Raw genomic sequence first — 53,490 nt, forward strand, 5'->3', positions numbered from 1 at the left:
TCGGGCATTGCTCACCTCTATCCTTTGAATGCGTAGGGTGATCGAGCAACAACGTACAGTTAAAGTCACGAGCGTGTAAAGGGGGTTTCCGGCGACCGCCGGAGCCGGAGACCGGCCGCCGGGACGGCGCCATGGCCCCCTCCGGGCGACCGCCGTTCCGGTGGCCCGCGCCACCCCGTCCGTCGCGGCGGGGACGGGAGAGAACAGCGCACCCGGGTGGGACATGCCTGCCATCGCAGTGATCTCAGCGACGGATCGCGACGGCCCCGGCACCGAGAAAGCCCGGAAACGGTGGGGGACGCGGGGGCATGAGACCATATGGGACATCATGCGTGCCCGCCTCCCGTTACGTCTCGCGCGCACGGCCGCCTTCTCGGCCGTCTGCGTGGCGCTCGCCGCGTTCGGCCACCTGGCCGCCGGCGGTTCGGGACCCGCGCCGTGGGCGGTGACGGCCGGTGGCGTCGCGGTCATGGCCGTGACGGCGGCGCTGGCCGGGCGCGAGCGGTCCACGGCGGTGATCAGCACCGGCCTGTCGGCCATGCAGCTGTTCCTGCACGAGCTGTTCGCCTTCGGCGACCCCGCGGGGATCTCCCTGACCATGCACGCCCACGGCAAGGGGCTGAGCGAGAGCCTCGGCATGCTCATCGCGCACCTCACCGCCACGCTGATCACCGGCTGGTGGCTGGCGCGCGGCGAGGCCGCCCTGTGGACGCTGCTCCGCGCGGCGGGCCGGCGGCTGGGCGCCATGCTCCGCCTGCTCCCGCTCCCCGCGATCCCCTCCGCCCCGCGCGCGGTGCCGGCCGCCGCCGTCGTCGCTCCGGCGCGGGGTCTGCTCCGTCACAGTGTCAGCCGGCGTGGTCCTCCACTTCCCGCCGTCTGAGTCACCCCTCCTCACCGCACGACCCGAGTCTCGAAGTGGAGAACTGCCATGTCCCTTTCCTCAGCGTGCCGCCGCGCCGTGACCGTCACCGCGGGTGTCACCGCGCTCACCCTCGGTCTGGCCCTTCCCGCGCTCGCACACGTGAGCATCAACCCCGGCACCGCCGAGCAGGGCGGTTTCACCAAGGTCGCCTTCCGCGTCCCCAACGAGCGTGACAACGCCTCGACCAACAAGATCGAGGTGTCCCTGTCCACCGACCACCCGCTGCCGTTCGTCTCGGTCAGGCCGGTCCCCGGCTGGGACGTCAAGGTGGTCGAGAGCACGCTGCCCAAGCCGGTCACCACCGAGTACGGCGAGATGACCAAGGCCGTCACGAAGATCACCTGGTCGGGCGGGAAGATCGAGCCGCACCAGTTCCAGGAGTTCGAGGTGTCCATGGGGATGCTGCCCAAGGACACCGACACGCTCGTCTTCCCCACCGTCCAGAGCTACACGGGCGGCGAGGTCGTCAAGTGGGCCGACCCGCCCAAGGCCGACGGTTCGGAGGCCGAGCACCCGGCCCCGACCCTCAAGCTCACCCCCGCCTCCGCCGACGGCGACGGGCACGGCGCGGCGTCCGCCGACCCGTCCGCGGCCCCGAGCACCCCCGCGGCCCAGGCCGCGCCCTCCGTGACGCCGGTCGCCGCGGCGCAGGCGTCCTCCTCGGACGGAACCGCCCGCCTGCTCGGCGGCGCCGGCCTGCTGGCCGGGATCGTGGGCGTCGTGGCCGGCGTGCTGGGACTGCGCCGCGGCGGCCGTACCTCCTGAGGAAAGACCCCTGAGCCCGAACCGGGCGAACACCGATGAGGCGGCCCCGCGGATGCCCTCCGCGGGGCCGCCTCGTGTTCCGGAGCCCGCCCCCTGTCCGGGCCGGCCGGCGCGCGGGCCGCGCCGCCCGCCTCCGCCCCGCCGCGGAGCGACGATCAGGCGGTGGTGAGGGTCGCGGGATCGACCTGGTCGGCCGCGCGCAGCGCCCAGCGCATCCGGGATTCGTAGGTCTCGGGATGGTCACCGGCCTCCTGCGCGACGCAGGCCGCGCACTCGGTGAGGTCGGCGTGGCACGCGCGCAGCCGGTCTTCGATGACCGCGCGAACCTGCTCCGGCGAGGGGTCCTCCGACGCCTGCAGCGCGGAGGCGAAAAGGAGCTGTGCGAGATCGGAAACGCTCATCGTGGACGGCATCGCAAGCCTCTTTCCCGGGAGCTTGGAAGTCAGAAGACCTCGGCCGCGCCCCGTTGGTCGTTCATGTTGTATTCATACCTCCATCTTGGCGAGTGGTACCGACATTTTTCGGTGGATCCGCCAGCAATAAGCATGAAACAAGAAAGGTCAGCAGGTTATGTCCTTGCCGGTGAAGCGGGCCCAAGCGATCGAGCCGAAGATCACGGTGTAGGCGGCGAAGACCAGCAGTCCCTGCCCCATGTCACCGGTGGCGATCGGATCGCGCAGCACCCCGTCGAAACCGTTCCACCAGCGGGTCAGCAGGTACGGCTGGAGCCCCGAGAGCTGCGGGACGACACCGAGCACCTGGGCGACGACGACCAGCACCACGGTCGCGGCGATGGCGCCGACGGTCACCTCGGTCAGCGTCGAGAACGCCAGCGCGACGGCGGCCAGGGCGGCCATGCCCGCCGCGACGTACAGCACCACCAGGCCGATCCTCAGCAGGGCGTCGAAGGTGGAGATCGTCCCTCCCGACAGCAGGACGACCGGGCCCGCGGGGAACAGCACCAGCCCGGTGAGCAGCGCCGACAGCGCGATCACGGTGACGGCTCCCAGGCAGAAGACGACCGCGTTGGCGTACTTGACGGCCAGCAGCCGGGTACGGCCCGCCGGAGCGGCCAGCAGGTAGCGCAGGGTGCCCAGACCGGCCTCCCCCGCGACCGTGTCGCCCGCGACCACCGCGACCGAGACCGGCAGCAGCAGCTGCACCAGGACGGCGAGCGCGGCGAAGGTGAGGAACAGCCCGTTCCCCGTGACCTGGCCGAAGACGGCGGAACCCGGACCGTCCCCGTCGGGGCCGCCGAAGGCCCGCAGCGCGACGCCGAGCAGCACCGGGACCCCGGCCAGCACGGCGAGCATGGCGATGTTCCTGGGGCGGCGGAAGGTCAGCCCGATCTCCGAGGCGAGCAGGCGCAGCAAGGCCCTGGGGGCGCCCACCGCGCGGCCGCCCGGAATCGCTCCCGCCCTCGCGGCCCGGACGGTGCCCTCGCGGGCGTCCGCGCCGGTGGCGGCGCGCTCCTCCGGGGCGTCGTCGCGAGGTGGCACCCCGGTGGCGGCGTGTCCCTCCGGAGCGCCGCCGTGAGGTGGCACCCCGGTGGCGTGTCCCTCCGGAGCGTCGTCGTGGGGCGGGGCGCCGTCCACGCCGGTGGACACGACCTCTCCCCCGCTAACCGTTGACATCGAAGCCCTCCCCGGTCAAGCCCACGAACACGTCCTCCAGGCTCGGCCGCTGCACGGCCAGGCCACGCACCGCGACACCCGCCGTCACCAGCGCGGCGCAGATCCGCTCGGGGGCGTCGGCGCCCAGTTCCGCGCTCGCCTCCCCGTCTCCGGCACGGACTCCCGGCAGTCCCAGGGCGCCCAGCACGGCCGCCGCCGCCGCGGCGTCCGGTGTCTCCACCCGGATCCTGACCGCCTCTCCCGCCCGGAGCTCGGCGATGGGCCCCTGGGCGACCAGCCGCCCGGCCCGCATGACGGCGACGTGGGAGCACATCTGCTCCACCTCGGCCAGCAGGTGCGAGGAGACGAACACGGTCGTCCCCTCGGCTGCGATCTCCCGCACCAGGGTGCGCACCTCGCGCGTGCCCTGCGGGTCCAGGCCGTTGGTCGGCTCGTCGAGGATCAGCAGCTCCCGCGGCGTGAGCAGCGCGACGGCGATGGCCAGCCGCTGGCGCATGCCCAGCGAGTAGGCCCGGTAGCGTTTGCGCGCGGCGGCGGCCAGCCCCACCCTGTCGAGGGCGAGGGCGATCCTGGCGGTGGCGGTGCGGGGATCGGCCGCGGGATCGGCCGCGTCGTAGCGGCGCAGGTTCGCCTCACCCGACAGGTAGGGGTAGAAGGCCGGCCCCTCGATCACCGCCCCGACCCGCGGCAGCACGGCGCCCAGCCCGCCCGGCATGGGCGCGCCGAGCAGTTCCCAGGTGCCCCCGCTCGGGGAGACCAGGCCGAGCAGCATGCGGATGGTGGTGGTCTTGCCGGAGCCGTTGGGCCCGAGGAAGCCGAAGACCGAACCTCTGGGGACGGCCAGGCCGAGGTCGTCCACGGCCACCTGGCCGCTCCTGAACCGCTTGGTCAGGCCCCGGGTGACGATCGAGCACTCCCCGGCGGGGGTCACGACCGGCGACGCGGGTTCCCGGACGGTCAGCACGGCCCCTCCCCCACCGGCCCCGGCGCCACCGGCCTCACCGGTACCGCTGGCCTTCCCGGTGGCGGGCCTCCCGGTGACAGGCCCTCCGGCCGGCGGACCCTCGCGCGGTGGACGACCGGCACGGCCCCCGCCTCTCTCCTCGCGTCCCGAACCGTCAACGTGCCCTCCACCTCTCCCCGGACGTTCCAGACCGGCGACACGATCCCCGCCCTCCTCCGGTGCCGGGGGCCGCCCGCGCGTCCTCCGCGCCGCCTCCGGTCTCCCGGATCACCGGCCCGCCCCCCGCACCTCCCTCCGGCGTCCCGGAAACGGGCGCGCTTCTCCCTGGCGATCTTCGGCGTTCCTGAGGGCGGGTGGGGGCGCCGCTCGCGCCCCCGGCTCTCGTCGAGATCCTCACGGCGGGGCACGCGCACGCGGTCCCCGCCGCCGCCCGCCAGGAGTCGTACGGCTCCCGGCATGTCACTCATCTCCGCCCGGCCACCTCGGCCAGCTTCTCGGGGGTGACCGCGCCGACCAGCAGGCGGCCGTCGTCGGTCAGCAGCGCGGAGACCAGCTTGGTCTGGATGACCCTGCCGCTGCCCCATGTCCCGCTGATCGGCTTGGCGGACCTCAGCAGCGCGTCGGCGACCACGTTGCCGTCCTGCCCGGCGGAGCCCTCGTCCTGTCCCCGCGAGGCCTGGCCCAGTGTCTTGAGCGTGCTCTCGGAGAAGGGGAGCACCGCGACCGAGGTCCAGCCCTCGCCCACGATCTCGGCCCTCTCCCTGAGCTCCTCCGCCCTCTCCTGCCTGGCCTCCTGCTTCCCGTTGAGGTCGTCGACGACCTTCTCCTCGACCTTCGCGCCCGCGGGCGGGGTGAAGGTGAAGTTGCCCGCGGCGGGCGGGGTGAAGGTGATCGAGGTGAAGCCGACCTCGAAGGCCGGTTCCGCCGCGCTCTTGGCGTAGACCTGGACGCGCAGCGGGACGTAGGTCTCCCCGTCGAGCGCCACCCTGACCTCCCTGATCAGGGAGGCGCCGTCCTTCGGGGCGAGGACGAGCTGGTAGGCCGGGCGGTCGGCGACCCGCTCGGTGTTGGTCACGCTGATCGCGGTCGTGGCGCCCGCCCTGTTCAGCACCTCCCCGGCGAGCTGCTGCGGGGTGGTCGCCGTCGGCAGGGCCCGGCCGGCGCCGTCCTGGGTCCGCGCCGTCCCCTTGATCCGGGTCGCCGTGTTGGCCTGGCTGTCCCACACCCAGGCCTGGTCCCCGTTGACGATCAGGTCGGTCTCGCTCATCCGGCCGGGGAGGGCGAAGCGGAACCGGTCCGCGCCGCCGTACCAGACCTTGAGCTCGTGCGAGCCCGCCAGCAGCGTCGCGGGAGAGGCGGCGTCGCCGTTGCCCAGCTGGGGCAGTCCCGGAAGGCCGAGCGACGCGGTCTGTATGACGGTGCCCGACATGGGCCTCACGCCGGCCCCCGTGGTCCGGGCGGCCTGGGCGGCGTCGGCGAGCAACTGCTCGGCGGTGCGTTCGGGCAGCACCGGATCCCCCTGGACCGCGGCGATGACCGGGCCCGCGCCGAGAGCCCCGGCGACCACCGCGATCGCGGCGACCGGAACCCCCCACCTCATCGCGCGGCCCCGTCTCGTTCGCTCTGACATATCACTCCTTCACGGTATTCCGTCGATCGCTTCCGTTCGCAGCTTGCGTGAACGGTCCTGTGCCGGAGCTGAGACAGACTGAGAGGGCTCACAGGGTTCTCAGCGGAATCTCAGGCCCCTCGGCCGAAGATGAGGCGATCGGTGAAGGTGGTGGGGAATGCGGGTTCTCGTCGTGGAGGACGAGCGGCGGATGGCGGCGGCGCTCCAGCGCGGGCTGCAGGCCGAGGGGTTCGCGGTCGATCTCGCGCACGACGGCGAGGAGGGCCTGCACCTGGCCAGGCACGGCGACTACGACGTGGTCGTGCTGGACATCATGCTGCCCAGGGTCTCCGGCTACAACGTCTGCAAGCAGCTGAGGGCCGAGGAGAACTGGGTGCCGATCCTGATGCTGTCGGCCAAGGACGGCGAGTACGACATGGCCGACGGGCTCGACCTGGGCGCCGACGACTACCTGACCAAGCCGTTCTCCTACGTCGTGCTGGTGGCCAGGCTCAGGGCGCTGCTGCGCCGCGGCGCGAACCGGCGCCCCGCCGTACTGCGGGCCGGGGACCTGTCGCTGGACCCCGCGCGGCGGCGGGTCTCCAGGGGGGAACGGCCGGTCGAGCTGACGCCCAGGGAGTTCGCGCTCCTGGAGTACCTGATGCGCCGCCACGACGAGGTCGTCTCCAAGTCCGAGATCCTGGAGCACGTCTGGGACACCTTCGACACCGATCCCAACGTGGTCGAGGTCTACGTGGGCTACCTGCGCCGCAAGATCGACGTGCCGTTCTCCAGGAACGCGCTGCAGACCGTGCGGGGGGCCGGATACCGGCTGTCGGGCGATGGCGGCTGACCCGCCCGCCCAGGGAACGCGCCGCACGGCCGGCTGGTGGCGGCGCAGGAGCCTGCGCTTCCGGCTGACCGCGGTGGCCTCCGCCGTACTGGCGCTGGCCCTGGCCGTCTCGGCCTACGTGATGATCGGCGTGCTCGGCCAGGCCCTGCTCACCACCATCGACGACGCGATCTACCAGCGGGCGCGGGACACGGTCTCGCTGGCCGACGCGGGGCGCCTGCCCGGCGAGATGACCACGCCGGACGGCACGCTGCTGCAGGTGATCGACGCCTGGGGGCGGATCACCCACGCCACCACCGGTACCGACCGGCTGGTGCCGCTGCTGGACCCCGGGGAGCGGGCGGCGGCGATCGCGAAGGGCAGGGGCCGCTTCCTGGACGGCGGGCCGTACGGGATCCCGCACGTGCTGCGGGTGCGGGTGCTCAGCGCCGACCACGGGCGGACGGTGATCGCCGCCCGCCCCTTCGGCGAGGTGGAGACCAGCCTCAGCACGGCCGGTCACGTGCTGGTCGTCGGCACGCCGCTGCTGCTGGTGCTGCTCGCCGGGGCCAGCTGGGTGATCATCGGCAGGACGCTGCGGCCCATCGCCTCGCTGCGCCGGGGCGCGGAGGAGATCACCGACACCGCCCGCTCCCGGCGGCTGCCGGTGCCCGAGGCGCGTGACGAGGTGCACAGCCTGGCCACCACGCTCAACGACATGCTGGCCCGCCTGGAGAAGGCCGACGCGCGTCAGCGGGCCCTGGTCTCGGACGCGGCGCACGAGCTGCGCAGCCCGCTGGCCAGCATCAGGCTCCAGCTGGAGGTGGCGCTCGGCCACCCGGAGGGGCAGGACTGGCGGGAGACTGCCGAGGGGGTGCTGGAGGACACCCTGCGTCTGGCCAGGCTGGCCGAGGACCTGCTGGCCCTGGCCAGGCTGGACGAGCGCGGCGGCACACCGGGCCGCGGGGAGCCGGTGGAGCTGGACCAGCTGATCCCCCAGACCGCCGAGCGGTACGGCGAGGCCGTCACGGTGTCGGTCGCGGGCGCCCCGGCCCGATGGCCCGAGGCGCGGGAGACGGGTGAGAAGGACGAGGCGAACGGCGGGGAGGGGACGATCGTGGTGACCGGGGACGCGCTCGACCTGGGACGGGTGCTGGTCAACCTCGTGGACAACGCGCTGCGCCACACGACGGCCCCGGTGAGGATCGAGCTGCGCACCGAGGGCGCCGACGCGGTGCTGACCGTCACCGACGACGGACCCGGCATCCCCGAACCCGACAGGGAGCGGGTCTTCGACCGCTTCACCCGGCTGGACAGCGCGCGCAGCCGCGACGAGGGCGGCGCCGGGCTGGGCCTGGCGATCGTCAGGGAGACGGTCAACGCCCACGGCGGCGCGGTGCATCTGGAGGACGCTTCGCCCGGTTTGAGAGCCGTCGTACGGCTTCCGCTATCTTGACCAAGGCTTGCCCATCAAGTGATTGGCCGCGGCGCGTTTCCGGACCTAGCGTCGCTTCCATGACTTCCGCTGACGGCGGCGAGCGGGAGCTGATCCTGCGGGTCGCGACCCGGCTTTTCGCCGCCCTGGGGTACGACGGCACCTCCGCCGGCCAGATCACCGAAGCCGCAGGGGTGGACCTCACCACACTCAACGAGAGTTTCGGCGGCAAGCGGGAGCTGTACCTCGCGGTCATGGAACGCGCCCATCTGGCCGAGCTGGCCTGCATGGAGGGCTCGATCGCGGAGATCTCCACGGCGCCTCCGGGGGACCCTCTGCGGGATCCCGTGAGGGCCGTGCACCACATGCTCGACCGCTACATCGACTTCTGCGTCCAGAACCGGGACATCACCGCGCTGTGGATGCACCGCTGGCTGTCCGACGCCAGCGACGTCACCGAACTGGAGAAGCAGTACGTCCAGCCCGTGGTCCGGCGCATCAGCGAGACCCTGCGCGCCCTGACCTCGGACCCCAAGGACCTGATGTTCACGCGCTGGATGGTGACGTGGTCGGCCCACGCCTTCTCCCTCGGCGGGGTGCTCGACCAGGAGGGCAACCAGCGGGGCCCCGACGACCCGGAGACCCTGCGCAGGTTCCGCGCCTACATGCACAAGACGGTGCACCACGCCCTCGGCCTGCCGGGCGCCCCGCCCTGACCGGCCACGCGGGAGGCGTCCCGCCCGGCTTCGGCGAGCCGCTCGTGAGAATCGCCCGATCTGTGGGCTGTCGCGTGACTTCCGTTATCTTGGCCAAGGCTTGCCCGTCAGGTGATTGGCCGCGGCGCGTTTCCGGACCTAGCGTCGCTTCCATGACTTCCGCTGACGGCGGCGAGCGGGAGCTGATCCTGCGGGTCGCGACCCGGCTTTTCGCCGCCCTGGGGTACGACGGCACCTCCGCCGGCCAGATCGCCGAAGCCGCGGGACTGGACGTCGCCACGATCAACGAGACCGTCGGCACCAAGCGAGATGTGTATCTCGCCGTCATGGAGCGGGCCCACCTGGCCGAGCGGGCCGGTCTGGAGACCTCGATCGCGGAGATCGCCGTGGGGCTCTCCGGAGACCCCGTGGGGGCGGTGCACCGCCTCCTCGACAACTACATCGACTTCTGCGTCCAGCACCCGGAGTTCACGGCGCTGTGGATGCATCGCTGGCTGTCCGACGCCAGCGACGTCACCGAGTTGGAGAAGCAGTACGTGCAGCCCGTGGTCCGGCTCATCTCCGAGACCCTGGCGTCCCTGAACCCTCAGGCCGGGGACGTGACGTTCACGATCTGGACGGTGACGTGGGCGACCCACGCCTTCTCCCTCGGCGGGGTGCTCGACCAGGAGGGCAACCACCGGCTCCCCGACGACCCGGAGACCCTGCGCAAGTTCCGTGCCCACATGCACAAGATGGTGCACTACACCCTCGACCTGCCGGGAACCCCGCCCTGACCACCCGGCCTCCGGTTCCGGAAGGCCCTTCCCCCTGCCCTTCCCCCCTACCCGCCGCAACGGTCCACCGCCATGGTCCACCGCCGCGGCCCGGCGAAGCACGGCCGGCGAAGCCGCCCGAGGGGGACGGCCGGACTCCTCGCGGAGCCGATCCGCCTCCTGTCCGTGATCCACGGCTGATCGACCGTCACAACTTACATAACAAATCAATTTACTCCGGTAATGATATTGCGGTAAGAACTCCTCCGGTTGACGATGGGGACGCTCACCTCGTGCGGCGCCCCCTTCCCGGAGGCGCCGGATCCTCCACGGCGGGAAGGATCACCGTCATGAGCGGGGTGCCCGCCTCCAAGCCCACGGAGGCGGGCACCGGCCCCGGTGAGCGGCAGGACCTCATGAAAGGCGAGGCGCGCCCCCGCCTCGCGATCGGGTCACCCGTTCCCCCCGCGGGTGGCCCGATCCGTCCTGAGGGAGAGCCCGCGGCCTACGCGCGGGACGCCGCCCGCAGCCTGGAGACGACGGCGAGGGCCTCGCGCGCCGAGGCGGCGTCGTGGACCCGGAAGACCCGGGCGCCCTGCCAGGCGGAGACCGCCAGGGTGGCCATGGTCCCGGCGTGGCGCTCGTCGACGGGGAGGCCGCCGAGGGTCTCCCCGACGAAGTCCTTGTTGGAGACCGCGACGAGCACCGGCCAGCCGGTGTCCACCATCTCGTCCAGCCTGCGGCCCACCTCCAGCGAGTGCCAGGTGTTCTTGCCGAAGTCGTGCGCGGGGTCGATGAGGATCGCCTCCCTGGGGACGCCCACGGCCAGCGCGCGCGCCGCCAGGCCGACGGTGTGGCCGATGACGTCGGCCACCACGTCGTCGTAGGCGATGCGGTGCGGACGGGTGCGCGGGACGACGCCGCCGGCGTGCGCGCAGACCAGCCCGACGCCGTACTTGGCGGCGACCTCGGCCAGCGCGGGGTCCACCCCTCCCCAGGTGTCGTTGAGCAGGTCGGCGCCCGCCTCGGCGACGATCTCGCCGACCTCGGCACGCCAGGTGTCGACACTGATGATCAGCTGAGGATGACGCTCCCTGACCGCCGCGACCAGGCCCGCCACCCGGCGGATCTCCTCCGCGGGGCCGACCTCGTCGCCGGGACCCGCCTTGACACCGCCGATGTCCACGATGTCCGCCCCACCGTCGACGGCCCTGTCCACCGCCGCCAGCGCGGCGTCGAAACCGTAGGTCTTCCCTCTGTCGTAGAAGGAGTCGGGAGTGCGGTTGACCACCGCCATGATCGCGAATTCGCCGGGCCGGAACTCACGGCCTCGCAGGCGCAAGATAGTCATCGGTACCGAGCCTATACGGGCCCGTACGGGCCTCGGGGGACCGGTGCCGGAGAGGCAGGCGCTCCCACCTGCGCCGCCTCTGGGAATGGGGAACGTGGGAGATACGGGATCTCCGGGGAGATCCTAGGCGGCCGACCCACCTTCGGCCACCGTGAGGAACTCCTGGGCGATGACGGGCAGCCGCCGTCGCGCGTGGATGAGGGCGATCACCCGGCGGACCGAGGGATCGAGGGATCGGACCACCAGCCCGGCCCGGACGGCCTGCTCGGCCATGCCCCGGTACCACAGCAGGGAGGCCGCGCCGGAGCGGACCGTGTTGAGCCAGTTGCCGCGCTCGTCGAGTTGTACGGCGGGCACCGGGTTGATCCCGTACTTGGCGAACAGCGCGTCGAACTCCCTGCGGCGCGCGCTGCCCGGGACGGGCAGGACGAGCCGCATGCCGTTGAGCCTGTTCATCGGTACCGGATCGGGCAGGTTGACCCCCGGAGGGGAGATCAGCACGATCTCCTGGCGTTCCAGCGGATGGCTGACCAGATCGGCGGGGACGGGCAGGTCCGTCAGGCCGAGGTCGGCCCGCTGGTCCCTGATGGCGTTCACCACGCCGTCCCGTCCGTCACAGCGGACGATGTGCACGCGCACCCCAGGATGTTCGGCGGTGTAGGCGGGGAGCAGTCGCCCGGCCAGCCCCGGCTCAAGGCTGGGGGTCGAGGCGATGCGCAGTTCGGCATCGGTCGACTGGCCGTGGCTGGACAGTGCCTCGATCTCTCGGACGGCGTCGAGTGCCTCCCGGGCCAGCTTGACCACCCGGCGCCCCTGCGCCGTGACGACCACGCCGCGCCCGGAGCGGGCGAACAACGTCATTCCGAGCTCTCGTTCCAGGTCCCTGATCGCACGGGAAAGCGCAGGCTGGGCGATGTAGAGCGACCTGGCCGCGTCGGTCATGGTGCGGTGCTCCGCCGTCGCGACCACATAGCGGAGCTGCTGCAGATTCATGACTTTGAAGCTAGGACACGGCGCCCGGCCCGGTCCTGCACATCGCGGAGATCACCTTGGATGATTTCGGAATGTAATCGAATGTAGCGACATCCGTGACGGATGATAAATCAGTATGCTTACGCCCCAAATTCGACAAAGGTCCTGCCATTCATGGCATATCGGACGCTCGGGTTAACGGGGAGACAGCATGACAGGCAACGGGCAATATCCTCCACAGCCACCTCCATCCCAGGGACATTCGCACCCCGCTCCGCCGCCACCCACCTGGGCCGCCGCCCCACCGCAGGAACCCCCACGGGGAGCGCCGTGGGAGGCGCCGCAGGAACGTCCCCAGGGGGCACCGCAGGGATATCCGTTCCAGGCTCCTTCCGCACAGCCCCACCCGTCCGCCCCGCCACCCCCTTCCGGTCAGGGCTACCCACCGGGATACGGCTATCCGCCATCCGTTCCGGGCGGGCCGCAATTCCCACCGAGTCATGACCGTCCTCAGGGACCACCGCAGGGAGCACCGCAGGGACATCCCGGGCCGGCGGGTCACCCCGCCCATCCCGCCCACCACGACCTGCCCGCGTGGGGACAGGCGGCGCCCGCGCCTCTCGCGCCACAGGGGTACCCGCCGCACCCCCACCCCGGGCAGGCCCATCCGCCGCACCCCCAGCCGGGACAGCCCTATCCGCCGCACCCCCAGCCGGGGCAGATCCATCCGCCCCAGGCGCCCGCCCCCGGAGGACATCCGTCCCAGGCTCCCGGGCAGGCGTACCCGTCACCGCCCGCACCCCAGGCGTATCCGCCCCGGCCCGCGCCCGGACAGCCCCATCCGTTCCCGCCCCCGCCTCCACCTCCGGGGCCGGGATACGCGCCCGTACCCCAGGGGCAGGCGCCACACGGTCTCCGGCCGCCTCCCCCGGACCCCCGGTACGGCCGCCCCCAGCCGCCGGCCCCGTGGCAGCCGCCGCGGCGGCGCTCGGGCGGCGCGACGGCGGCGGCGGTCCTCGGGGGGCTCGTCGGCGTGGTCGCGCTGGCCTTCGCCGGGCTCGTGGTGATCGGGGCGATCGTGAAGAGCAGCCGCCACTCGGAGGTGGTCTCACCGATCGCGCTCCCCACCTTCTCGCCCTACACCCGCCACACCCCCGCCACGAGCAGGCCCGGCCTCCCCGAGACCGGCGAGCCGACCTCCGACCCGAGGGGGTCCGCCTCTCCCGAGCCGACCGAGACCCTCAAGCCTCCCCGGCAGCGGATCCTCAACACCACCCTGGAGAACAACACCCTCTACCGGAGCGGCGGGCTGCCCAGGGTGAACTGCCCGGCGGGCTCGGCGAACATCTACAGCCACGACCAGCTCAAGGCGCTGATCCTGAAGACGTCCCGCTGCCTGAACAGAGGGTGGTCGGAGATCATGAACAAGCAGGGCATGGAGTGGCGTCCCCCGGGATACGCCATCACCTCCCGCAAGGGACGCGGCGCCTGCGGGGACTTCCCCCAGACCGGCGGCATCGTGCCGTACTACTGCCCGCGCAACACCACCATCTACGCCTCGACCGGCGCCATGGTGAAGGGGGTGGGCAACTCCATGGGCTACGGCCAGATCGTCAGCTGGCACGGCGCGATCATCAGCATGATGGCCCACGAGTACGGCCACCACGTGCAGCAGCTGTCCGGCCTGTCCGGTACCTGGTGGCAGCGGACCCAGCGCTCGTCGAGCAGGAGCGGCAAGCTCGCGCTGAGCCGTAAGTTCGAGCTCCAGGCCACCTGTTTCGGCGGGATGTTCATGCGCTCGGTCTCGGGCAGTTACCCGGTCCCCCCGGCCCGGCGCGACACGCTGTACTACTTCTACTCGCGGGTCGGGGACTGGGCGGGTTACCCTCGCGATCATGGATCGCCGGCGAACAACAACCGCTGGTTCCGGCAGGGATACGAGAAGAACCAGGCTTTCCAGTGCAACACCTGGCTGGCCCCGTCTTCATCGACGTCGTAACTTAAGTGGCCATTAACCTGGGTTTGGTTGTCTGTCTGTCATGTCCAGGTATGGGGCTAGAATCCTGCCAATTCCGTGTAATCGGGGGGCCTCGGCTGTTCTACCAGGTGGACCGGGGTAGGACGTAGTAGGAAGCGGTGTGACCATGGGCCTTGGGCAAGACTCGGGGGATCCTGCCGGCAAGGACGGGAAACAGCACACCCGGCGGCACGAGACGGCGGACGGAGCCGGCCCCGGCGCCGGGCACTCCCCCGCTACGCCCGCCGGGCAGACCCCGGAGACCCGGCAGGGCGGCGAGGGCGCCCCGGCCCAGGAGAGCGGCCCGGCGGCCGAGACCGCCGGAGCCCAGGGCCCCGGCCCGGCGGCGGGGGCCGCACCGCGGGACACCACCGCCGCGACGCCCGCCGCGACGCCCGCCCCGGCCCCCGGCTCCGGCCGCTCCGCCAAGAAGGGGCCCAGATTCGCGAAGCCGATGACGACCGCCTCGCTCATCGGCTGGACCGGCCTGTCGGTGATCCTGCCGGGCGCGGCCCACCTGCGCTCCGGGCGCCGCCGCACCGGCTACGTCCTGCTCACCCTCTTCGGCGTGCTGCTGGCGGCCGCGGTGGTCGCCGCGCTCCTCCTGTGGGGCAACATCGGCTTTCTGACGCGGGACAGCACGCTGCTGACCGCGGCGATCCTCGCCGGGGTGGGCGCGGTCGCCTGGTTCCTGCTGGTGCTCTCCTCCTACATCTCCCTGCGGCCCAACCGGCTCACCGGCAAGGGCCAGATCGTCTCCGGCATCGCGATCGGCGTGCTGTGCGTCGCGGTGATGTCCCCGTTCGCGCTGGCGGCCAGCGCCGCGCTGACCGGCAGGGACATGGCCAACGCCATCTTCCAGAGCAGCACGGGCGACGACCCGGCCGTGACCCCCATCAAGCACGAGGATCCCTGGAACGGGCGCGACCGGGTGAACTTCCTGCTCGTCGGCGGCGACGGCGCGGGCAACAGGGAGGGCATCAGGACCGACAGCATGACCGTGGCCAGCGTGCACATCGAGACCGGCAACACGGTCATGTTCAGCCTGCCCCGCAACCTGCAGCACGTCCGCTTCCCGCCGGACAGCGCGCTGGGCAGGCAGTTCCCCAACGGCTTCATGCGCGAGCTGCCCAACGGCGGCCTGCTCAACGAGGTCTGGCAGTACGGCGAGGAGCACCCCGAGGTCGTCCAGGGCAAGGACGGCCAGCGGGGGCCGAAGGCGCTCATGGAGGCTATCGGCTACACCCTCAACCTGAAGATCGACTACTACGCCCTGGTCAACATGTTCGGCTTCGCCCGCCTGGTCGACGCCATCGGCGGGCTGAAGATCCGGGTGGACCAGGACGTCCCGTGGGGCGGCCTCTACGGCACCGCGGGCACGATCAAGGCCGGCTACCGGACGCTGTCGGGCGAGGAGGCCCTCTGGTACGGCCGCTCCCGCGTCGGCAGCGACGACTTCTCCCGGATGAGCCGTCAGCGGTGCGTCATCGGCGCCTTCGCCCAGCAGGCCACCCCCTCGGTCGTCCTGACGAACTTCGTCAAGATCGCGAACGTCGCCAAGAAGATGGCCAAGACCGACATCCCCCGCGAACTGCTGGACCCGCTGACCGAGCTGGCCCTCAAGGTGAAGGGCGGCAGGATCACCAGCCTCCAGTTCGTGCCGCCGGAGTTCTACTCCGGCTCCCCCGACTGGCAGAAGATCCGCGCCGCGACCCTCAAGGCGCTGCGCCAGTCCGTCCAGCCGTCCCGCCGCGCCCAGGCCGCCGGGGTGACCGCCTCGCCCGGCACGAGCACCGGCCCGAGCACCGGGGCGAGCACCGGGACGGCGGCCTCGCCCGGCGCGAGCGGCGCCACGCCGACCCCCTCCGCCAGCAAGACCGTGCGGGCGCTGCCGCACCAGACGCCCACCCAGAACGGCTCCGCCAAGTCCCTCGACGAGCTCTGCGGCTTCTGAGGCCCACCCGTCCCGTGGCCTGTCCCGTGGCCCGGCCCCCGACCAGGGGCCGGGCCACGGCCCTTTTCCGGCCCTCCGCGCGACCGCTTTCGCCGCCTTCCGCCCCGCCGCTTTCGCCGCCTTCCGCGCGGCCACGCGCCGCCCCGCGCCGCCCCGCGCCGGTCCCCGAAAGGTCAGCCCGCCCGCACCGCTCCCCCGGCCCGCGCGTTCCCGGGCAGCAGGGCGAAGGCGCCGAGATAGAGCGCGCCCGCCAAGAGCAGCAGGGCCTGGTAGCCGACGACCAGCGCCAGATACTCCAGGCAGCCCCCGGCCATCGCGCCCAGCAGGTTCGCGCCGAAGGCCGTCGTGCCGTCGGCGGAGCCGGCGAAGCGCCTGGCGAACACCACGTTGGCCGCGAAGATCGGCAGGAACGCCACGACCACGGCGGCCACCGCCCTGGGGACGACCGGCAGGCCGAGCAGCCAGGAGTCCGGCACCAGCCACGCCAGTGCCAGGCCGCCCAGGAGCAGGCCGTACATGACGGGCAGGGGCGGGGTCGGCAGGCGGCGCGTCACCTCGACCGCGGCGAGCACGGCGGCCAGCACCCCGGCGAACACGACCGCGTTCACCACCCAGGTCGTGCCGAACAGCAGCGCGAACCCGGTCACGCTCCTGGTCTCCAGCAGCATGAACGCCATGCCCAGCAGGAACAGGTCGGCGTAGGGCCTCATCCGCCGGTACGGCCCGGCGACCGCGCGCACCGCCAGCGCGCTCACCAGCAGGATCAGGCCGAGGGTGACGAGGTAGATCCACGGGACGGTCCGGTCCCTCAGGTAGAGGAAGGGCCGGTCGTCGCCGGTCGGCGGCGGGGTGAGCGCGGTCGCGCCCGCCCACTCGGCGCCGCACCTCTGGGCGTCGGCGGTGAGCCCCGCGGTGATCACGGCCTGCTGACCCGCCTGGCTGACGACGTCGACGCACGGCTTGTGGCCGAAGGCGGCCTGCGCGGTGGCGGCGAGCCGGTCGACCAGCCAGCTCTCCCGGTAGTAGTTGTACATCGAGAAGGCGCCGCCGGGCTTGAGGTGGTCGCGGGCCGCCTCCATGGCCTCCCGGGTGAACAGGTAGCTCTCCAGCCGCAGCGAGCTGGCCCCGGAGACCAGCGTGAGCGAGTCGGGCAGCGCGAACAGGATCAGGTCGTACCTGCTCGCCGTACGCTCGAGGAAGGCGCGGCCGTCGGTGACGACGGTGGTGACCCGGGGGTCGTCGTACGGCCGGTCCGGGTGGTAGGTGCCGCCTAGCTCGTGGAGCCTGGGGTCGATCTCGACCGCGTCCACGTGCCGGGCGCCCTTGCGCAGCGCGATCGCCACGTCGGTCCCGCTGCCCGCGCCGACGATCAGCACGTCGTCCGGCCGCCGCGTCGCCGCCCGCTCGTACGGCAGGGCGTACTGCCGCTCCCACTCCAGCCGGTTCGCCGCGGGAACGGCCTGCTGGTGCGGGATGCCGTTGACCTGGATGTCCATCATCGGGACCCCGTGCCAGACGAAGCGGTCGTAGGTCACCTTGTAGTACGGCGACCACAGCGCGCCCGCCGTCAGCGTCTCGGCCGCGAGCGCCCCGACGACGACGAGCGAGGGGACGGCGAGCGCCACCCGCCCGCGGAGCGTGCGCGGCCGCAGCAGCACCGTGTAGGCGAGCGCGGCGACCGTCCCCCAGACCACCGGCGGCGCGCCGAGGAACGACAGCGCGGTGAACAGCCCGATGCCGGCGAGGCTGCCGAGGAGGTCGTAGCGGTAGGCCTCCAGCCGCTCCAGCCGCGGGAAACAGCGCCCGACCAGCTCCGCCGGGCCCATCAGCACGACCGCCGCGGCCACGAAGACCACCGGCAGGATCAGCCACGGCGGCGGTCCGCTGGTGCCCAGGCTCGTCCAGTACAGCACCCCCTCGGTCTGCCGGTCGACGGTGACCGGGAAGATCAGGACGGCCAGCACGAGGACGGCCAGCGTGACCGGCGAGTAGTACGGCTGCCGCGTCGCGCGCCCGACCCTCAGGAAACCGAGCCCGATGCCGAGGAACGAGCCGAGCAGAACGAAGTTCGTGAAATAGCTCAGGTGCACGATGTTCGACCCGGTCCACCGGATCAGCGCGAGCTCCAGGAAGAGCATGAAGGCGCTGGCCGTGACCAGCCGGGGCCGGACGCCCGGCCAGTCGGCGGATCCGGCGTCGGAACATGAGAATGGCGTCGTCTCCGCCGCTGCGGTCATGTCCTCCAACGCTAGTGATCGCTACCCCGGCGAGGAAGAAAATCAGTCCCGGCGATTTGACCCTTTTGGACGGCATAAGCCCTGGTCAGCGCCGTTTTTGACCGCTGGACGGAGGCACGGCGGATGCAGGAACGTGGTGGGGTTCGATCCCCCGAGCCCCGGTGGTGCACATGCGAGTCCTGATCCAGCTCCGCCCCTCTCCCGACGTCGTCGCGGCCGTGGCCGACCCGAGTGTGACCGCGACCACGGCCGACGTGTCCGACGGTCTGCCCGGCGTCGTCCTCGACCACTCCTTCACCCCGGTGGCGGTGCCCCGCCCCGTGCCCGCCAACGGCGGCGACCCCCTGTCCCTGAACCAGGCCCTGACGTTCTCGCTGGCCGCCGAGGACGCCTCGGTCCTGGTCCGCGGCGAGATCTCCGACGACGAACTGTCCACCCGGCTCGCCCTGCTGCCCGGCCTGCGCTCCGACATCGTGGGAGTGCACGCCGACCCGGTGATCGAGTCGAGCCTCACCTGCGGCGGCGACGCCCCCGTCGGCGACTGGCACGACGTCGAACGGCTGCTGCGCGTCCCCGAGCTCCAGGCCGAGGGGCTGAACGGGTCCGGCGTCTCGCTGGCGATCGTGGACACCGGCATCAACACCGCGCACGTCACCCAGCACATCGGCCACGGCCTCACCCTGGACGCCCGCAACAGCTGGAACCCCAGCGGGGTGACCGGACTCCCGGGCCAGTTCCGGGTCGACCACGGCACGATGTGCGCCTTCGACGCGCTCATCGCCGCCCCCGGGGCGTCGCTGATCGACATCCCCGTGCTGCTGTCGCGGCGCCCCGGCGGCTCCGCAATGGACGGCCTGCTGTCCGACGCGGTCGCGGCCTTCGCCCACCTGCGGACCGTGCTGGACGCCCAGCCCGCGGCGACCCGCTCCCTCGTCGTCAGCAACAGCTGGGGCTCCTTCTCCCCCCGCTGGGACTTCCCCGTCGGCCACCCCGGCAACTACTCCGACAACGCCGCCCACCCGTTCAACCTGATCATCTCCAGCCTGGAGCAGGCGGGCGCCGACGTGCTGTTCGCCGCGGGCAACTGCGGGCGCGAGTGCAGGGACAGCCGGTGCGCCTACCCCGACCGCCCGATCGGGGGCGGCAACTCCCACCCGCGCGCGCTGTCGATCGGCGGCGTGGACACCGGCGGCGAGCGGGTCGGATACTCCTCGCAGGGCCCCGGCCGCCTCACCCTTCGCAAGCCGGACATCTGCTCCTACACCCACTTCTCCGGCTCCAAGGCCTTCGGCGACGGCGAGCCCGACTCCGGCACCTCGGCCGCCTGCCCGGTCACCGCGGGCCTGGTGGCGGCCATCCGCACCCGCTGGCCGGCCGCCCAGCTGCCCCCGGCCCAGCTGCGCGCCCTGCTGCGCCGTACCGCCGACGACCGGGGGAGCGTCGGGTTCGACTACGACTACGGCTACGGGGTCGTCGACGTCTCGGGGATCCTCACCTCGTTGCGCCGCAGGGACCTGCGCGTAGCGTGAGGACATGTTTCTCATCACCGTGCGGCTCGCAGCCCAGGCGACGCTCGAACAGGCCATGGACCGTCTCGGCCTGTCGAGCGAGGAGGTCGACACCGGTTACGGTCTGGTGCTCATCGACCCCGGCCAGGGCCTGTACGGCCTGCGGGTGACCGAGGCGGCCGCCTGCCGGATCGACCCGGCGGCGGGCGGCGGCCCCTACTCCGACCCGCGGATCGAGCCGTACGGCCCGCCGCGGTAGGGGTGGCGTAGGGCGGCGCGGCCCGGTGCCCGCACGGTCGCGCCGTCCACGGTCTTCTCCGCCCGCCGATCTTCGTGCACTCTTGATCCATAACTCCGGCACTGGTGGATTTCTCACCAAATTTCCGGAAAACGGTCAGGAGAATCTCGGAGGAGCAGAGCAATGACCTCGAACGACACGCGGCGCGGCGGAGACCGATTACCGAAGGTGGTGCGGGCGGTCGTCGCGGCGACCCTGGCCGCGGCCGGACTCGGTGTGGCCTCCCCCGCCTCCCCGGCCTTCGCCGTCCCGCCTTCGGCAGCCCCGGTCCAGGTGCGGTGCGGTGACGTGGTGATCTCGGACGTGACCCTGACCGCCGACCTCGTCTGTCCGGACAACACCGCGCTGGTCGTCGGCGCCGACAACCTCGTCATCGACCTCGCGGGCCACACGATCAGGGGACCCGGCTCCCCCGGAAGCGGCATCGAGATCGGCGGCCACCACAACACGGTGGTGGACAACGGCACGATCTCCGGCTTCACCAGCGGCATCTCGGCCACCGGCCCCGGCACGAACACGAAGTGGGGAGACATAAAGCTGACGGTCACCCGGACGCGGTTCACCGACAACGCGAAGGTGCGCCTCACCCACGCCTCGGCCTCGTTCGGCGGAACCCAGCAGACCTGCGCCCTGGACGGCCTGTCGGCCGTGAAGTCCACGGTCACCGTCGACGACTGCACAGTGCACAACGCCTTCCTGCTCGACCAGACCGGCGCGACGATCCGGTCCAGCGCGCTGAGCGGCGGCGCCCTGCGGCTGGAGGAGTCGAGCGACGGCCTCTACAGCGGCAACGTCTTCGACAACTTCGGCATCTCGCTGCTGGGAGAGTCCACCCGCAACCTGTTCGTCGGCAACACCATGAGGAACACGGCGACCGCCATCTCCGGCAGCGTGCCGCAGGACCCTGAGACGACCAACACGATCAGGGACAACGTCATCAGGGACAACAACGTCGGTTTCCGGAGCTACGACTCCACCGGCTACACGATCACGCAGAACCGGTTCACCGGCAACCGCAGCGCGGGCGTCCTCGTCGACAACAAGCTCGACCGTGACAACCCCGAGTGGATCTCCGACAACGTGTTCTACAGCAACGGCCGCTCGCCCAACGGGATCAGGGACCGTGACGGCAACCCGGTCAGGGGTGGCATCCACCTCCGTACCACCCCCGGATCCAGGATCCGGCTGGCCCGCAACACCGGCGCCTCCAACACCGGCCCCCTGATCTGGGCGCCCCAGGGGCAGGTCGTCGACGGAGGCGGGAACCAGGGCCCCTGCGCCCCCATCCCCAATCCCGACCTGACCTGCGGCTGACGCCGCGACCGGGAACGTTCACCGGGGCGGACGCCGTTCACCGGCGCCGATCCGCCCCACCTCGCCACCCGCCCCGCCTCGCCACCCGCCGTACCGGCGCCCGGACGGTCACGAACGCGGCGAAGATCAATGGTCGCCGCATCGGCCCCCACCGGGCCGCACCCCCGCTCCCACCCGGTGAGACCACGGCCCGGTGAGACCACGGCCCGGTGAGACCGCGCGGACGCCCCGGTGTCCGCGCGGCCCTCCGCACCCACCGGCGCGGCCTCCGCGACCGTCCCGCCGGCCCGGCGTCCGGTCGCCGGGCCGGTCCGCCGGTCCGCCGGGCCGGTCGGCTGAGCCGGTCCGCCGAGCCGGTGCGAGCGGGCGAAAGCCTCCCAAAACGATATGATCTTCCGGCAGTTCACCCGGCCCACGACCCAGGGGGAGTCATTCGTGCCGCTGCGCGAGCGTGCCCGCGCCGCCCTGGAGGCTCAGCGCTTCCAGCAGGTCATCATCGCGGTCATCGTGATCAATTCGGCGACCCTGGGCCTGGAGACCTCGGCCGGGGCCGTCGAGCGGTACGGCACGGCGCTCACCGTCGTCGACCACGTGGCGCTCTACATCTTCGTCGCGGAACTGCTCGCCAAGATCTACGTCTACCGCGGGCGCTTCTTCCTGGACCCGTGGAACCTCTTCGACACCTCGATCGTCATGATCTCCCTGCTGCCGACCGCGGGCGGCCTGTCGGTGCTGCGCGCGCTGCGCATCCTGCGGGCGCTGCGACTGATCTCGGTGGTGCCCAGCCTGCGCAAGGTCGTGACGGCCCTGCTCAACGCGGTCCCTGGTATGACGTCGATCGTGCTGCTGCTCGGGCTGGTGCTCTACGTCACGGCGGTGATGGGCACCAAGCTCTATCACGCCACCGCGCCCGACTACTTCGGGGACCTGCCGACCTCGCTGTTCACCCTGTTCCAGATGATGACCGGGGACGGATGGTCCGACATCACCCGCGAGGTGATGGACGAGCACCCGTCTGCCTGGATCTTCTTCGTGGTGTTCATGCTGGTGTGCACCTTCGTGGTGCTGAACCTCTTCATCGCGGTCGTGGTCAGCGCGATGGAGGACGAGCGCGACGAGGAGAACGCGCGGGCGACGATCCGTGCGACGGAGGAGATGAGCGCCGCCGTGCTCGCGGAGCTGACCGCGCTCAGGGCGGAGGTCCGCGAACTGCGGGACCGGGTCCCGGTGACGCCCGGCGGCGGGTGAGCGGCGCGGGACGTCACCGGGGCCTCACCGGAGCGTCACCTGGGCCTCATCGGGCCCGGTGACGCGGGCGGGCGCGGGTCAGCGGGAGTAGAACTCCACGACGAGCTGCTCGTCCACCGGGACCGCGATCTGCTCGCGCGACGGGCGGCCGACCAGCGTGAACCGGAGATCGGCGTGGCTGACGTCGAGGTAGGCGGCGGTCCGGTCGTCGGCGTGGACGCCCTCGGCCGCGGCGACGAACGGCTGCATTCCCCGGGACCTCTGGCGTACCGCGACGACCTGGCCGGGCTTGACCAGGTAGCTGGGAATGTCGACCTTGCGGCCGTCGACGGTGATGTGACCGTGGGTGACGTACTGGCGGGCCGCGTAGATGGACGGGGCGAGCCCCGCGCGCAGGACGAGGGAGGCCAGGCGGCTCTCCAGCAGCACGACCAGCTCGGCTCCGGAACGCCCGCCGCCGCGCAGTGCCATGTCCCAGTAGCGGCGCATCTGCCGCTCCGAGACGTCGTAGTACCAGCGCAGCTTCTGCTTCTCCATCAGCCGCAACCCGTAGTCGCCGGTCTGCCGCCTGTTGGTCTTGCGCCCGTGCTCGCCCGGCGGATAGGGCCGCTCCTCGAAGTAGCGGACGGCCTTGCGGGTCAGCGGGACGCCCGCCCTGCGGGACAGCCGCACCTTGGGCCCGGTGTAGCGCACAGTCACTCCTCTGTGATTAGGTTTGCCTTAGTGAGGTAAGCCTTACCTTAGGCGAAATGGTCCCCCGATCTCAAGGAGAGCCTGTTCATGCAGCCCGTCACCGCTCCCCCGATCCCCGAGCGGGTCCGCACCCTGGCCGCCACCGCCCTTCCGACCCACGTCTCCCTCGCGGGCACCGACCTGCCCGCGATACCCGTCAGGGGCGGCGTGGACGACGCCGGCCGCCCGGTGCTGCTGGTCCTGCCGGGAGACCCGCTGCACGGCGCGCCGGACGAGCCGGTGGTGACCGTCGACCTGACGGCCAGCCGCTCTCTCGGCGGGGTGGAGGCCTCGCGCGGGCTGCTCAAGGTGCAGGGGTGGGCGCAGGCCGTACCGGAGGCCGAGGCGCGGCGGGCCGCGGTGGCGATCGCCGAGCGCTGCCCCGACGAGGCCCTGTTCGAAGCCCTGGAGGGCGGCGGCCCCCGGCTGCTGCGCGTCGACGTCGGCCAGGTGATCTATCTCACCGGCCCCGAGTCCGGCGTCCTCGACGGTGACGAGTATCTCGGCGCCCATCCCGACCCGCTGATGAACGTCGCCGAGCGCATGCTCGACCACATCAACGGCGCGCACCGGCAGCAGCTGGAGCGCGCCCTGACCTCCCTGCTCGACGGCCCCGTCCCCGACGTCTGGCTCTGGGAACTCGACCGCTTCGGCGCGACCGTCCGCTCGGGCATCGACGATCCCACGCTGATCCGCCTGCCCTGGCCCGTCCCCGTCGGCGACGCCGAGTCCCTGGAGCACGCCCTGCGCTGCCTGCTCTGCCACCGCTGAGGGCGGCCCCACCCGGCGCGCCGCGTGACGCGCCGCCTTCGCACCGCCCTCACACGCGTGAACGAAGCGCTGCCCTCACGCGCGTGAACGGAAAGGGAACGGCCCGCCACGCTCTTCCCCGGCTTGTCCACAAGCAGCGCGGCGGGCCCTCCTCACCCCCGGAATGCACGCCGAAATCCCGGAACGCACACCGGCGGAAAACCTCGGCGCGATTTCCGGCGGGCGCCGGAAATCAGCCGGAAAAGTTATTTCAGGAACGAACGGCTAATTCTCCGAGCCGACCTCACTGGTGGTGCGGACGACCTCGTCGACGAACCCGTAGTCCCTGGCCTCCGTGGCGGTGAACCAGCGGTCGCGATCCCAGTCATGCTCGATCTGCTCCAGCGTCTGCCCCGTGTGGAAGGCGATCCGCTCGCGCATCATCTGCTTGGTGTAGAGCATCTGCTCGGCCTGGATGGCGATGTCGGTGGCGGTTCCGCCCAGGCCGCCGGACGGCTGGTGCATGATGACCCTGGTGTGCGGCAGCGCGTAGCGCTTGCCCGGCGCGCCCGCGCAGAGCAGGAACTGTCCCATGGAACCCGCGATGCCCATCGCGACCGTGGCGACGTCGTTGGGGATGTAGTGCATCACGTCGTAGATGGCCATCCCCGCGGACACGGAGCCGCCCGGCGAGTTGATGTAGAGCCAGATGTCACGCCGGTCGTCGCCGGCCGACAGCAGCAGCAACTCACCGCAGATCCGGTTGGCCACCTCGTCGTTCACCTCGCTGCCGAGCACGACGATCCGCTTGCGCAGCAGCCGCTGGTACAGCTGGTCCTCGGGCACGGGCTTCGAACCGGCCATGTCTTTCCCTCACTCCGAATCAAAGTTTACGAACGCCGAATCCCTGCGACCATAACGCGCCCCGGCCCCGGACTTTCGCGCCGTTCGCTGTGAGCGCTTTCCGCTCACAGCGCACTTCCCATCGAATTCATTTGCCATGGACGCGCCGCGCCGTTACGTGGAGCAGGGCCGTGTCCTGTGTGATGATTGCCGCACCATGCCCGCGACCGCACTCCTTCACCCCGCCCGTTTCCCGGCCATCACCACGGTGTCCCGCGGGCGGCCTCTCCCGGCACTCTGATCCCGGCAGGGCGACGCCGGACGTCTCACCTGATCTCTCCGGCGCGTGTGACGGCATGTCGACCACTGCTCCGGCCGCGGCGCCGTACACCTGGAAAGGTCCTTTCATGATCGTTCGTCGTGCTCTCTCCACCGGTCTCCTGGCCGCTCTCGCCGCCGTCTCGGCGAGCGCCTGCGGCGCGCAGTCCACCGAGCAGCCCGCGGATCAGCAGGCCGCGCCGGCCGCCGCGACCACGGCCGCCCAGCAGGCCGCGCCCAACGCCCCCGCCGAGGGACCACCGCTGGCGATCACCGACCCGTGGGTGAAGAGCACCAAGAAGAAGATGACCGCCGCCTTCGGCACCCTGGTCAACAACACCGACGTCGACATGACCGTCGTGTCGGGCAGCTCCCCGTTGTCGCGGAAGATCGAGCTGCACGAGGTGGTCGACTCCGGCGGCAAGGCGGTGATGCGGCAGAAGAAGGGCGGGTTCGTGATCCCCGCCAGAGGAACGCTCCAGCTCCAGCCGGGCGGCGACCACCTCATGCTCATGGGGGTGAAGAAGGAGGTGAAGCCCGGCGCGCAGATCGGCCTCACCCTCACCCTGCAGGGCGGCGAGACCCTGGAGTTCACCGCGGTCGGCAAGGACTTCGCGGGCGGCGAGGAGCACTACCGGCCGGGCGGGGGAACAGACACGGACACGGAGACCGAAACGGGCGCGGACACGGGGACCGAAACGGGGACGGACACGGGCGCGGACACGGAGACAGGCACGGAGACAGGCACGGGGACGGACAGCGACTGACGAAGAGGCGGGCGCGCCGGCACGGCCAGGGCGGCGACCGGCGGAGAGGCGGGCACGCACGGCGGCCGGGGGCCGGACTCGCGACTCTGCGGCAAACCGTCAAGAGATGTCCGGAAAGTCGCCCATGATAGGCAGATGCGACTGATTTGCAGCGAGCCTCGGGCTCCCCACGAGCTTCCGCCACCCCGGCCCACGGTCCGTCCACACGACGGGCGGGTGGCGTCGTGACGACTCCGGTCCGCGTTCTGGACGCGTGCGCGGCGGGCCGGGACGCGGACGCCGGCGCGCTGATCTTCGAGTACATGGCGGCCACCCAGGTGGAGCTCGGCCGCCCCGCCCCGGCCGCCGTCGACGAGCTGTCCGCGTCCCTGCGGGACGAGTGCCGGAACCCGGCCCTCGCCTACCGCGCCCCCGGCGTGTTCCTGGTCGCCTATCGTGACGACACCCCGGTCGGCTGTGTCGGCCTCAAGCCCGTCCCCGGCACGGACGCCGCCGAGATCAAGCGCCTGTACGCGCGCCCGGCCCACCGCGGCGGGGTCGGCAGGATCCTGATGCACCACGCGCACGAACACGCCGAGCTGAACGGCTTCGCCCGCCTCGTCCTCGACGTCATGCCTCAACGCCGGCAGGTCATCGACCTCTACCGCCGCCTCGGCTACACCGACGCCGGGACCAGCGCGCGATACTCGAGCCCCATGCTCTCCATGGAGCGGCGCGTCTGCCCCTCCGGCGCCCTGGGGTGAGGCGCGGCGTCACGGCCCCCACCCTGGCCGTCGCGGTTCTCCCCCGGCGCCCGGGGGTGAGGCGGGCCGCGGTCAGCGGTAGTCCCGCGGATCGCCCGCCTCACCGCGCTGGGAGTCGGCGAAGTAGCGTCCCCAGTCGGGACGCGAGCCGTCGGCGTCGGTGAAGCCGTACTCCCTGGCCAGCTGCCAGCTGGCCAGGGATCTGCCGCTCCAGCGGTACACCCGGGGGTCGGCCGCGAGCGCGGCCACCGCGCGGCCGACGTAGGCGGGGGTCTCCGACATCGCGAAGTACGGGTCCCTGGCGATGCCGTCGCGCCAGTTCTCCTCGGTCACCCCGAAGTGGTCGAGCATCGCCTCCGAGCGCAGGAACCCGGGGGTGAGCGCGAGCGCGGTCACCCCGTACGGCTTCAGGTCGGCGGCCTGGGCCTGGGCGATCCTGATCACGCCCGCCTTGGCCAGGTCGTAGAAGAAGGTGCCCCGGTAACCGTGGTCGTCCAGCCCGTCGGTGACCTCGACGACCAGCCCCCTGCGCCGGGCGACCATCAGGGGCAGCGCGTGCCAGCTGGTGATGATGTGGGTGTGCACGGCCTGGCCCTGCAGCCGCAGCCCCTGCTGGAGCGGCTGCTCCCACAGGGGTCTGTCCCACACGGTCAGCGGGTCGCCGCCCCAGACGTTGTTGACCAGGACGTCCAGGCGCCCGTCCTGCTCGGCGGCGATCCTGGCGACCAGGTCGCGCACCTGCTCCTCCTGGAGATGGTCGACCTGTACGGCGATGCCCCGCCCACCGGCCGCGGTCACCAGCTCCGCGGTCTCCTCGATGGTCTCCGAGCGGTTCATCGGCGATTTCGACGCCGCCGTCGTACGGCCGGTCACGTAGACGGTCGCTCCCGTGGCGCCGAGCTGGACGGCGATTCCCCGCCCACCGCCCCGGGTCGCTCCCGCCACCAGGGCCACCTGTCCGTCGTTCACTGCTTCTCCTCGGTGGGGCGATAGGGGTCGAGCAGGGTCCGCAGGTCCCGGCGGAGCGCGTCGGCGAGCGATCCGGATCTGGTCGCCGCCCAGGTGAGCTGGGTGCCGTTGCGGATGGAGTCGGCGGCGTCGGCGAGCGCGCCGAGGTCGGCGGTGTCCACCAGGTGACCGCCGGCCACGGCGGCCCCCAGATAGCCGAGCAGTTCCGCCCGTACGGCGCGGACGTGGTCGCCCAGCAGCGCGCGGAACTCGTCGTCGGCCAGTTCCAGATGCAGGAAGGCCAGGTTGTTCGCGAACTCCTGGGGGTCCATCTCGTGCCCGGCGGCGCGCACCACCGCCCTGATCAGCCCTTCGACCGGGTCGGGGGCCGCTTCGAACGCCGCGCGCATGGGCCGTACGAACGCCTCCCCGGCCGTCTCCCAGCGGACGAAGCCGAGCAGCAGGCCGCGTTTGCTGCCGTAGCGCTGCACGAGCGCGCCCGTCGACACCCCCGCGGCCCGGGCCACGTCGGCCAGGGTGAGCCGGACGGGCCCCGCTTTCCCGATCGCCGCCGCGACCGCGGCCATGATGTCCCGCTCGTCGATCGTGCGAGGTCGCCCCGCCATCTCCTGCCCTCCCCCAATTAAATAATGACTGTTCATTATTTATATCAGAGGTCTCACCGTACGGCGGGCCGCCCCTCACCCCGCCCCGCCGCACCGGGGGCCGGGTGAACGGCATGTTTACCGCCTCCGTCCATGGACAGAAGGATTCGCGAGGAAAAACCTCACACAGAAGGTCACAAGGGGAGGAATCACACCATGGGTGCGGATGACAAGATCTCCAACAAGGCCGAAGAGGTCGGCGGCAAGGTCAAGGAGGGCGCGGGCCGTCTCACCGGCGACGAGCGCCTGGAGGCCGAGGGCCGGGCCGACCAGAGCAAGAGTCACCTCAAGCAGGCGGGGGAGAAGGTGAAGGACACCGCCAAGCACGTCAAGGACGCCTTCAAGGGCTGACCTTCCGGCGAAGGACGGGGATCCGGGCTCGCCGGGTCCCCGCCGCACGCGCCCCGCTGCCCACCGGCCGGGGACCCCCACGAGCGGGAAAGGCCACGTCCTGCTCTCCCTCCGGCAAAGGAGCCTCGCCTTCGGACATGGATCGGGCGGAACGGGTAGGGAACCCGCCGGAGCGCGAAAGAGGGAGGAGGGCCGGCATGACGGTGACGCAGTTCCACGACCTGCCCCTGGCCGACCACGACAGGCGGTGGGACAAGGAGGACGCCGACAGGCGCGTACGCGCCTGGGCGGGAGCCGAGGAGAAGCCGAACGCCAAGTACCGCGAGGCGCACCTGTGGTACGACGGCGACGAACCCGACGAGTTCAAAAGCTACAAGCTGCCGATCGCCGACGTCGTCGACGGCGAGCTCAAGGTCGTCCCGCACGCGGTCCGAGCCGCGGGAGCCGTCGTGGACGGGGCGCGGGGCGGGGTCGACGTGCCCGGGAAGGACGTCGAACGCATCAAGGACCACCTGGCCAGGTACTACGCCAAGATGGGCGAGACCGCCCCCTGGGAGCGCTGAGCACGCCCCCGCGTTCCGGCTTCACCGCCGCCCGCCGCGGAGACTCCCTCCCCGGCCTGCGACCGGGAGGTGCCCCGCGGGAGGAGCGCGGCCCGCGACGTGCTCGCCGCGCTGTCGTCCGGGACCTTGACCGTCCGGCCCGCGGCGCACCGCTCCGGGGCGCCAGCGGTCAGTGGAGCGCGTCGACGGCCTCGGGCGAGAGGATGTGGTCCAGGACCATGTGCGCGCAGCCGACGATGCCCGCGCCGGGACCGAGCCTGCTGCGCTCGATCCGCAGGTTGCGGGTCGACAGGGCCGTCGAGCGGCGGTGGACGACCTCGCGCACACCGGAGACCAGGGGCTGGAAGGTCTCGGCCACGTCGCCGCCCAGGACGACCACGGCGGGGTTGAGCAGGTTGACCGCGCTGGCCACGACCTCCCCCAGCATCCGGGCGGCGTTGCGGACGACGGTCATGGTCTCGGCGTCACCGGCCCGCACCAGGCTCACCACGTCGGCCAGGGTCTTCACCTCGTGTCCCCGGGCACGCAGGTCACGCAGTATCGCGGTCCCGCTGGCCACCGAGTCGACGCAGTCGACGTTGCCGCACCGGCAGAGCACTCCCCCGCCGTCGCGCACCGGGATGTGCCCGATCTCCCCCGCCGCGCCCAGCGCGCCGCGCAGGATCTCCCCGCCCGCGATGACACCGGAGCCGATCCGGGTGGAGACCTTGATGAACAGCAGGTCGTCCGCCTCACCGGCGTAGACGGCCCGGTGCTCGCCGATCGCGATGACGTTGACGTCGTTGTCGAGGAAGACGGGGGCCGGGAAGCGCTCGGCGATGATCGGCGGGATGGCGACGCCGGTCCAGCTCGCCATGATGCGGGCGCTCTCGGTACGGCCGGCCGCGAACTCGACCGTGGCGGGCACGCCCAGCCCGACCCCGCGCACCTGGGAGACCGGCCGGTCGCCGAGCAGGTCGTTCCAGGTCTCCATGACCAGGGGAAGGACGACGTCCGGCCCCTCCTCGACGTCGACCTCCAGCTCGGCGCGGGCCAGCTCGCCGCCCGCGAGGTCGCACACGGCGATCTGCGCCCGGCTCGCCCCCAGGGACGCGACCAGCACGACACCGCCCGAGGCGTTGAAGACCAGGCGGGTCGGCGGGCGTCCTCCGGTCGAGGGGCCCTCGCTGTCTTCGACGACGAGGCGGCGGTCCAGCAGCTCGGTGACCCGCAGGGAGACGGCGGGCCGGGACAGGCCGGTGACACGGCCGATGTCCGCACGCGTGACGGCCTCGCCGGTGCGGATGAGGCGAAGCACCTCACCGCTGGTGGCCAGCGCGGCAGCGGGACGTCGAGGCATCCGCTAAGTGAATCACACCCCCTTAGGAAATGAAAAGTTCAAACTTTCTCATCTCGAATGACAAAACTCCGCTTGCATAGAGCCCAAGCTATGGATACTGTCCGATCTATCCCCAATTCCGGTAGATCACCACGGAGCCTCCACATGTCCGAGACCCCGCAGCCCGCCGACCTGATCGTCTTCGGCGGCACAGGTGACCTCTCCATGCGGAAGCTTCTTCCCGCGCTGTACCACTGCGACCGAGACGGCCTGCTGTCCCCCGAGACCCGCGTCATCGCGATGTCCCGGGGCGGGCTCGACGACGCCGACTTCCGCGGCAAGGTGGACGCCCAGGTCCGCGGATCGGTACCGGCCGACGACCTGGACCTCTGGCAGCGCTTCCTGGGCAGGCTGCACCACGTCTGCGTCGACATCGTCGGCGAGGACATGACGGGCTGGGCGAAGCTCACCGGCATGCTCGGCGGGCACGAGGAGCGCAACCGGGTGTTCTACCTGGCCAGCCCGCCCCGGACCTTCGGTCCCTTCTGCCGGCAGCTGGAGCGCGTCGGCCTGGTCACCCCCGCCTCGCGGGTGGTGCTGGAGAAGCCGCTCGGCCACGACCTGGCCAGCGCCCGGCGCATCAACGACGAGGTCGGCGCCATCTTCGACGAGCGGCAGATCTACCGCATCGACCACTACCTGGGCAAGGAGACGGTCCAGAACCTGCTCGTGCTCCGCTTCGCCAACGCGTTCCTGGAGCCGATCTGGAACTCCCTGTGGATCGACCACGTCCAGATCACCGCCGCCGAGACCGTGGGCACCCCCGGCCGCCGCGGCTACTACGACCACGCGGGCGCGCTGCGCGACATGGTGCAGAACCACCTGCTCCAGCTGCTCTGCCTGGTCGCGATGGAGCCCCCGTCGCGCAACGACCGCGAGGCCATCCGCGACGAGAAGGTCAAGGTCCTTCAGGCGCTGCGGCCCATCGTCGGCGGCGAGGTCGACCGCTTCACCGTGCGCGGCCAGTACACCGCGGGCTTGTCCGGCGGCGAGCGGGTCCCGGGGTATCTCGACGAGCCCGACAGCACCGCGCCGACCGAGGCCTCGCACCGCGTCGAGACCTTCGCCGCGATCCGCGCGGAGGTGAAGAACTGGCGCTGGGCGGGCGTACCCTTCTACCTGCGCACCGGCAAGCGCATGCCGTACCGGTGCTCGGAGATCGTGGTGCAGTTCAAGGACGTGCCCCACTCGATCTACCCGGGCAGCACGCCCAACCGGCTGGTGCTGCGGCTGCAGCCCAGCGAGGGCATCCAACTGCACATCATGGCCAAGGAGCCGGGCGCGGGCGAGGTGGCGCTCAAGCCGGTCCCGCTCAGCCTGAGCTTCGCCGAGACCTTCACCACCCGGGTGCCCGAGGCCTACGAGCGGCTGCTCATGGACGTCCTGACCGGCAACCCCACCCTGTTCATGCGGCGCGACGAGGTCGAGGCCGCCTGGCGGTGGATCGACCCGATCCTCACCGAGTGGGAGTCACACGGCACGCCGCCCGAGCCGTACCCCGCGGGCACCTCCGGCCCGGCCGGAGCCCACGAGCTCGTCACCCGCAGCGGCCGCACCTGGCACGAGGAGGGCCCGGCGTGAGCGGCCCCGCAAGCACGAAGACCGAAACGACGACGGAGGAGGCCGGATGAACCCCGTGATCCAGGAGATCACCGACCGCCTGACCGAGCGCAGCCGCGCCACCCGGACCGCCTACCTGACGCGGCTCGACGCCGAGGCCGAGGCGGCCCGCAAGCGCGGACCGGCCCGGGGCAGCCTGGGCTGCGCCAACCTGGCCCACGGCTTCGCCGCCGCGGCCGAGGGCGACAAGCCGGACCTGCGGGCCGGCGTCAAGCCGGGCGTGGCGATCGTGTCGAGCTACAACGACATGCTGTCGGCGCACCAGCCGTACGAGACCTACCCGCCGATCCTCAAGGCGGCCGTCCGCCAGGCGGGCGGCGTCGCGCAGTTCGCGGGCGGCGTGCCCGCGATGTGCGACGGCATCACGCAGGGGCGCGCCGGCATGGAGCTGTCGCTCTACAGCCGCGAGGTCATCGCGATGGCCACCGCGATCGCGCTCTCGCACGACATGTTCGACGCCTCCCTCATGCTGGGCGTCTGCGACAAGATCGTGCCGGGCCTGCTGATCGGCGCGCTGCACTTCGGCCACCTGCCCGCGGTGTTCGTCCCCGCGGGGCCGATGACCTCCGGTCTGCCCAACAAGGTCAAGGCGCGCACCCGGCAGCTGTTCGCCGAGGGCAAGGTCGGCAAGGCCGAGCTGCTCGACGCCGAGGCGCGCTCCTACCACTCCCCCGGCACCTGCACCTTCTACGGCACCGCCAACTCCAACCAGGTCATGATCGAGGTCATGGGCCTGCACCTGCCGGGATCGACCTTCGTCAATCCGCGCACCGAGCTGCGCGAGGCGCTGACGAGGGCCGCGGGCAGGCGGGCGGTCGAGATCACCGCGCACGGCCGCGAGTACGCCCCCGTCGGGAGGGTCGTCGACGAGAAGGCGATCGTCAACGCCTGCGTGGCGCTGCTGGCCACCGGCGGCTCGACCAACCACACGATGCACATCGTCGCCATCGCCGCGGCGGCCGGCATCGAACTGCTCTGGGACGACCTGGCCGCGCTGTCGAAGGCGGTGCCGCTGCTGACCCGCATGTACCCCAACGGCCAGGCCGACGTGAACCACTTCCAGGCCGCGGGCGGCATGCAGGTGCTCATCGGCGACCTGCTGGACGCCGGGCTGCTCCACGCCGACGTGCTGACCATCGCCGGGCGCGGCCTCGATCACTACCGGTCGGCCCCCCAGCTGAAGGACGGCGAGCTGCTCTGGGAGGAGCGCGCCGAGGGCAGCACCGACCTCGACGTGCTGCGCCCCGTCTCCGAGGCGTTCTCCCCCGACGGCGGCATCCACATGCTCGACGGCAACCTGGGCCGCGCGGTCAGCAAGGTCTCGGCGGTCAAGGAGGAGCACCTGGTCATCGAGGCGCCCGCGAAGGTCTTCGACGACCAGCTGGAACTGCTGCGCGCCTTCGAGACGGGCGAGCTGGACGGCCAGGACTTCGTCGCCGTCATCCGCTACCAGGGGCCGAGCGCGAACGGCATGCCCGAGCTGCACAAGCTCACCCCGCCCCTGGCGGTGCTGCTGGACCGGGGACAGCGGGTGGCGATCGTCACCGACGGCCGCATGTCCGGGGCGTCCGGCAAGGTCCCCGCCGCCATCCACCTGTCCCCCGAGGCCGCCCACGGCGGCCCGATCGCGCTGGTCAGGGACGGCGACCCGATCCGCCTCGACTCGTCCGCGGGCACCCTGCAGCTGCTGGTCCCCGCCGAGGAGCTGGCGGCCCGCACCCCGCAGGGCGCGCCGCTCACCGACGCCCAGTGGGTGGGCACGGGACGCGAGCTGTTCGCCGCCTTCCGCCGTACGGCGGGCCCCGCCGAACGCGGCGCCGGGATCTTCGCCCTGAACGGCCACGCCGAGAGCGTCGCCGGCCTCACGAACGGCCCCCGGCAGTGAGGACGATCCGGTGATGAGCCTGCCCTGGCTCGTCGCCGACATCGGAGGAACCAACGCCCGCTTCGGCCTGGTCACGGAGCGCGGCGGACGTCCCGAGGCGGTGGCCGTGCTGGCCGGCGCCGATCACGACGGGCTTCCCGAAGCCGTAGCCGCCTATCTCGCGGAACACGCGGGCGGAGTTCAGCCGGGAGCGGCCTGCATCGCGATAGCGGGACCGATCGAGGGCGACCGCTACCGGCTCACGAACGCCGGGTGGTCGGGTTCGGTGCGCGCCCTGGGAATCCCGAACGCCGAGTTGCTCAACGACTTCGAGGCCTTGGCCGCGTCCCTGCCGTACCTGGGGGAGGACGACCTGGTCTCGCTGGGCGGCCCGGCGCCGTCACGCGGCGTCAAGGCCGTGCTCGGCCCGGGAACGGGTCTCGGCGTCGGGGCTCTGGTGCCCGCCGCCGAGGGCTGGGTGCCGGTCCCCGGCGAGGGCGGCCACGTCACCGTGCCGATCCTGGACGAGCGGGATCACGAGATCGTCCGCGCGCTGCGCGCCGACGGGCTGGAGCACGTGGTGGCCGAGCACCTGCTGTCGGGGCCCGGGCTGACCCGGCTGCACCGCGCCCTGGCGGTGGTGCGCGGGAGCCGGGCGCCCCGGCTGTCCGCCTCCGACATCGTGGCCAGGATGGACGACTCGCTGTGCGCGGAGACCGTCGAGGTGTTCTGCGAGATGCTCGGCACGTTCGCCGGGAACGTGGCGCTCACCCTGGGGGCCCGCGGCGGCGTCTATCTCGGCGGCGGCGTGCTGCCCCGTATCGTGGAGCGGGTCCGTTCCAGCGACTTCCGCCGCCGGTTCGAGAACACGCCCACGCTGAACGACTACCTGTCCGGCATCGCCACGAACCTGATCGTGGCCCCCCAGCCCGCGCTCGTCGGCGCGGCCGCGTGGCTGAGCCAGCGCCTGTCCAACATGGAGTACGCATGAGTCTGCTCGACATCGCCCCCGTGATCCCGGTCGTCGTGATCGACGACCCGGAGACCGCGGTTCCCATGGCCCGCGCCCTGGTGGCGGGCGGCCTGCCGGTGATCGAGGTCACCCTTCGCACGGCCGACGCGCTGCGGGCCGTCGAGCGGATCGCCGCCGAGGTGCCCGAGGCGGTGATCGGCGCCGGAACCATCCGCACCGCCGCCGACGTGACCGCCGCCGTGGACGCGGGGGCGCGCTTCCTGGTCAGCCCGGGCAGCACGCCCGCGCTGCTGGACGCCCTGGAGGACAGCGGCGTGCCGTTCCTGCCCGGGGTGGCGACCGCCTCGGAGATCCTCGCGCTGGCCGAACGCGGGCTGACCGAGATGAAGTTCTTCCCCGCGGAGGCGGCGGGGGGCCTGCCGTACCTGAAGGCGCTGGGCGGCCCGCTGCCCGACGTGCGGTTCTGCCCGACGGGCGGGATCAAGCTCACGACGGCTCCCGGCTACCTGGCCCTGCCGAACGTCGGCTGCGTGGGCGGAAGCTGGCTCACCCCGGCCGACGCGCTCGCCTCCGGCGACTACTCCCGGATCGAGAAGCTGGCCGCCGAGGCGGCCGCGCTCCGCTGAACAGGCCCCCTCAGGGGTCCGAGACCCGCAGGTCGGCCAGGATCGCGCGATGGTCGCTGACCGACCTCGGCAGCACCCGGCTGTCGACCGCCGTGAAACCGCGGGTGAGCACGTGGTCGAGGCGGACGACGGGCAGGGCGGCCGGCCAGGTGAACTGCAGGCCGGTGCCCGCCTGTTCGGCCGCCGGTGAGAGGCTCTCGGTGAGCAGGCGCATCTGGCGGTCGGTGGCGGCGGTGTTGAGGTCGCCGACGACGATGATCCGGGGGCTGGGATCCGCCCTGATCGCGTCGGCCAGGGCCGCGACCTCCGCGTTGCGCAGCGCGATGACCGCCGGCTCGCCGGGGCGGAAGGACGCCAGGTGCACGGCGTACAGCCGCACCGGGCCCTGCGGCGTGTGGATGGTCGCGTACCGGGAACGCGGCACCCACGGGACCTCCTGCGGCCTGCCCTCGAAGGGATACCTGCTCCACACCGCCACACCGGGGTTGTCCGGGAACCGGTACGGATAGACGGGGTCGATCACTCTGGCGAACGTGGGGTCGATCGTTCCGTCCCCCAGCGCGGGATCGCCGGGCATCTCCGCCGTCACGAGGATGTCCGCGCCGGTGACGCGCAGGGCCCTGGCGGTCCCCGCCAGGTCGGGGTTGGCGAAGTTGACGTTCTGGTGGACCACGCGCAGGTCCCACGGTCCGCTCCCGGCGGTGCGCAGGAACGCGGGCCCGAACATCACCCCCCACGTCACGGCCGGGATCAGCGCCCCCGCCGCGGCCGTCCGCGACCACCCGGCCAGCGCCGCCAGGGCGAGCAGCGGGATCGCGAGACCGAACCACGGCAGGGCGCTGTCGAGCGTGTTCCCCATCCCGTGCCAGTTGGGCAGCCACCGGTGTCCCACCAGGACGAGGGCGACCAGTGTGCCCGTGACCGCGACGAGCCAGCCCCGCGACCGCTGTCTCATGACGTTGAGGAGTCCCTTCGACGGCCGCTCCGTGCTGACGGCCCGCCACGCCGGGCGAGTGCGGCGGGGCGGACGCTCTGCGCCGCCGGCTCGCCGTACGGGTGGTGAGGCGGATGACTCTACCGTCAGCGGAGGACGCCCGCCGCGCGGGGAAGGGCCGAAACGCGATCTAGAAGACGGGGGCCATCTGGGGGCGGATCGCCCGGCCCGGTGGAGGCACCGTCCTGTCCGGCGGAGGCGCGACGGTCCCCCTGCGCTCCCTTCTGAGCTCGACGTAGCGCAACATCACCCCCCGCGCGACGGTGGCCGGGTTGTCCACGCCGTAGACCGCGTAGAGCCGCCGCCCCGTCCTCGGAGACATCCGCCCGGTCCACCAGCGGTAGACCAGGCCGTCCGTCCAGATCACCAGATCCCCCCGCACCGACACCAGCGCCAGGCCGTAGCCGCCGTGGACGTCGCCCTCGACGCCCTGTCGCGTCAGCTCGTCCTTGAGCAGATCGGCGGCGTGTACGGCGGGCGTCCCGGCGAGCGCACCTTGGACGATCATCACCGTCCACCTCCTTCGGCATTCCATGGAAACGATTCTCCGTTTCCTCTTCCCAGAGTGAACAGGAGTGATTACTTTCTGTAGATGTTCGGCTACGAAGAGGTACATGCACCTCGGTTCGGGTCGGCTGTAGGTTCCACCCCATCCCCTGTAGGACCCAGAAAAACGGGAGCCCCCATGCCCGCACCGAAAGAGCTGGACCCCAGTACGAGCGTCAGCGCCTACTGGGGTTCCGAGCTGCGAAGGCTGCGCGAGGCGATGGGCTGGAGCCAGCAGGAACTGGCCAGACGTACCTCTTACTCCACCTCTCTGGTCGGCCTGATCGAGACGGCCGCCCGTGCTCCGACCAGGAAGTTCGCGCAGAGATGCGACGAGGTGCTGGAGACGGGCGGGACGCTCGTGAAGCTCTGGCCGCTGATCGGCAGGGAGTCCTCACCCGCCTGGGTGCGCTCGCTGTTCGAGCTGGAGTGGGAGGCCCGGACACTGCGTAACTACCAGCTCTCGGTGGTGCCGGGACTGTTGCAGACCGAGGACTACGCACGGGCTCTGACCCGGGCGGGACGGCCGTTCGACACCGAGAAGGAGGTTGAGGAGATGATTACCGTGCGTATGCAACGGCAGCGACTGCTCGACCGGCCGGACCCGCCGATCCTCTTCGTCCTGCTGGACGAGGCCGTGCTGACCCGCCCCATCGGCGGTGGCGGTGTCATGCGCGGGCAGTTGGAACACCTTCTGAAAGCCACGATGCGACCGAGGATCACCATCCAGGTGATCCCCTTCGACGTGGGCGCCCACGCCGGGCTGGCAGGGCCCATCTTGGTGCTCTCCTTCAAAGGCGCCCCCGACATCGTGTACATGGAGAACGCGGAAGCCGCACAGCTTCTGGTGGATCCAGCGCGGGTCGACCCTCTATCGGCCCAGTTCGACGCCCTGCGCTCCTATGCCCTACCCCAGGCCGCATCGGCGGCCTTCATCGAGAAGAGGATGAACACATGGACCTGACCGGCGCACAGTGGCGCAAGAGCAGCCGTAGCAACGGTAACGGCGGCGAATGCGTGGAAGTGGCCGCCAACCTTCCCGGCGTCGTCGCGGTACGCGACAGCAAGAACCCCAGCGGGCCCGCCCTGCTGTTCACCCCCCAGGTGTGGGCCGACTTCCTGACGCGCGTCAAGACCGGCGCGGTCTGAGGCGTGTCCCGTAGAACGCTCTGAGGCGGACTCGACGGCCCTCGCCGCTTCCGCGGGGGCCGTCACGCGTTCCCTCACCGGACCGCCTCGATCCGGCTTCCCTCCCCACCTCCACCGCGACCTCCGCCGCGCATCCGGCGTACCCCTCACCGCCGGACCCACCAAGGGACATCCGGCATCCCGCGGACTCCCGCCCGCCGACCGTGCCCGCGCCCGACCGTGTCCGACCGTGTCCGATCGCGCCCGTCTGTGCCCGTCTGTGCCCGCCCGTGCCTGGCCTCGCCGGACGCGGGCGGCGCTTCACTGATCGCGTTTTTGACGTTTCTTGGCCCGGCACTCGGCATAGGCCTCCGTTCGCCGGTGCTAATTTGATCATGATCCAGAAAGCCGACGGACGCGCCTCGACGGCCGTTCCCGCCGGGGTGGCCGGGGACCGTACCGCGACCGGGCTCCGCGGAGGCGAACACCTCACCGGTCCCGCAGGGGTCGTGACGTTCGTTCCCTGACCCGCGCTTTCGACCGGCGGTCGCCGCGGCAGAACACTTCCCCGCCGCGGCGGCACACCGGTTTTCCCCGCGGCCGGAAACAGTGAACTCAGGCAGGAAGCCATGGGAAAACTCAGTGAGACAGAGGGCGTGTCCCGGAAAAGGACACCGGCCGTCCCACCCATCTCCGGCCTCTGACGGGAAGGACGGCAAGCTCGTGCGAGGAATCCTGCCGCTGTTGGGGTGCCTGGCGGTCAGCGGCGCCCTGTTCGTCATGTTCGTCGTGGAAGGCCCGTTTCGTAGTACTGGGCCGGAGTTGCGCGACACCGGGCTGGAGACGTCGCGGCCCGCGTCCGCACCGCCCGACCCGACCGACGTCGGCGCCAGCGCCGAGGCCCGCCTGCGCCGGGCCGCCCACCTGCTGCTGCGCGGCCGGACCGGGCGGGCCGGGCAGGTGCTGCGCCGGACCCGGCTGACGGCCTCGGCCCCCGCCGACCTGGCGTTGTGCGACTTCCGGCTCGGCGAGCTCGAGTGGGGACGGGGACGCCCGCGGCGGGCACTGCGCGCCTACGGGCTGGCCCTGACCGAGGACCCCGGGCACGCCCCGTCCTACGCGGGACGGGCCAGGGCCGAGGCGGCGCTCGGGTGGACCGGCGCGGCGATCCGCGACTACGGCGCGGCGGTGGCCCGCGATCCCGGGTTCGCCGTCGAGTTCGGCGAGCTGTACGAGTATCTCGGGCAGCCCGCGAGGGCCGCGCAGCAGTACGCGGCCTTCACCGCCGGGCTCAGGCCGATGCGGGCCGCGGGGACGGTCGACGCGCTGGAGATCGGGCGCTACGAGGCCGACCACGGGGACCCGGACTCGGCCGTGCGGCGGCTGAGGGCGGAGTGGGGACGCCGGACCGGCGTCGACGTGGCCGACGCCCTGGGATGGGCGCTGCACCGGGCCGGCCGCGACTCCGAGGCCGCCGGATACGCCGCCCGCGCCGAGCGGCTCGGCGGGCACAACGCGCTGTTCGCCTACCACCGGGGCGAGATCGAGCGCGCCCTCGGCCACCCGGCCACCGCGCGTGACCACCTGGCCAGGGCGTTGCGGATCAACCCGCACTTCTCCCCGCAGGGCGCCCCCAGGGCCCGTCAGGCCCTGATCGAGCTGGACGAGCAGGCGCGGTGGGCACCGCCGGCGCCCTCCTCCCCGCGTCCTTCGCCCTCCTCCTCCGTGTCCCCCTCCGTGTCCCCGTCCGCGTCCTCGTCGGCGAAACCGGCCCCGGCCACGAAGCCGACCGCGAAACCACGATCGGCCTCGAAGCCGACCACGAAGCCGCAACCGACCACGAAGCCGACGCCGACCCGGAAACCGTCGCCGTCGCCGGGGTCGCCGTCGCCGGACAGGACCGGGGCGCCGGGCGAACGGAGCGGCACGGGGGCACGCGGGGCACATGAGGCGAACGGGGGACCGTCACAGCGTCCGCCCTCCCGTTGAACGGCACGGCCCGGACGTTCACGGCTTACAACGGCAGGATTCCACCGGGTTTGAGGGCCTTCATCGCGATCTGAGAGGTCAACTTGCCGAGGCCGGGCAGCCTGCCGAGCTTCTCCAGGCAGAGCTGGTTGTACGCCTCCATGTCGGGCACCGCGACCCGCAGCACGTAGTCGGGGCGGCCGAACATGCGCAGGAACTCGACCACGTCCTCGATCTCCATGACCGCCGCCTCGAAGGCGGTGACGGTCTCGGCGTCCTGCCCCTCCAGCTCCACGTAGGCGAGAACCTGGAACCCGCGCCCGACGGACGCCGGGTCGATCATCGCCCGGTATCCGCTGATCACTCCAGACTCCTCCAGGTTGCGGACGCGGCGCAGGCACGGCGAGGGCGTCAGCCGTACTCGCTCGGCGAGTTCGAGGTTGCTGAGCCTGCCCTCCACCTGGAGAAGGCCGATAATTGCTCGATCAGTGGCATCCATAGCATCAAATGCTATCAACCTCGATGATCATCATAAATGTTGACATCATATTTCGGATGTCCTGACATAACCTTGCGGCAATTGAAATACCACCGGAAGACGGGATCAACGATCATGACGATCTCCCCCGAGGCCCCCCAGGCGGCTCCCGACAACCGGTACACCCTCGACGACGGCCAAGTCTTCATGTCCGGAACGCAGGCTCTGGTCCGGATGATCCTCGATCAGATGCGCGCCGACCGCGCCGCCGGTCTCGAGACCGGCACGCTGGTCTCCGGCTACCCCGGCTCCCCTCTCGGCGGCTTCGACCTGGAGCTCGCCCGCTCGCGACGGCACGCGGAGCCGCTGGACATCGTGCACCGCCCCGGCCAGAACGAGGAGCTGGGCGCCACCGCGGTCTGGGGCAGCCAGCTCGTGCCCGCCCTCCCCCGGCCGCGCAAGGCGGGCGTCCTGGGTGTCTGGTACGGCAAGGCCCCCGGGGTGGACCGCGCGGCCGACGCGCTGCGGCACGGCAACTTCGTCGGCGCCCATCCCCAGGGCGGCCTGATCGCCCTGTGCGGGGACGACCCGAACTGCAAGTCCTCCACGCTCCCCTCCGCGACCGAGAGCGCGCTCGCCGCCCTCGGCATGCCGATCCTTCACCCCGGAAGCGTCCAGGAACTGCTGGACCTGGGCCGTCACGCGATCGCCGCCTCCCGGGCCAGCGGCCTGTGGGTGGCGCTGAAGGCCGTCGCCGACGTCGTGGACGGCACGGGAACGGTCCATGTCGGGGAGAACCGGGTGACTCCCGTCATGCCCGTCGTCGAGTACGAGGGCAGGCCGTACCGGCACGTGCCCGACGCCACCCTGCTCACGCCCTGGTCTCTGGAGATGGAGCGGACGCTCACCGGGCCGCGTCTTGAGCTGGCCCGCGCCTACGCCCGCGAGAACGGCCTCAACCGGATCACCGTGGATCCCCGTGACGCGTGGCTCGGCATCGTCGCCTCCGGCACCGCCTACTACGACGTGCGCGAGGCCTTCCGCAGGCTGGGCGTCGACCCCGCCCTGCTCGGCGTCCGCATCCTCAAGATCGGTATGCTCTGGCCGCTGGAGCCGGAGATCGTCAAGACCTTCGCCCGAGGGCTCGACGAGATCCTGGTGATCGAGGAGAAGGCCCCGCTGCTGGAGACCCTGGTCAAGAACGTCCTGTACGGCACCGCGAACGCCCCTCGCGTCCTGGGCAAGCTCGACGACAACGGCGCCCCGCTGATCCCGCGGGCCGGGAGCGTGGACGCCGACCTGGCGGCGAAGGCCGTCGCCTTCCGGCTGCGCCGGGCGGGTCTGGAGAGCCCGGCGGAGGGCGGGCGCGTCACGCCGGAGGCCCGCGAGCGGATCGCGGCGGGCCTGGCGGTGATCTCCCGCCCCGCGCCGCTGAAACTGCTCGGCCCGCAGCGCACCCCGTTCTTCTGCTCCGGCTGCCCGCACAACCGCTCGACCGCGGTGCCGGACGACGCCCCCGTCGGCGCGGGCATCGGCTGCCACACGATGATCGTGCTCAACCGCGAGGGCAAGGGCACGCTGACGGGCCTGACCCAGATGGGCGGCGAGGGCACGCAGTGGATCGGCCAGGCGCCCTTCACCGACACCCCGCACATCTTCCAGAACCTGGGCGACGGCACCTTCCACCACTCCGGCTCGCTCGCCGTCCGCGCCGCCGTCGGCGCGGGCGTCAACATCACCTACAAGCTGCTCTACAACAGCGCCGTCGCGATGACCGGCGGCCAGACGATCACCCCGTCCCTCGCCGTGGCCGACCTGACCCGCTGGCTCGAGATCGAGGGCGTGCGCCGGGTGATCGTCACCACCGACGAGCCGGAGCGCTATCGGGGAGTCGCGCTCGCCCGGATCGCCGAGGTCCGCGACCGCACCGCGCTCGACCAGGCCCAGCGCGAGCTGGCCGCGATCCCCGGCGTGACCGTGCTGATCCACGACCAGCAGTGCGCGGCCGAGAAGCGGCGGCTGCGCAAGAAGGGCGACCTGCCCGACCCCGTCAGGCGGGTGGCGATCAACCAGCGGGTGTGCGAGGGCTGCGGCGACTGCGGCCAGAAGTCCGAGTGCCTGTCGGTGCTGCCGGTCGAGACCGAGTTCGGCCGCAAGACCGAGATCCACCAGTCGTCCTGCAACAAGGACTACTCCTGTGTCGAGGGCGACTGCCCGTCCTTCCTGACCGTCGTGCCCGGCGGGGCGCGGGCGAGGCGGGCGGCCGTACCGGTTCCTCCGGAGATGCCGCTGCCCGCCTTCCGCACCGGGGAGACGACGATCAGGCTGGTCGGCATCGGCGGCACCGGCGTGGTCTCGGTGGCCCAGATCATCGGCACCGCGGCGATGCTGGACGGCAAGCGCTCCCGCGGGCTCGACCAGACGGGGCTGGCCCAGAAGGGCGGCACGGTGGTCTCCGACATCCTGATCTTCGAGGGCGAGGGCGACCGCTCCGGCCGGGCCGGGAACGGCGGGGTCGACGCCTATCTCGCGCTCGACCTGCTCGGCGCGACCGACCCCAGGAACCTGCGTACCGCCGACCGCGACCGGACCGTCGCCGTGGTCTCGACCAGCCTGATGCCCACCGGTTCCATGGTCGTCGATCCCACCACGCACGTCACCGACCTCGGCTCGCCGATCGCCGCGCTGGAGTCGCGCACCATGCGCGAGCTGAACGTCTACCTCGACGCCGAGAAGGTGGCCCAGGCCCTGTTCGGCGACCACATGCCGGCCAACACGATCGTGGTCGGCGCGGCCTGGCAGCGCGGGCTCATCCCGCTCAGCCTGGAGGCGGTCGAGCGGGCCGTACGGCAGGGCGGCGGCAGGACGGCCGACCGGACGATCGCCGCCTTCCACTGGGGCCGGGCGGTCGTCGCCGCCCCCGAGGCCGTGGCGGAGACGGTGGCCGAGGCGACCCGCGCCCCCGCGCCCGCCGGGCCGCCGCCGAGCCCCGAGATCACCGGCCTGGTCGACTCCGTCGCCGACCGGGGCACCGAGCTGCACCGGATCCTCTCGGTCCGGGTGCCCGACCTGGCCGCCTACCAGAACCCGCGCTACGCCGCCCGATACACCGAGGCGGTGCGCGCGGTCCTGGCCGAGGAGCGGAAGGTCTCGGAGGGGCCGCTGCCGATCACCGAGGCCTACGCCCGCCACCTGCACCGGCTGATGGCCTACAAGGACGAGTACGAGGTCGCCAGGCTGCACCTCGACCCGGCCGAGCGGGCCCGGATCGCCGCCGAGTTCGGCCCCGGCGCGAAGATCTCCTACAACCTGCACCCGCCGCTCCTGCGCGCCATGGGCATGAACCGCAAGATCCGCCTGGGCACCTGGTTCGACCCCGCCTTCCGCCTGCTGTACGGCATGCGCGGGCTGCGGGGCACCCGGCTGGACCCGTTCGGCATGGCCGGGGTGCGCAGGACCGAGCGCGACCTGGTCGGCGAGTACACCCGTGACGTGCGCCGCGCGCTGGCGCACCTGCGCCCCGAGACCCGGGACCTGGTCCTGGAGCTGACCGAGCTGCCGGACGTGATCCGGGGCTACGAGCACGTCAAGCTGCGCAACGTGGCCAAATATCACACGTCTGCCCAGGTCATCCTTGATCAGCTAAGCCGCGATCAAGATCCGTGCGCATCTGGTGCGCATTAATCTTGGACCACGCGTCTTCCACCGCGTCGTGCGCATCTGGAGCCAGGTGCGCATAGCGCAGAGTTGTCGTATATGACGCGTGACCGAGAAGCTTCTGCACGTTGTACAGGGGAACTCCCCGCTGTACGAGCCAGCTCGCCGCCGTGTGCCGGCAGTCGTGCGGGTCCAGCCGCGGTACCGGCCCGACTCGCTCTTCCTCCGGCCGGCCACGATTCGACGCCGTGATCTTCTTGTTCGCGGCGTCGATCGCGTTGTACCAGTCCCTTCGCCAGTTCGCCCCCGAGATCGTCGTAAAGTCCCTGCTCGTCCGTGAGCGGTATCGCGTGACAAACACCCAGGCATCTCGGTTCCTGCCGACGAGCAGCGCGGCCAGCTGGTCGAGCACGTGCTTGGGGACTGGGACCTCCCGGCGGCTGCTGCTGGTCTTCGGGTACTGCTTCCATCTGCCGTGCTGGCTGAGTGTTCCTCTCACCTGGATCCGGCCACGTAGCCAGTCGACCGGGTTGCCGCTCTCGTCGTCACGGTCGGCGCCGGCCAGACCGGCCGCCTCGCCCCATCGCAGGCCGGCGTAGACCATGAGCTCGGTCATGGCCGCGTTTCCAACGGGCAGCTCAGCCTCGATCGCGTCGACCTGCGACCTGGTGAACCAGGCGGGTGCCTTCGGTGGCGCGGCTGGGAGATCCACCTTCTGACATGGAGACACCGGGATACGGCCCTCAAGGGTTGCGTCTCCGAGAAGAGACACCATCAGGGCGTACGCGCGACGGATCGCATGCCGCCCCACGCCGCTCTGCTCCATTTGCCGAACCCATGCCTGTACATCGATGCGACCGATGTCTCCCAGTCGCCACTCACGCCAGTACGGGAGGATGTGATGCTTAAAACTTCCCGCGTCGGTGCGGCGCGTCTCAGGCTCCACGACGCGGGCTTCCCACCATTCCTCGTACCACTCCCACAGGGTGATCCGGCTAACCCGAGGGTTGACCTTGTGGCCCTGCGCGATCTTCGCTTCCTGCTCCTTTGCCCACTGCTGGACGATGGACTTGAGCTTGTGGGACTCAGTGATACGCCGACCACTCGGCAGGTCCACGGTGGCCTGCCAGCGACCAGACGGCAGACGTCGATATCGAGCCAATTGGAGCTCCAGGTAAAGAGTGAAGGAAACGGGCGATTCCGACTAAATGAAATGACAGCCAATCTCCCGAGCAGCCTGAGTCAGCAGAGACGGGAGTGACGGCCGCATGAGGGACGGATCCACGGCCATACTCACGATTCTCCCCTCAACCTCGACGCGGAGCACAGCACCGCCAAGGCCCCGGTCCCGATGAATGCGCAGGTCGAAGCGAGGCTGGTCGACCGGCTCGTCCACCCACCGACAGTCAGCGAGGAGCCCCTCGCCCGCGAGGCAGATCTCACGGGCGAGAGGCTCCTTGAGAAGCTCCTTGTTCACGAATAGGGCGATATCGCCCTTTAGAGCATGAATTACGACTGGTAGCCCTCCAGGCATGTCCCCATGTGATAAGAGGCGATACCTGATTTTTCCGGGCATTTTTCACCACCACGACGTTGTGGGTTGAGCTGAGTGCCCCATTCCACTCGCCTCACAACATGTTGTCTGCCACAGCCGCAGCCAAGTGAGCAGAGTATGTCTAACAAGTGACTATTTACCTTTACTTGCCAGACGACGCGCCATGTCGGCCGCCATCTCAGCGACCAGCTTCCGCCCCTCCTCGTCGAGACCCGCCGGCGCCGGAATCACGATCACATCGCCGCCCTCGAGTTGAACGCGAGCCGCTTCCCCTTCGAGCCCCGGCCACCTCTGCGCGGCCAGCCGACGGATAGCGCCCAAGTGGCGGCGGTACGCCTCCTCATACTCGTCGGTGCCGTCTTCGGCCTCCCCGCGAGCCATTCCCGCAGCCAGAGCACGCAGCCGCCACTCCTCCGGCCGGCCGATGTGGTCGTGGGTTAGGTCGATCAGCCACTGCCGTCGGAGCTTGCCACCCCCCTGCGGGTCATGGCAGCGCAACTCCAACTGGCGGAAGGATTCATGCCCTCCGCCGCGGCCGGGTCGACCGGCCAGGTACGTCGACACGTAGTCCGCCAGGGTCTCGGAAGCCCCTGGCTGTGGGTACGGCGGCATCGCGTCGCCTCTCTTTGTCGCCCTCGCCCGACTGGCGTCCTGCGCAGACACCAGCGGTGTTGCTGCCTATGTAGTACATCCAGCAGTCAGACAACAATATGAGGCCAGCACAGGCTCTCTCGTGAGCCACATACCGAATCGCTGGACACCCAGACGACATGACGCTTAAAGTGTCTGCGTGCCCAGACAACAAAGGAGCGCCACATCATGGCACGACGACCCACGATGATCCTCCACAGTATCGCCGACCTTCGGCGGGCGATGCGGGCGGCGGAATACGACACCGTGCGCCTCGCCGCGCTGACCGGCCGATCCAAGTCGCTGATTGGCTACCTCTACTCCGGCGCCCGCACCTCCACCGGAGAGGCCACCGCCCACGCGATCGAGGACGCTCTCAGCGTCAGCCGGGGCGCACTCTTCTACCCGTTTTTGTCTGCTGGATCAGACAACAACGGAGAGACCGTGGAAACGCTGCTCAAGCCCAAGGAGGCGGCCCAGCGTATGGGCTGCTCCGAGTCGCACGTGCGGCGGCTCATGGCTGACGGCGAACTGACCGTCAGCGACATCGCCAGGGCTGGCGCCCGCCAGTCGAAGTCGCGCATCCCCTCGACCTCGGTGCTCGCCTACATGCGCCGCCAGGAACAGCCCCGACCGCCCCGCACCGCATAACCCTCCCCCGAAAGGACCCCGATGACCATGACCACCTATCAGGCCGAGCCGGTCCTCACCCCGGCCGAGGTCGCCCACCTCTTCAGGGTGGATCCCAAGACCGTTACCCGCTGGGCGAAGACAGGCAAGATCGCGTCCATCCGCACGCCGGGCGGCCACCGCCGCTACCGCGAGGCCGACATCAAGGCCCTCCTACGCGGCGAGACGCCGACGAGCACGGCGGTGACGGCGTGAGCGACTCCCCGATCACGCCGCGCATGCCTCGCAACATGCTCGGGCTCCTGGTCCCCGACGGCAGCTCGCTCGACCTGGCCTGGGCCGTCCTGGTGGGCGACCGCGAGCAGGTCGGCACCCACAACGGGCGGCCGGTGTACTCCCCCACCATCACCAGCTGGCACTTCGTCCAGGCCTGCAGTGGCCAGGCCGACGCGGAGTACTTCGCCAAGGACATGGGGGTCGCCTCCCTCGGCGGTGTCGAGGTCGACCAGTGGGCCTGGCATTTCCTCCCCGGCGACCAGGGCCTGGAGCTGTACGCGTCCGACGGCGACGAAAAGCCGACCGACGTGGCGATCGTGCCGCTGACGGCGCTGCTGGCCGACGAGCCCGCGCCGACCGCCACCCCCAGCGTGCGCGGGGGGCCGCCTCTCGACGACGCCACCGAGGACGAATACCGCCGCGAGCAGGACGACCACCGCATCCCCAGGGAGAGCGCATGATCCGCACCCGTCAGCCCACCGGCCGCGCCCCCTGGCCACTCATCCTCGTCGAGGGCGCCGAGAAGTCCGGCAAGTCCTGGGCCGCCGCACAGCTCTCCGCGAGCGAGCGGGTCGGCCAGACCTACTGGATCGACCTCGGCGAGGGCGCCGCCGACGAGTACGGCGCCATCAAGGGCGCCCGCTACCTCGTCGTCGAGCACGACGGCACCTGGGCATCGATCCTCGGCCAGGTTCGCGAGATCCGCGCCGAGGCCGAACGCGCCGCCCAGGCCGGAGAACCGCCCGTGGTCCTGGTGATCGACTCCATGACCGCCGAGTGGGAGTTGCTCAAGGACTGGGCGGCCGGCCGGGCCCGGGAGACCAAGACCAACAAGAAGCGCCTGGCCGAGGACCCCAACGCCGAGATCAGCATCAGCATGAACTTCTGGAACGACGCGACCACTCGTCACCGGCAGCTGATGACTCTGCTCATGACGGTCCCGGGCATCGTCGTGATGACCGCCCGCGGCAAGGAGGTCGCCGCCCTCGACGCCGGGGGGCGGCCGATCGAGGGCAGTAAGGACTACAAGGTCGAGGGCCACAAGAGCCTGGCTTACGACTCGTCGGTCTGGGTGCGCCTGTCCAGGGAGCGGCCGCCCGTCGTGGTCGGCGCCCGGTCGGTGCACGCCGGGGTGAGGCCCGGTGTCGACCGGCCCGTCCCCGCACCGGACCTGACGCTGGAGTGGCTGGTCTTCGAGGTCCTGAAGTGCGACCCGCAGGGCACTCGGGCCCGCGCGATGACGACCATGCGAGCTGGGGCTGAGGCGCCGGAGCTGGACAACCTGTCGCCGTCTGCGCAGCAGCTGCTCGCCGAGGCCGAGGACGCCGCGACCGTCGAAGGGCTCGCCCTGGTCTGGTCGGCGATCACCGCGGTCCTCAAGGCGGGCGAGATCACCCTGCCCGAGGCCGAGGCGGTCCGTCGCCGGGTCCAGGCGCTGAAGACGGAGATGCTCGGCGAGGCCGGTGAGGCGGCGTGAAGGGCCGACGCTGCGCCCTGGCGCGCTGCCCGCGCCGCGCCACCACCACCCTCCGCGCATGCGGCACCGTCCACATGTGCGAGCCCTGCCGGGAACTCGTCGAAGGAGCCGCCGCCGCGACGGTGCGCGAGCCCGCCGAGGCGCCGGGAGGTGAGGGCCGATGAACGGGCCCGAGCACTACCGGGCGGCCGAGCAGCTGCTCAGCACGGCGTCCTTCGTCCGCTCGCCCGAGGACCCGACTCCGGTGATGGACCCGGCTGTGCACGCCGCGCTCGTCGCTCGCGCCCAGGTGCATGCCACCCTCGCCCTGGCCGCCGCGACCGCGCTGACCGGCTCCATGGCCGCCCAGTCCTACACCGACGAGCCGGAGCTTCGGGTCTGGCACGAGGTCGCCGGGGTGCCGGAGGACGTCGAGGTGTCCGATGCCCGCTGACCTCCGGTCGAAGGCCCTCGGGTACCTGCGCTCCGGCGCGGTGACCGTGCTCGTCGCCGACTCCTGGGAGCGCGGTCCTCGCCGCCCGTACCGCGTCCTCGCGGACGTCGTCGGCCACCGCTCCACCCACCGGGTCACGTTCTGGATCGACGTCCGCGAGAAGTGGACGTGCAGCTGCCGGGCGGAGGGCTGCGCGCACATCGCGGCCGTGCAGCTCGTCACCGGACACGCCACCGACGCCCGGCCCGCCACAGCCCTCGTCTCCACGCGGAGGACCTGATGATCCACCGCCGAGACGACCACCGCGAGCCTGGTCGGCACCGCCACCGGGACGGCTACGGCCTGGGCGCGACCGTCGCCGCCCTCGCCATCTGAGGGCCCCGCCGGCCGATATCCGGCGGGGCCATCCCAAGGAGGATCCCATGCAGTCCAACCCTTACAACCGCACCAAGCCCCCCACGACGTTCGCGGTCGAAGGCCGTCTGAACCTCAAGGGAGCCGCGGAGTTCCGCGGCGTCCGCAACCACCCCGACCGGGCGCCGACCTCCGAGATCCGCGCGCTCGGCGTGGATCTGATCTTCGAGACCCCGCAGGAGGCCGAGGCGTTCGCGTCGGCCGCCCAGGTCATGGCCGCCCAGCACCACATCGCATGGGAGCGGGCGGGCCTGATCCCCACGCGGGAGTCCGTCGAGCAGGTTGCGCCGCAGTGATGGCCACCGTCACGCGGGACGCCATCGCCCGCCTGGTTCCCGCGGCCCCGCCCGGCGCGACCGCCATCACGATTCGCGAGCTCGCCATGGAGGCGTACCCGACGCTCCAGCTCGGCAGCGTCCTGAAGCTCCTCTACTCGCTCACCTCCGACGGCCTGGCCGTCCGCACCGGCGACGACACCGGCCCCCACCGCTACCACCTCACGGAGTCCCGATGACCACCATCACCGCGCACATGCGCCAGGAGGGCGACCGCGCCCACGTCGCGATCTACGCCGGGGACGGCGACCCCGTCCCGCTGCCGTGCGGCGTGCTGACCATGGCGCCGTCCGAGGCGGCCGAGCTGGTCGCCCGTGTCAGAGCCGGAGAGCTCAGCTCGACCGCCATCACCCCGAAGATCGCCGCCCACGTCCTGCACCACGTCGGCGTGACCGGCGGCATGGAGCCCGAGCCGTTCATTCAGCGCCTGATCGACGCCATCGCGTCCGCCGACCGCACGGACCAGCTGCGCCTCGCTGCGGTGTACCCCGCCTACGCCCTGGCTGTCCACTGCACCGCCTCCGCGGACGGTATCCGGCGCCTGCAGGAGGTCGCCCTGGCGGCGCCCGTCCCGACCGCCCAGGACGGCGGTGAACACCGTGGCTGAGCGCGTTCGCGTCTTCGGAGACCTCTTCCACGGCCGGGTGCCGGACGGCGCGGTCTACGTCGGCCGCGCCGCCCCGGGACTCAAGGGCAGCCCCTTCAGCAACCCGTTCCCGGTGCGGGACCGCGGGCGCGAGCGGGCGCTGGAGCTGTATCGGGCCTACCTCTCCGCGAACCCGCACATCGTCGCCCGCGCTCATGTCGAGCTGGCCGGCCAGGACCTGGCGTGCTGGTGCCCACTCACCGACGGCGCCGGGCGCCCCGTGCCCTGCCACGCCGACATCCTCCTGGAGGCCATCTCATGCGACGCCTGATCCGCTGCCTGCGGCGCGGCCATCTGCCGAAGGTGCACCGCACCACCCGCGTGACGATCTGCCTGCGCTGCGCGCCGTGCCTGACGTGCCACGGGTCCAGCCCCGCCTGTGTCGGCTGGTGCACCGCAGAGCAACTGTCATGACCGAGGAAGAGCTGGCCGCCGTCCTGGCGGCCGTCGTCACCCCGCAGCGGCTGTGGACCGAGCTCGACACCCGGCGGAAGACGTTCTCCCCGCAGATGCCGTGGTGGCGCGTGGCGGTGGAACTCAATGTGTCCGCCAGCCAGCTGCAGCGCCTCCGCGAGGGAGCCGCCAGCCGGGCCGTACGACGCGCGGCCACCAAGTGGCTGGAGCAGCCCGCCCCGGCCGCCGCCGAGTAACCACCGCGCCACACAGGAAAGGACCCCATGAGCACGCTCCCGGACGGGCTGGAGCCGATCGACCCGCTGACGTGGCGGACGATCGTCGCCCGCTGCCTGCTCGGCTCCACGGTGAAGCTGGTCGCGCTCACTGCGGCGAACTACGCCAGCCCCAACGGGGCCGACGTGCGGCCCGGTGTGGCGTTGCTGATGAAGGACACCGAGCTGGGCGAGCGCACCGTCCGGGACGCTCTGGGGCGCCTGCGGGAACTTGGTCTGGTCTGGCGGACGTTCGAGGGTTCCTCTGCCGGTACGACCGGGCTCACGGACGAATACCAGCTCACCTATCCCGACGACCTGGAGAGCCGGGTCGCGATGTGGGATCCGAAGCGCCAGAAGATCACGAGGGGGGGTGTCGAGCAGGCCCCGCCGACGCCTCACATCCGCCGTAAGAAGAAGGCACCGGCATCTCCTGCCGGTGGTTCTCCTGTGGATAACTCGGTACCACCGGCAGGAGATGCCGGTGGTACCCCCTCCCAGAATCACCACAAGTCGGACACAGACATGGGGTTACCGTCTGGTAACCACCGGCATCTCACTGCAGAACCACCGGCAACTCATAACGGAACCACCGGCAACTCCTGCACCCCACCTAGCCATTCACCTAGCCATAGACCTAGCCATGACTCGGGGTTCTCTCCGTACGGCGCTGAGGTGGAAGGAGAAGGGGCGGGCCGCCGCGAGCCTTCGGCCAAGAGTTCCGCTGCTTCCTTCCGCCAGTCGCCGATCCTGACCGTCCTGCCCGCACCGGGCCCGGACCCCGCCGAGTACGACCGCGCTCGAGACGTCCTCGCCCGGCTGCCCGACCTCGGATCCGCCCTCATGGCCCGTGCCCGCGACGAGCTCGGCGCCGACGCGCCGCGCGCCCAGCTCGTCATCCACGCCGCCGCCCTCGCCACCCGGAGAACCGCATGACTCAGCCCTGCCCACACCGGCACGCCGACCCGCGCATGTGCCCTGACTGCCGCCGTGAACGCCTCGGCCCCGCCTCGACCGACCCCGACATCGCCGCCCGCTGGGACGAACTCCGCTCCGGCCTGACCGCGATGCTCCGGCCGTACGTCCAGCAGCAGCTGCTGGACGACCTCGTGCGCCGCGCGGTCGCCGAGCTCATCTCCGGGCCCGGCTGGAAGCCGCCGCTGAGGCTGGCGCCCGCCGTGATCCGTGACGCCCGCGTCCAGCGAGCCCTGGCCGCGCAGCACCCTGACCAGGAAGAGGCCACCCAGTGATCAATGAAGCTGCCGCGATCATCACCCGCGCCATCCAGAACAGCCCCACCATCGGCCCGTCCAAACTGGCCGTCGTCATCGTGGGCGAGCTCCTCGACCTCGGATGGACCCTCCCCGACCTCAGCTCCGGGATCGACCGCGACCTCGACCCGCTCGCCGTGTTCGCCTACGAGGCCGGCCACACCCCTCGGGGATGGGCCGTCCGGACGATCTCCATTCACATCGACACCTGGGCGACCGTGTCCGCCGCCCGTCGGCAGAACCCCACCAGCTTCCCCATCTGGCGCCTCGACCTGTCGGTGGAGGCCCTGGCGACTCGTCTCGTCGGTCATCTGCTTGACGGCGGGTGGAGCCCGCCCGGCGGCCTCGTCGACGCCGAGGTCCCGGCGTGATCCACCTCCGCCACCGCTGGGTCACGGTCGAGCGCATCGGCCTCGTGATCACCCAGCAGTGCACGACCTGCAAAAGGACCCGCACCCGCGTCCGCTGACCACGCCGAGGAGAGCCATGACCCCCGAGCAGATCGAACGCCGCGACTACAGCTTCTGCGTCGCCACCTACAAGGACCCGCTCCGCTGGGAGCGCTTCCTGGTCAACGCCACCAACCAGCGGCAAGCCGCCGAGGACGCCCGCACCTACGCCTGCGAGACCTGGGGCGACCCCGATGACATCAAGGCCTGGCCCCGCAACTACATCCGCGAGGCCCGCCGCCTCTACGCCCAGGGCCGCTACG

At 71.5% G+C, this 53,490-nt stretch carries 60 protein-coding genes and 1 pseudogene (2 of these 61 cut by a window edge); 42 read left to right on the top strand and 19 right to left on the bottom strand.

Annotated features, from left to right (window positions below; all coding sequences use genetic code 11):
* A protein-coding gene (locus AB0N02_RS09640) for a hypothetical protein (protein WP_363944396.1) crosses the window boundary here: on the bottom strand, nucleotides 1–8 show its 5' portion. Its footprint begins 202 nt before the window's first position; only the first 8 of its 210 coding nucleotides appear in the window; it begins with the start codon at nucleotides 6–8; its stop codon lies beyond the left edge, outside the window.
* A gap of 320 nt (nucleotides 9–328) precedes the next feature.
* On the opposite strand from AB0N02_RS09640, the gene AB0N02_RS09645 reads away from it, so the two are divergent.
* On the top strand, nucleotides 329–880 hold the full coding sequence (locus tag AB0N02_RS09645) for an MFS transporter (RefSeq protein WP_363944398.1): 552 nt from the start codon (nucleotides 329–331) through the stop codon (nucleotides 878–880).
* Between the two features lie 48 nt (nucleotides 881–928).
* Entirely contained in the window at nucleotides 929–1,687 is a 759-nt protein-coding gene (locus AB0N02_RS09650; RefSeq protein WP_363944399.1) for a YcnI family protein, read from the top strand.
* Nucleotides 1,688–1,842: 155 nt separating this feature from the next.
* Here AB0N02_RS09650 and AB0N02_RS09655 read toward each other — a convergent pair whose 3' ends face one another.
* The 4 genes from AB0N02_RS09655 to AB0N02_RS09670 all read right to left on the bottom strand — a co-directional run bounded on the left by AB0N02_RS09655 (nucleotide 1,843) and on the right by AB0N02_RS09670 (nucleotide 5,915).
* Nucleotides 1,843–2,088, bottom strand: a complete 246-nt coding sequence (locus tag AB0N02_RS09655) for a hypothetical protein (RefSeq protein WP_363944400.1) — start codon at nucleotides 2,086–2,088, stop codon at nucleotides 1,843–1,845.
* Between the two features lie 159 nt (nucleotides 2,089–2,247).
* Entirely contained in the window at nucleotides 2,248–3,321 is a 1,074-nt protein-coding gene (locus AB0N02_RS09660) for an ABC transporter permease (protein ID WP_363944402.1), read from the bottom strand.
* Nucleotides 3,308–4,285, bottom strand: coding sequence for an ABC transporter ATP-binding protein (locus tag AB0N02_RS09665; protein WP_363944404.1), 978 nt, complete (start codon nucleotides 4,283–4,285; stop codon nucleotides 3,308–3,310). The genes AB0N02_RS09660 and AB0N02_RS09665 overlap by 14 nt, the downstream gene beginning before the upstream one ends.
* Before the next feature lie 463 nt (nucleotides 4,286–4,748).
* Nucleotides 4,749–5,915, bottom strand: a complete 1,167-nt coding sequence (locus AB0N02_RS09670) for a DUF2092 domain-containing protein (protein ID WP_363944405.1) — start codon at nucleotides 5,913–5,915, stop codon at nucleotides 4,749–4,751.
* Between the two features lie 157 nt (nucleotides 5,916–6,072).
* Between AB0N02_RS09670 and AB0N02_RS09675 the strand changes: the two genes are divergently transcribed.
* The 4 genes from AB0N02_RS09675 (at nucleotide 6,073) to AB0N02_RS09690 (ending at nucleotide 9,653) form a co-directional block, all read left to right on the top strand.
* Complete coding sequence (locus AB0N02_RS09675; protein ID WP_363944407.1) at nucleotides 6,073–6,747, top strand: response regulator transcription factor; 675 nt, start codon at nucleotides 6,073–6,075, stop codon at nucleotides 6,745–6,747.
* Nucleotides 6,737–8,182, top strand: a complete 1,446-nt coding sequence (locus AB0N02_RS09680) for an ATP-binding protein (RefSeq protein ID WP_363944409.1) — start codon at nucleotides 6,737–6,739, stop codon at nucleotides 8,180–8,182. Before AB0N02_RS09675 ends, AB0N02_RS09680 begins: the two co-directional genes overlap by 11 nt.
* A 59-nt stretch (nucleotides 8,183–8,241) precedes the next feature.
* The gene (locus tag AB0N02_RS09685; protein ID WP_363944411.1) at nucleotides 8,242–8,877 is read left to right on the top strand and encodes a TetR/AcrR family transcriptional regulator; all 636 of its coding nucleotides are present in this window, start codon (nucleotides 8,242–8,244) and stop codon (nucleotides 8,875–8,877) included.
* A gap of 152 nt (nucleotides 8,878–9,029) precedes the next feature.
* Nucleotides 9,030–9,653, top strand: coding sequence for a TetR/AcrR family transcriptional regulator (locus AB0N02_RS09690; protein WP_363944412.1), 624 nt, complete (start codon nucleotides 9,030–9,032; stop codon nucleotides 9,651–9,653).
* A gap of 484 nt (nucleotides 9,654–10,137) precedes the next feature.
* On the opposite strand, the gene folP is transcribed toward AB0N02_RS09690, so the two are convergent.
* Entirely contained in the window at nucleotides 10,138–10,983 is an 846-nt protein-coding gene (gene folP / locus AB0N02_RS09695) for a dihydropteroate synthase (RefSeq protein WP_363944413.1), read from the bottom strand.
* A 123-nt stretch (nucleotides 10,984–11,106) separates the two neighbouring features.
* A complete protein-coding gene (locus AB0N02_RS09700) occupies nucleotides 11,107–11,976 on the bottom strand; it encodes a LysR family transcriptional regulator (RefSeq protein WP_363944414.1) in 870 nt (289 codons plus the stop codon).
* A 1,012-nt stretch (nucleotides 11,977–12,988) separates the two neighbouring features.
* Here AB0N02_RS09700 and AB0N02_RS09705 point away from each other — a divergent pair.
* Nucleotides 12,989–13,954, top strand: a complete 966-nt coding sequence (locus tag AB0N02_RS09705; protein WP_363944415.1) for a neutral zinc metallopeptidase — start codon at nucleotides 12,989–12,991, stop codon at nucleotides 13,952–13,954.
* A 145-nt stretch (nucleotides 13,955–14,099) separates the two neighbouring features.
* Nucleotides 14,100–15,926, top strand: a complete 1,827-nt coding sequence (locus AB0N02_RS09710) for an LCP family protein (protein WP_363944416.1) — start codon at nucleotides 14,100–14,102, stop codon at nucleotides 15,924–15,926.
* Between the two features lie 173 nt (nucleotides 15,927–16,099).
* Here AB0N02_RS09710 and AB0N02_RS09715 read toward each other — a convergent pair whose 3' ends face one another.
* Complete coding sequence (locus AB0N02_RS09715; RefSeq protein ID WP_363944417.1) at nucleotides 16,100–18,163, bottom strand: spermidine synthase; 2,064 nt, start codon at nucleotides 18,161–18,163, stop codon at nucleotides 16,100–16,102.
* A 170-nt stretch (nucleotides 18,164–18,333) separates the two neighbouring features.
* On the opposite strand from AB0N02_RS09715, the gene AB0N02_RS09720 reads away from it, so the two are divergent.
* The 4 genes from AB0N02_RS09720 (at nucleotide 18,334) to AB0N02_RS09735 (ending at nucleotide 22,531) form a co-directional block, all read left to right on the top strand.
* Nucleotides 18,334–19,692, top strand: a complete 1,359-nt coding sequence (locus AB0N02_RS09720; RefSeq protein ID WP_363944418.1) for a S8 family serine peptidase — start codon at nucleotides 18,334–18,336, stop codon at nucleotides 19,690–19,692.
* A gap of 4 nt (nucleotides 19,693–19,696) precedes the next feature.
* The gene (locus tag AB0N02_RS09725; RefSeq protein WP_363944419.1) at nucleotides 19,697–19,930 is read left to right on the top strand and encodes a hypothetical protein; all 234 of its coding nucleotides are present in this window, start codon (nucleotides 19,697–19,699) and stop codon (nucleotides 19,928–19,930) included.
* Between the two features lie 162 nt (nucleotides 19,931–20,092).
* Nucleotides 20,093–21,283 (top strand): right-handed parallel beta-helix repeat-containing protein, encoded by a 1,191-nt coding sequence (locus AB0N02_RS09730; RefSeq protein ID WP_363944420.1) that lies wholly within the window; start codon nucleotides 20,093–20,095, stop codon nucleotides 21,281–21,283.
* A gap of 387 nt (nucleotides 21,284–21,670) precedes the next feature.
* Complete coding sequence (locus AB0N02_RS09735) at nucleotides 21,671–22,531, top strand: ion transporter (protein ID WP_363944421.1); 861 nt, start codon at nucleotides 21,671–21,673, stop codon at nucleotides 22,529–22,531.
* Nucleotides 22,532–22,609: 78 nt separating this feature from the next.
* Here the strand turns inward: AB0N02_RS09735 and rpsD are convergent, their stop codons facing one another.
* A complete protein-coding gene (gene rpsD / locus AB0N02_RS09740; RefSeq protein ID WP_363944422.1) occupies nucleotides 22,610–23,224 on the bottom strand; it encodes a 30S ribosomal protein S4 in 615 nt (204 codons plus the stop codon).
* 87 nt (nucleotides 23,225–23,311) lie between these two features.
* On the opposite strand from rpsD, the gene AB0N02_RS09745 reads away from it, so the two are divergent.
* Nucleotides 23,312–24,034 (top strand): DUF2470 domain-containing protein, encoded by a 723-nt coding sequence (locus AB0N02_RS09745; protein WP_363944424.1) that lies wholly within the window; start codon nucleotides 23,312–23,314, stop codon nucleotides 24,032–24,034.
* 264 nt (nucleotides 24,035–24,298) lie between these two features.
* Here the strand turns inward: AB0N02_RS09745 and AB0N02_RS09750 are convergent, their stop codons facing one another.
* A complete protein-coding gene (locus AB0N02_RS09750) occupies nucleotides 24,299–24,877 on the bottom strand; it encodes an ATP-dependent Clp protease proteolytic subunit (RefSeq protein ID WP_363944426.1) in 579 nt (192 codons plus the stop codon).
* Between the two features lie 386 nt (nucleotides 24,878–25,263).
* Between AB0N02_RS09750 and AB0N02_RS09755 the strand changes: the two genes are divergently transcribed.
* Together AB0N02_RS09755 and AB0N02_RS09760 are read left to right on the top strand one after the other, a co-directional pair.
* The gene (locus AB0N02_RS09755; RefSeq protein WP_363944427.1) at nucleotides 25,264–25,941 is read left to right on the top strand and encodes a copper chaperone PCu(A)C; all 678 of its coding nucleotides are present in this window, start codon (nucleotides 25,264–25,266) and stop codon (nucleotides 25,939–25,941) included.
* Nucleotides 25,942–26,165: 224 nt separating this feature from the next.
* Nucleotides 26,166–26,684, top strand: coding sequence for a GNAT family N-acetyltransferase (locus AB0N02_RS09760; protein WP_363944428.1), 519 nt, complete (start codon nucleotides 26,166–26,168; stop codon nucleotides 26,682–26,684).
* A 72-nt stretch (nucleotides 26,685–26,756) separates the two neighbouring features.
* Here the strand turns inward: AB0N02_RS09760 and AB0N02_RS09765 are convergent, their stop codons facing one another.
* Both AB0N02_RS09765 and AB0N02_RS09770 read right to left on the bottom strand, forming a co-directional pair.
* Nucleotides 26,757–27,653 (bottom strand): SDR family oxidoreductase, encoded by an 897-nt coding sequence (locus AB0N02_RS09765; RefSeq protein ID WP_363944430.1) that lies wholly within the window; start codon nucleotides 27,651–27,653, stop codon nucleotides 26,757–26,759.
* The gene (locus AB0N02_RS09770; RefSeq protein WP_363944432.1) at nucleotides 27,650–28,258 is read right to left on the bottom strand and encodes a TetR/AcrR family transcriptional regulator; all 609 of its coding nucleotides are present in this window, start codon (nucleotides 28,256–28,258) and stop codon (nucleotides 27,650–27,652) included. The genes AB0N02_RS09765 and AB0N02_RS09770 overlap by 4 nt, the downstream gene beginning before the upstream one ends.
* A 195-nt stretch (nucleotides 28,259–28,453) precedes the next feature.
* On the opposite strand from AB0N02_RS09770, the gene AB0N02_RS09775 reads away from it, so the two are divergent.
* Together AB0N02_RS09775 and AB0N02_RS09780 are read left to right on the top strand one after the other, a co-directional pair.
* Entirely contained in the window at nucleotides 28,454–28,648 is a 195-nt protein-coding gene (locus AB0N02_RS09775; RefSeq protein WP_363944434.1) for a CsbD family protein, read from the top strand.
* 197 nt (nucleotides 28,649–28,845) lie between these two features.
* Nucleotides 28,846–29,211, top strand: coding sequence for a hypothetical protein (locus AB0N02_RS09780; RefSeq protein ID WP_363944436.1), 366 nt, complete (start codon nucleotides 28,846–28,848; stop codon nucleotides 29,209–29,211).
* A gap of 169 nt (nucleotides 29,212–29,380) precedes the next feature.
* Here AB0N02_RS09780 and AB0N02_RS09785 read toward each other — a convergent pair whose 3' ends face one another.
* On the bottom strand, nucleotides 29,381–30,550 hold the full coding sequence (locus AB0N02_RS09785) for an ROK family transcriptional regulator (RefSeq protein WP_363944438.1): 1,170 nt from the start codon (nucleotides 30,548–30,550) through the stop codon (nucleotides 29,381–29,383).
* Nucleotides 30,551–30,694: 144 nt separating this feature from the next.
* Here AB0N02_RS09785 and zwf point away from each other — a divergent pair, with 144 nt between their 5' ends.
* The 4 genes from zwf to eda are packed head-to-tail and all read left to right on the top strand — an operon-like array spanning nucleotide 30,695 to nucleotide 35,672.
* Nucleotides 30,695–32,170 (top strand): glucose-6-phosphate dehydrogenase, encoded by a 1,476-nt coding sequence (gene zwf, locus AB0N02_RS09790; protein WP_363944440.1) that lies wholly within the window; start codon nucleotides 30,695–30,697, stop codon nucleotides 32,168–32,170.
* A gap of 46 nt (nucleotides 32,171–32,216) precedes the next feature.
* Entirely contained in the window at nucleotides 32,217–34,094 is a 1,878-nt protein-coding gene (gene edd / locus AB0N02_RS09795; RefSeq protein WP_363944442.1) for a phosphogluconate dehydratase, read from the top strand.
* Between the two features lie 13 nt (nucleotides 34,095–34,107).
* Nucleotides 34,108–35,064 (top strand): glucokinase, encoded by a 957-nt coding sequence (gene glk, locus AB0N02_RS09800; RefSeq protein ID WP_363944443.1) that lies wholly within the window; start codon nucleotides 34,108–34,110, stop codon nucleotides 35,062–35,064.
* Complete coding sequence (gene eda, locus AB0N02_RS09805; RefSeq protein ID WP_363944445.1) at nucleotides 35,061–35,672, top strand: bifunctional 4-hydroxy-2-oxoglutarate aldolase/2-dehydro-3-deoxy-phosphogluconate aldolase; 612 nt, start codon at nucleotides 35,061–35,063, stop codon at nucleotides 35,670–35,672. Before glk ends, eda begins: the two co-directional genes overlap by 4 nt.
* A gap of 10 nt (nucleotides 35,673–35,682) precedes the next feature.
* On the opposite strand, the gene AB0N02_RS09810 is transcribed toward eda, so the two are convergent.
* A complete protein-coding gene (locus AB0N02_RS09810; RefSeq protein WP_363944446.1) occupies nucleotides 35,683–36,627 on the bottom strand; it encodes an endonuclease/exonuclease/phosphatase family protein in 945 nt (314 codons plus the stop codon).
* Nucleotides 36,628–36,796: 169 nt separating this feature from the next.
* Complete coding sequence (locus AB0N02_RS09815; RefSeq protein WP_363944448.1) at nucleotides 36,797–37,174, bottom strand: hypothetical protein; 378 nt, start codon at nucleotides 37,172–37,174, stop codon at nucleotides 36,797–36,799.
* A gap of 177 nt (nucleotides 37,175–37,351) precedes the next feature.
* On the opposite strand from AB0N02_RS09815, the gene AB0N02_RS09820 reads away from it, so the two are divergent.
* The 4 genes from AB0N02_RS09820 to AB0N02_RS09835 all read left to right on the top strand — a co-directional run bounded on the left by AB0N02_RS09820 (nucleotide 37,352) and on the right by AB0N02_RS09835 (nucleotide 40,329).
* On the top strand, nucleotides 37,352–38,176 hold the full coding sequence (locus AB0N02_RS09820) for a helix-turn-helix transcriptional regulator (protein ID WP_363944449.1): 825 nt from the start codon (nucleotides 37,352–37,354) through the stop codon (nucleotides 38,174–38,176).
* Nucleotides 38,167–38,361 (top strand): DUF397 domain-containing protein, encoded by a 195-nt coding sequence (locus AB0N02_RS09825; RefSeq protein WP_363944451.1) that lies wholly within the window; start codon nucleotides 38,167–38,169, stop codon nucleotides 38,359–38,361. Before AB0N02_RS09820 ends, AB0N02_RS09825 begins: the two co-directional genes overlap by 10 nt.
* 374 nt (nucleotides 38,362–38,735) lie before the next feature.
* The gene (locus AB0N02_RS09830; protein ID WP_363944453.1) at nucleotides 38,736–38,867 is read left to right on the top strand and encodes a hypothetical protein; all 132 of its coding nucleotides are present in this window, start codon (nucleotides 38,736–38,738) and stop codon (nucleotides 38,865–38,867) included.
* Nucleotides 38,868–39,063: 196 nt separating this feature from the next.
* Nucleotides 39,064–40,329: a tetratricopeptide repeat protein gene (locus AB0N02_RS09835; protein WP_363944454.1), complete on the top strand. Its 1,266-nt coding sequence runs from the start codon at nucleotides 39,064–39,066 to the stop codon at nucleotides 40,327–40,329.
* Nucleotides 40,330–40,354: 25 nt separating this feature from the next.
* Here AB0N02_RS09835 and AB0N02_RS09840 read toward each other — a convergent pair whose 3' ends face one another.
* Nucleotides 40,355–40,807: an Lrp/AsnC family transcriptional regulator gene (locus AB0N02_RS09840; RefSeq protein WP_363944455.1), complete on the bottom strand. Its 453-nt coding sequence runs from the start codon at nucleotides 40,805–40,807 to the stop codon at nucleotides 40,355–40,357.
* Nucleotides 40,808–40,921: 114 nt separating this feature from the next.
* Here AB0N02_RS09840 and AB0N02_RS09845 point away from each other — a divergent pair, with 114 nt between their 5' ends.
* Nucleotides 40,922–44,470, top strand: coding sequence for an indolepyruvate ferredoxin oxidoreductase family protein (locus AB0N02_RS09845; RefSeq protein WP_363944457.1), 3,549 nt, complete (start codon nucleotides 40,922–40,924; stop codon nucleotides 44,468–44,470).
* On the opposite strand, the gene AB0N02_RS09850 is transcribed toward AB0N02_RS09845, so the two are convergent.
* The 3 genes from AB0N02_RS09850 to AB0N02_RS09860 form a co-directional block, all read right to left on the bottom strand.
* Nucleotides 44,415–45,560: a tyrosine-type recombinase/integrase gene (locus tag AB0N02_RS09850; RefSeq protein WP_363944459.1), complete on the bottom strand. Its 1,146-nt coding sequence runs from the start codon at nucleotides 45,558–45,560 to the stop codon at nucleotides 44,415–44,417. The two genes, AB0N02_RS09845 and AB0N02_RS09850, sit on opposite strands and share 56 nt — an antisense overlap.
* A gap of 87 nt (nucleotides 45,561–45,647) precedes the next feature.
* A complete protein-coding gene (locus AB0N02_RS09855) occupies nucleotides 45,648–45,920 on the bottom strand; it encodes a hypothetical protein (RefSeq protein ID WP_363944461.1) in 273 nt (90 codons plus the stop codon).
* A 210-nt stretch (nucleotides 45,921–46,130) separates the two neighbouring features.
* On the bottom strand, nucleotides 46,131–46,562 hold the full coding sequence (locus tag AB0N02_RS09860) for a hypothetical protein (RefSeq protein WP_363944463.1): 432 nt from the start codon (nucleotides 46,560–46,562) through the stop codon (nucleotides 46,131–46,133).
* A 255-nt stretch (nucleotides 46,563–46,817) separates the two neighbouring features.
* On the opposite strand from AB0N02_RS09860, the gene AB0N02_RS09865 reads away from it, so the two are divergent.
* From AB0N02_RS09865 to AB0N02_RS09940, 16 genes and pseudogenes are all read left to right on the top strand, one after another.
* Nucleotides 46,818–47,279, top strand: coding sequence for a helix-turn-helix domain-containing protein (locus AB0N02_RS09865; protein WP_363944464.1), 462 nt, complete (start codon nucleotides 46,818–46,820; stop codon nucleotides 47,277–47,279).
* A 27-nt stretch (nucleotides 47,280–47,306) separates the two neighbouring features.
* Nucleotides 47,307–47,474: pseudogene (locus AB0N02_RS09870) on the top strand (BldC family transcriptional regulator); the annotation flags it as partial.
* A gap of 35 nt (nucleotides 47,475–47,509) precedes the next feature.
* On the top strand, nucleotides 47,510–47,995 hold the full coding sequence (locus tag AB0N02_RS09875; protein WP_363944466.1) for a hypothetical protein: 486 nt from the start codon (nucleotides 47,510–47,512) through the stop codon (nucleotides 47,993–47,995).
* The gene (locus tag AB0N02_RS09880; protein ID WP_363944467.1) at nucleotides 47,992–49,011 is read left to right on the top strand and encodes an AAA family ATPase; all 1,020 of its coding nucleotides are present in this window, start codon (nucleotides 47,992–47,994) and stop codon (nucleotides 49,009–49,011) included. The genes AB0N02_RS09875 and AB0N02_RS09880 overlap by 4 nt, the downstream gene beginning before the upstream one ends.
* A complete protein-coding gene (locus tag AB0N02_RS09885) occupies nucleotides 49,008–49,175 on the top strand; it encodes a hypothetical protein (RefSeq protein WP_363944468.1) in 168 nt (55 codons plus the stop codon). The genes AB0N02_RS09880 and AB0N02_RS09885 overlap by 4 nt, the downstream gene beginning before the upstream one ends.
* Nucleotides 49,172–49,444: a hypothetical protein gene (locus AB0N02_RS09890; protein WP_363944470.1), complete on the top strand. Its 273-nt coding sequence runs from the start codon at nucleotides 49,172–49,174 to the stop codon at nucleotides 49,442–49,444. Before AB0N02_RS09885 ends, AB0N02_RS09890 begins: the two co-directional genes overlap by 4 nt.
* Nucleotides 49,434–49,724, top strand: a complete 291-nt coding sequence (locus tag AB0N02_RS09895) for a hypothetical protein (protein WP_363944472.1) — start codon at nucleotides 49,434–49,436, stop codon at nucleotides 49,722–49,724. Before AB0N02_RS09890 ends, AB0N02_RS09895 begins: the two co-directional genes overlap by 11 nt.
* A gap of 142 nt (nucleotides 49,725–49,866) precedes the next feature.
* Nucleotides 49,867–50,154, top strand: coding sequence for a hypothetical protein (locus AB0N02_RS09900; protein ID WP_363944473.1), 288 nt, complete (start codon nucleotides 49,867–49,869; stop codon nucleotides 50,152–50,154).
* Nucleotides 50,154–50,372 carry a hypothetical protein gene (locus AB0N02_RS09905; RefSeq protein WP_363944475.1) on the top strand — a complete coding sequence of 73 codons (219 nt, stop codon included), beginning with the start codon at nucleotides 50,154–50,156 and terminating at the stop codon, nucleotides 50,370–50,372. The genes AB0N02_RS09900 and AB0N02_RS09905 overlap by 1 nt, the downstream gene beginning before the upstream one ends.
* Nucleotides 50,369–50,800 (top strand): hypothetical protein, encoded by a 432-nt coding sequence (locus AB0N02_RS09910; protein ID WP_363944477.1) that lies wholly within the window; start codon nucleotides 50,369–50,371, stop codon nucleotides 50,798–50,800. The genes AB0N02_RS09905 and AB0N02_RS09910 overlap by 4 nt, the downstream gene beginning before the upstream one ends.
* Nucleotides 50,793–51,110 (top strand): DUF4326 domain-containing protein, encoded by a 318-nt coding sequence (locus tag AB0N02_RS09915; protein WP_363944479.1) that lies wholly within the window; start codon nucleotides 50,793–50,795, stop codon nucleotides 51,108–51,110. Before AB0N02_RS09910 ends, AB0N02_RS09915 begins: the two co-directional genes overlap by 8 nt.
* Nucleotides 51,111–51,249: 139 nt before the next feature.
* Entirely contained in the window at nucleotides 51,250–51,489 is a 240-nt protein-coding gene (locus tag AB0N02_RS09920) for a hypothetical protein (RefSeq protein ID WP_363944480.1), read from the top strand.
* A gap of 27 nt (nucleotides 51,490–51,516) precedes the next feature.
* Complete coding sequence (locus tag AB0N02_RS09925; RefSeq protein WP_363944482.1) at nucleotides 51,517–52,443, top strand: hypothetical protein; 927 nt, start codon at nucleotides 51,517–51,519, stop codon at nucleotides 52,441–52,443.
* Complete coding sequence (locus AB0N02_RS09930; RefSeq protein ID WP_363944483.1) at nucleotides 52,440–52,757, top strand: hypothetical protein; 318 nt, start codon at nucleotides 52,440–52,442, stop codon at nucleotides 52,755–52,757. The genes AB0N02_RS09925 and AB0N02_RS09930 overlap by 4 nt, the downstream gene beginning before the upstream one ends.
* On the top strand, nucleotides 52,754–53,149 hold the full coding sequence (locus AB0N02_RS09935) for a hypothetical protein (RefSeq protein WP_363944485.1): 396 nt from the start codon (nucleotides 52,754–52,756) through the stop codon (nucleotides 53,147–53,149). Before AB0N02_RS09930 ends, AB0N02_RS09935 begins: the two co-directional genes overlap by 4 nt.
* 115 nt (nucleotides 53,150–53,264) lie before the next feature.
* Nucleotides 53,265–53,490, top strand: the 5' portion of a protein-coding gene (locus AB0N02_RS09940; protein ID WP_363944486.1) for a hypothetical protein. Its footprint extends 17 nt past the window's final position; the window shows 226 of its 243 coding nt (coding positions 1–226); it begins with the start codon at nucleotides 53,265–53,267; its stop codon lies beyond the right edge, outside the window.

This window comes from Streptosporangium sp. NPDC051022 (genome assembly GCF_040683035.1).
GTDB lineage: Bacteria > Actinomycetota > Actinomycetes > Streptosporangiales > Streptosporangiaceae > Streptosporangium.

What these genes read in the sequence shown, in the direction of transcription:
- AB0N02_RS09645 (WP_363944398.1), top strand. Translation starts at nt 329, where the DNA reads ATGCGTGCCCGCCTCCCGTTACGTCTCGCGCGCACGGCCGCCTTCTCG.
- AB0N02_RS09650 (WP_363944399.1), top strand. Translation starts at nt 929, where the DNA reads ATGTCCCTTTCCTCAGCGTGCCGCCGCGCCGTGACCGTCACCGCGGGT.
- AB0N02_RS09655 (WP_363944400.1), bottom strand. Translation starts at nt 2,088, where the DNA reads ATGAGCGTTTCCGATCTCGCACAGCTCCTTTTCGCCTCCGCGCTGCAG.
- AB0N02_RS09660 (WP_363944402.1), bottom strand. Translation starts at nt 3,321, where the DNA reads ATGTCAACGGTTAGCGGGGGAGAGGTCGTGTCCACCGGCGTGGACGGC.
- AB0N02_RS09670 (WP_363944405.1), bottom strand. Translation starts at nt 5,915, where the DNA reads ATGTCAGAGCGAACGAGACGGGGCCGCGCGATGAGGTGGGGGGTTCCG.
- AB0N02_RS09675 (WP_363944407.1), top strand. Translation starts at nt 6,073, where the DNA reads ATGCGGGTTCTCGTCGTGGAGGACGAGCGGCGGATGGCGGCGGCGCTC.
- AB0N02_RS09680 (WP_363944409.1), top strand. Translation starts at nt 6,737, where the DNA reads ATGGCGGCTGACCCGCCCGCCCAGGGAACGCGCCGCACGGCCGGCTGG.
- AB0N02_RS09685 (WP_363944411.1), top strand. Translation starts at nt 8,242, where the DNA reads ATGACTTCCGCTGACGGCGGCGAGCGGGAGCTGATCCTGCGGGTCGCG.
- AB0N02_RS09690 (WP_363944412.1), top strand. Translation starts at nt 9,030, where the DNA reads ATGACTTCCGCTGACGGCGGCGAGCGGGAGCTGATCCTGCGGGTCGCG.
- folP (WP_363944413.1), bottom strand. Translation starts at nt 10,983, where the DNA reads ATGACTATCTTGCGCCTGCGAGGCCGTGAGTTCCGGCCCGGCGAATTC.
- AB0N02_RS09700 (WP_363944414.1), bottom strand. Translation starts at nt 11,976, where the DNA reads ATGAATCTGCAGCAGCTCCGCTATGTGGTCGCGACGGCGGAGCACCGC.
- AB0N02_RS09710 (WP_363944416.1), top strand. Translation starts at nt 14,100, where the DNA reads ATGGGCCTTGGGCAAGACTCGGGGGATCCTGCCGGCAAGGACGGGAAA.
- AB0N02_RS09715 (WP_363944417.1), bottom strand. Translation starts at nt 18,163, where the DNA reads ATGACCGCAGCGGCGGAGACGACGCCATTCTCATGTTCCGACGCCGGA.
- AB0N02_RS09720 (WP_363944418.1), top strand. Translation starts at nt 18,334, where the DNA reads ATGCGAGTCCTGATCCAGCTCCGCCCCTCTCCCGACGTCGTCGCGGCC.
- AB0N02_RS09725 (WP_363944419.1), top strand. Translation starts at nt 19,697, where the DNA reads ATGTTTCTCATCACCGTGCGGCTCGCAGCCCAGGCGACGCTCGAACAG.
- AB0N02_RS09730 (WP_363944420.1), top strand. Translation starts at nt 20,093, where the DNA reads ATGACCTCGAACGACACGCGGCGCGGCGGAGACCGATTACCGAAGGTG.
- AB0N02_RS09735 (WP_363944421.1), top strand. Translation starts at nt 21,671, where the DNA reads ATGATCTTCCGGCAGTTCACCCGGCCCACGACCCAGGGGGAGTCATTC.
- AB0N02_RS09745 (WP_363944424.1), top strand. Translation starts at nt 23,312, where the DNA reads ATGCAGCCCGTCACCGCTCCCCCGATCCCCGAGCGGGTCCGCACCCTG.
- AB0N02_RS09750 (WP_363944426.1), bottom strand. Translation starts at nt 24,877, where the DNA reads ATGGCCGGTTCGAAGCCCGTGCCCGAGGACCAGCTGTACCAGCGGCTG.
- AB0N02_RS09755 (WP_363944427.1), top strand. Translation starts at nt 25,264, where the DNA reads ATGATCGTTCGTCGTGCTCTCTCCACCGGTCTCCTGGCCGCTCTCGCC.
- AB0N02_RS09770 (WP_363944432.1), bottom strand. Translation starts at nt 28,258, where the DNA reads ATGGCGGGGCGACCTCGCACGATCGACGAGCGGGACATCATGGCCGCG.
- AB0N02_RS09775 (WP_363944434.1), top strand. Translation starts at nt 28,454, where the DNA reads ATGGGTGCGGATGACAAGATCTCCAACAAGGCCGAAGAGGTCGGCGGC.
- AB0N02_RS09780 (WP_363944436.1), top strand. Translation starts at nt 28,846, where the DNA reads ATGACGGTGACGCAGTTCCACGACCTGCCCCTGGCCGACCACGACAGG.
- AB0N02_RS09785 (WP_363944438.1), bottom strand. Translation starts at nt 30,550, where the DNA reads ATGCCTCGACGTCCCGCTGCCGCGCTGGCCACCAGCGGTGAGGTGCTT.
- zwf (WP_363944440.1), top strand. Translation starts at nt 30,695, where the DNA reads ATGTCCGAGACCCCGCAGCCCGCCGACCTGATCGTCTTCGGCGGCACA.
- edd (WP_363944442.1), top strand. Translation starts at nt 32,217, where the DNA reads ATGAACCCCGTGATCCAGGAGATCACCGACCGCCTGACCGAGCGCAGC.
- glk (WP_363944443.1), top strand. Translation starts at nt 34,108, where the DNA reads ATGAGCCTGCCCTGGCTCGTCGCCGACATCGGAGGAACCAACGCCCGC.
- eda (WP_363944445.1), top strand. Translation starts at nt 35,061, where the DNA reads ATGAGTCTGCTCGACATCGCCCCCGTGATCCCGGTCGTCGTGATCGAC.
- AB0N02_RS09810 (WP_363944446.1), bottom strand. Translation starts at nt 36,627, where the DNA reads ATGAGACAGCGGTCGCGGGGCTGGCTCGTCGCGGTCACGGGCACACTG.
- AB0N02_RS09815 (WP_363944448.1), bottom strand. Translation starts at nt 37,174, where the DNA reads ATGATCGTCCAAGGTGCGCTCGCCGGGACGCCCGCCGTACACGCCGCC.
- AB0N02_RS09820 (WP_363944449.1), top strand. Translation starts at nt 37,352, where the DNA reads ATGCCCGCACCGAAAGAGCTGGACCCCAGTACGAGCGTCAGCGCCTAC.
- AB0N02_RS09825 (WP_363944451.1), top strand. Translation starts at nt 38,167, where the DNA reads ATGGACCTGACCGGCGCACAGTGGCGCAAGAGCAGCCGTAGCAACGGT.
- AB0N02_RS09830 (WP_363944453.1), top strand. Translation starts at nt 38,736, where the DNA reads ATGATCCAGAAAGCCGACGGACGCGCCTCGACGGCCGTTCCCGCCGGG.
- AB0N02_RS09840 (WP_363944455.1), bottom strand. Translation starts at nt 40,807, where the DNA reads ATGGATGCCACTGATCGAGCAATTATCGGCCTTCTCCAGGTGGAGGGC.
- AB0N02_RS09845 (WP_363944457.1), top strand. Translation starts at nt 40,922, where the DNA reads ATGACGATCTCCCCCGAGGCCCCCCAGGCGGCTCCCGACAACCGGTAC.
- AB0N02_RS09865 (WP_363944464.1), top strand. Translation starts at nt 46,818, where the DNA reads ATGGCACGACGACCCACGATGATCCTCCACAGTATCGCCGACCTTCGG.
- AB0N02_RS09880 (WP_363944467.1), top strand. Translation starts at nt 47,992, where the DNA reads ATGATCCGCACCCGTCAGCCCACCGGCCGCGCCCCCTGGCCACTCATC.
- AB0N02_RS09890 (WP_363944470.1), top strand. Translation starts at nt 49,172, where the DNA reads ATGAACGGGCCCGAGCACTACCGGGCGGCCGAGCAGCTGCTCAGCACG.
- AB0N02_RS09895 (WP_363944472.1), top strand. Translation starts at nt 49,434, where the DNA reads ATGCCCGCTGACCTCCGGTCGAAGGCCCTCGGGTACCTGCGCTCCGGC.
- AB0N02_RS09900 (WP_363944473.1), top strand. Translation starts at nt 49,867, where the DNA reads ATGCAGTCCAACCCTTACAACCGCACCAAGCCCCCCACGACGTTCGCG.
- AB0N02_RS09905 (WP_363944475.1), top strand. Translation starts at nt 50,154, where the DNA reads ATGGCCACCGTCACGCGGGACGCCATCGCCCGCCTGGTTCCCGCGGCC.
- AB0N02_RS09910 (WP_363944477.1), top strand. Translation starts at nt 50,369, where the DNA reads ATGACCACCATCACCGCGCACATGCGCCAGGAGGGCGACCGCGCCCAC.
- AB0N02_RS09920 (WP_363944480.1), top strand. Translation starts at nt 51,250, where the DNA reads ATGACCGAGGAAGAGCTGGCCGCCGTCCTGGCGGCCGTCGTCACCCCG.
- AB0N02_RS09925 (WP_363944482.1), top strand. Translation starts at nt 51,517, where the DNA reads ATGAGCACGCTCCCGGACGGGCTGGAGCCGATCGACCCGCTGACGTGG.
- AB0N02_RS09930 (WP_363944483.1), top strand. Translation starts at nt 52,440, where the DNA reads ATGACTCAGCCCTGCCCACACCGGCACGCCGACCCGCGCATGTGCCCT.